The sequence below is a fragment of the Bacillus sp. sid0103 genome (assembly GCF_019219025.1).
The window spans coordinates 57672-115342 of sequence record NZ_JAHUWN010000001.1 but is presented as its reverse complement, the minus strand read 5'-3'; the positions used below and the strand labels follow the sequence as shown (position 1 = coordinate 115342).

At 38.2% G+C, this 57671-nt stretch carries 51 protein-coding genes (2 of these 51 cut by a window edge); all 51 read left to right on the top strand.

Translation table 11 applies throughout. The features are described 5' to 3' along the window. On the top strand, positions 1-1030 hold the 3' portion of the coding sequence (gene trmFO, locus KW850_RS00515; RefSeq protein WP_218345636.1) for an FADH(2)-oxidizing methylenetetrahydrofolate--tRNA-(uracil(54)-C(5))-methyltransferase TrmFO. Its footprint begins 278 nt before the window's first position; the window shows 1030 of its 1308 coding nt (coding positions 279-1308); the start codon falls outside the window, past its left edge; its stop codon occupies positions 1028-1030. A gap of 347 nt (positions 1031-1377) precedes the next feature. Then, positions 1378-1920, top strand: a complete 543-nt coding sequence (gene hslV, locus KW850_RS00510) for an ATP-dependent protease subunit HslV (protein ID WP_218345635.1) — start codon at positions 1378-1380, stop codon at positions 1918-1920. 20 nt (positions 1921-1940) lie between these two features. Beyond that, a complete protein-coding gene (hslU, locus tag KW850_RS00505) occupies positions 1941-3344 on the top strand; it encodes an ATP-dependent protease ATPase subunit HslU (RefSeq protein ID WP_218345634.1) in 1404 nt (467 codons plus the stop codon). A 118-nt stretch (positions 3345-3462) separates the two neighbouring features. Then, the gene (gene codY / locus KW850_RS00500) at positions 3463-4242 is read left to right on the top strand and encodes a GTP-sensing pleiotropic transcriptional regulator CodY (RefSeq protein WP_218345633.1); all 780 of its coding nucleotides are present in this window, start codon (positions 3463-3465) and stop codon (positions 4240-4242) included. A gap of 278 nt (positions 4243-4520) precedes the next feature. Then, positions 4521-5225: a 30S ribosomal protein S2 gene (gene rpsB, locus KW850_RS00495; RefSeq protein WP_218345632.1), complete on the top strand. Its 705-nt coding sequence runs from the start codon at positions 4521-4523 to the stop codon at positions 5223-5225. A 140-nt stretch (positions 5226-5365) separates the two neighbouring features. After that, entirely contained in the window at positions 5366-6247 is an 882-nt protein-coding gene (tsf, locus tag KW850_RS00490) for a translation elongation factor Ts (protein WP_218345631.1), read from the top strand. 105 nt (positions 6248-6352) lie between these two features. Beyond that, on the top strand, positions 6353-7078 hold the full coding sequence (gene pyrH / locus KW850_RS00485; RefSeq protein ID WP_168242772.1) for a UMP kinase: 726 nt from the start codon (positions 6353-6355) through the stop codon (positions 7076-7078). Continuing rightward, entirely contained in the window at positions 7078-7635 is a 558-nt protein-coding gene (frr, locus tag KW850_RS00480; RefSeq protein ID WP_218345630.1) for a ribosome recycling factor, read from the top strand. The genes pyrH and frr overlap by 1 nt, the downstream gene beginning before the upstream one ends. Before the next feature lie 269 nt (positions 7636-7904). Further along, positions 7905-8681 carry an undecaprenyl pyrophosphate synthase gene (locus tag KW850_RS00475; RefSeq protein ID WP_218345629.1) on the top strand — a complete coding sequence of 259 codons (777 nt, stop codon included), beginning with the start codon at positions 7905-7907 and terminating at the stop codon, positions 8679-8681. A 23-nt stretch (positions 8682-8704) separates the two neighbouring features. Next, positions 8705-9499, top strand: a complete 795-nt coding sequence (locus KW850_RS00470; RefSeq protein ID WP_218345628.1) for a phosphatidate cytidylyltransferase — start codon at positions 8705-8707, stop codon at positions 9497-9499. A gap of 35 nt (positions 9500-9534) precedes the next feature. Continuing rightward, positions 9535-10677, top strand: coding sequence for a 1-deoxy-D-xylulose-5-phosphate reductoisomerase (gene dxr, locus KW850_RS00465; protein WP_218345627.1), 1143 nt, complete (start codon positions 9535-9537; stop codon positions 10675-10677). A 17-nt stretch (positions 10678-10694) separates the two neighbouring features. Continuing rightward, complete coding sequence (gene rseP / locus KW850_RS00460; RefSeq protein ID WP_218345626.1) at positions 10695-11954, top strand: RIP metalloprotease RseP; 1260 nt, start codon at positions 10695-10697, stop codon at positions 11952-11954. A gap of 76 nt (positions 11955-12030) precedes the next feature. Next, on the top strand, positions 12031-13734 hold the full coding sequence (locus KW850_RS00455) for a proline--tRNA ligase (protein WP_218345625.1): 1704 nt from the start codon (positions 12031-12033) through the stop codon (positions 13732-13734). A gap of 174 nt (positions 13735-13908) precedes the next feature. Further along, a complete protein-coding gene (locus tag KW850_RS00450; protein ID WP_218345624.1) occupies positions 13909-18234 on the top strand; it encodes a PolC-type DNA polymerase III in 4326 nt (1441 codons plus the stop codon). 401 nt (positions 18235-18635) lie between these two features. Beyond that, on the top strand, positions 18636-19106 hold the full coding sequence (rimP, locus tag KW850_RS00445; protein WP_218345623.1) for a ribosome maturation factor RimP: 471 nt from the start codon (positions 18636-18638) through the stop codon (positions 19104-19106). A 36-nt stretch (positions 19107-19142) separates the two neighbouring features. Next, complete coding sequence (gene nusA / locus KW850_RS00440) at positions 19143-20264, top strand: transcription termination factor NusA (protein ID WP_218345622.1); 1122 nt, start codon at positions 19143-19145, stop codon at positions 20262-20264. Between the two features lie 19 nt (positions 20265-20283). Next, positions 20284-20556, top strand: coding sequence for an RNase P modulator RnpM (rnpM, locus tag KW850_RS00435; protein WP_218345621.1), 273 nt, complete (start codon positions 20284-20286; stop codon positions 20554-20556). A gap of 8 nt (positions 20557-20564) precedes the next feature. Continuing rightward, positions 20565-20867, top strand: coding sequence for a YlxQ family RNA-binding protein (locus KW850_RS00430; protein ID WP_218345620.1), 303 nt, complete (start codon positions 20565-20567; stop codon positions 20865-20867). A gap of 19 nt (positions 20868-20886) precedes the next feature. After that, a complete protein-coding gene (infB, locus tag KW850_RS00425) occupies positions 20887-23208 on the top strand; it encodes a translation initiation factor IF-2 (protein WP_218345619.1) in 2322 nt (773 codons plus the stop codon). Further along, complete coding sequence (locus KW850_RS00420) at positions 23205-23486, top strand: DUF503 domain-containing protein (RefSeq protein ID WP_218345618.1); 282 nt, start codon at positions 23205-23207, stop codon at positions 23484-23486. Before infB ends, KW850_RS00420 begins: the two co-directional genes overlap by 4 nt. A 17-nt stretch (positions 23487-23503) precedes the next feature. Continuing rightward, positions 23504-23875 carry a 30S ribosome-binding factor RbfA gene (gene rbfA / locus KW850_RS00415; RefSeq protein ID WP_026566472.1) on the top strand — a complete coding sequence of 124 codons (372 nt, stop codon included), beginning with the start codon at positions 23504-23506 and terminating at the stop codon, positions 23873-23875. 172 nt (positions 23876-24047) lie between these two features. Further along, positions 24048-24968 (top strand): tRNA pseudouridine(55) synthase TruB, encoded by a 921-nt coding sequence (gene truB / locus KW850_RS00410; RefSeq protein WP_218345617.1) that lies wholly within the window; start codon positions 24048-24050, stop codon positions 24966-24968. 30 nt (positions 24969-24998) lie between these two features. After that, positions 24999-25937: a bifunctional riboflavin kinase/FAD synthetase gene (gene ribF / locus KW850_RS00405; protein WP_218345616.1), complete on the top strand. Its 939-nt coding sequence runs from the start codon at positions 24999-25001 to the stop codon at positions 25935-25937. A 351-nt stretch (positions 25938-26288) separates the two neighbouring features. After that, positions 26289-26558 (top strand): 30S ribosomal protein S15, encoded by a 270-nt coding sequence (gene rpsO / locus KW850_RS00400; protein WP_026566475.1) that lies wholly within the window; start codon positions 26289-26291, stop codon positions 26556-26558. 243 nt (positions 26559-26801) lie between these two features. Further along, complete coding sequence (pnp, locus tag KW850_RS00395) at positions 26802-28919, top strand: polyribonucleotide nucleotidyltransferase (RefSeq protein WP_218345615.1); 2118 nt, start codon at positions 26802-26804, stop codon at positions 28917-28919. Positions 28920-29079: 160 nt separating this feature from the next. Continuing rightward, positions 29080-30027: a polysaccharide deacetylase family protein gene (locus KW850_RS00390; RefSeq protein ID WP_218345614.1), complete on the top strand. Its 948-nt coding sequence runs from the start codon at positions 29080-29082 to the stop codon at positions 30025-30027. A gap of 247 nt (positions 30028-30274) precedes the next feature. Continuing rightward, positions 30275-31513 (top strand): M16 family metallopeptidase, encoded by a 1239-nt coding sequence (locus KW850_RS00385; RefSeq protein ID WP_218345613.1) that lies wholly within the window; start codon positions 30275-30277, stop codon positions 31511-31513. Positions 31514-31659: 146 nt separating this feature from the next. After that, positions 31660-31902 carry a YlmC/YmxH family sporulation protein gene (locus tag KW850_RS00380; RefSeq protein WP_218345612.1) on the top strand — a complete coding sequence of 81 codons (243 nt, stop codon included), beginning with the start codon at positions 31660-31662 and terminating at the stop codon, positions 31900-31902. A 170-nt stretch (positions 31903-32072) separates the two neighbouring features. Next, a complete protein-coding gene (dpaA, locus tag KW850_RS00375; RefSeq protein ID WP_218345611.1) occupies positions 32073-32975 on the top strand; it encodes a dipicolinic acid synthetase subunit A in 903 nt (300 codons plus the stop codon). Next, positions 32972-33571 (top strand): dipicolinate synthase subunit B, encoded by a 600-nt coding sequence (gene dpaB / locus KW850_RS00370; protein ID WP_218345610.1) that lies wholly within the window; start codon positions 32972-32974, stop codon positions 33569-33571. The genes dpaA and dpaB overlap by 4 nt, the downstream gene beginning before the upstream one ends. A gap of 203 nt (positions 33572-33774) precedes the next feature. Beyond that, on the top strand, positions 33775-34824 hold the full coding sequence (asd, locus tag KW850_RS00365) for an aspartate-semialdehyde dehydrogenase (protein ID WP_218345609.1): 1050 nt from the start codon (positions 33775-33777) through the stop codon (positions 34822-34824). A gap of 34 nt (positions 34825-34858) precedes the next feature. Further along, positions 34859-36103, top strand: a complete 1245-nt coding sequence (dapG, locus tag KW850_RS00360; RefSeq protein WP_218345608.1) for an aspartate kinase — start codon at positions 34859-34861, stop codon at positions 36101-36103. Positions 36104-36184: 81 nt separating this feature from the next. Beyond that, complete coding sequence (dapA, locus tag KW850_RS00355) at positions 36185-37054, top strand: 4-hydroxy-tetrahydrodipicolinate synthase (protein ID WP_218345607.1); 870 nt, start codon at positions 36185-36187, stop codon at positions 37052-37054. 320 nt (positions 37055-37374) lie between these two features. Beyond that, positions 37375-39042 carry a ribonuclease J gene (locus tag KW850_RS00350; protein WP_218345606.1) on the top strand — a complete coding sequence of 556 codons (1668 nt, stop codon included), beginning with the start codon at positions 37375-37377 and terminating at the stop codon, positions 39040-39042. Positions 39043-39215: 173 nt separating this feature from the next. Further along, complete coding sequence (locus KW850_RS00345) at positions 39216-39971, top strand: ClpP family protease (protein WP_218345605.1); 756 nt, start codon at positions 39216-39218, stop codon at positions 39969-39971. After that, positions 39968-40204, top strand: a complete 237-nt coding sequence (locus tag KW850_RS00340; protein WP_218345604.1) for a YlzJ-like family protein — start codon at positions 39968-39970, stop codon at positions 40202-40204. The genes KW850_RS00345 and KW850_RS00340 overlap by 4 nt, the downstream gene beginning before the upstream one ends. Before the next feature lie 134 nt (positions 40205-40338). Then, positions 40339-42690: a DNA translocase FtsK gene (locus KW850_RS00335; protein ID WP_218345603.1), complete on the top strand. Its 2352-nt coding sequence runs from the start codon at positions 40339-40341 to the stop codon at positions 42688-42690. A gap of 294 nt (positions 42691-42984) precedes the next feature. Next, on the top strand, positions 42985-43710 hold the full coding sequence (locus KW850_RS00330; RefSeq protein WP_218345602.1) for a GntR family transcriptional regulator: 726 nt from the start codon (positions 42985-42987) through the stop codon (positions 43708-43710). A gap of 85 nt (positions 43711-43795) precedes the next feature. Next, positions 43796-44878, top strand: coding sequence for a BMP family lipoprotein (locus KW850_RS00325; protein ID WP_218345601.1), 1083 nt, complete (start codon positions 43796-43798; stop codon positions 44876-44878). Between the two features lie 203 nt (positions 44879-45081). Beyond that, positions 45082-46617 (top strand): ABC transporter ATP-binding protein, encoded by a 1536-nt coding sequence (locus KW850_RS00320; RefSeq protein WP_218345600.1) that lies wholly within the window; start codon positions 45082-45084, stop codon positions 46615-46617. Next, positions 46610-47656 carry an ABC transporter permease gene (locus KW850_RS00315; RefSeq protein WP_218345599.1) on the top strand — a complete coding sequence of 349 codons (1047 nt, stop codon included), beginning with the start codon at positions 46610-46612 and terminating at the stop codon, positions 47654-47656. The genes KW850_RS00320 and KW850_RS00315 overlap by 8 nt, the downstream gene beginning before the upstream one ends. A 1-nt stretch (position 47657) precedes the next feature. Further along, complete coding sequence (locus tag KW850_RS00310) at positions 47658-48617, top strand: ABC transporter permease (protein ID WP_218345598.1); 960 nt, start codon at positions 47658-47660, stop codon at positions 48615-48617. Positions 48618-48954: 337 nt separating this feature from the next. Continuing rightward, complete coding sequence (gene yfmF, locus KW850_RS00305) at positions 48955-50235, top strand: EF-P 5-aminopentanol modification-associated protein YfmF (RefSeq protein WP_218345597.1); 1281 nt, start codon at positions 48955-48957, stop codon at positions 50233-50235. Then, positions 50235-51527 carry an EF-P 5-aminopentanol modification-associated protein YfmH gene (yfmH, locus tag KW850_RS00300; RefSeq protein ID WP_218345596.1) on the top strand — a complete coding sequence of 431 codons (1293 nt, stop codon included), beginning with the start codon at positions 50235-50237 and terminating at the stop codon, positions 51525-51527. Before yfmF ends, yfmH begins: the two co-directional genes overlap by 1 nt. Before the next feature lie 73 nt (positions 51528-51600). Further along, entirely contained in the window at positions 51601-52320 is a 720-nt protein-coding gene (gene ymfI, locus KW850_RS00295) for an elongation factor P 5-aminopentanone reductase (RefSeq protein WP_218345595.1), read from the top strand. 83 nt (positions 52321-52403) lie between these two features. Continuing rightward, positions 52404-52661: a DUF3243 domain-containing protein gene (locus tag KW850_RS00290; RefSeq protein ID WP_218345594.1), complete on the top strand. Its 258-nt coding sequence runs from the start codon at positions 52404-52406 to the stop codon at positions 52659-52661. Positions 52662-52830: 169 nt separating this feature from the next. Further along, a complete protein-coding gene (locus KW850_RS00285; RefSeq protein WP_256358003.1) occupies positions 52831-53619 on the top strand; it encodes a DUF3388 domain-containing protein in 789 nt (262 codons plus the stop codon). 21 nt (positions 53620-53640) lie between these two features. After that, entirely contained in the window at positions 53641-54543 is a 903-nt protein-coding gene (locus tag KW850_RS00280; RefSeq protein ID WP_218345592.1) for a helix-turn-helix domain-containing protein, read from the top strand. A 51-nt stretch (positions 54544-54594) separates the two neighbouring features. Continuing rightward, a complete protein-coding gene (pgsA, locus tag KW850_RS00275) occupies positions 54595-55179 on the top strand; it encodes a CDP-diacylglycerol--glycerol-3-phosphate 3-phosphatidyltransferase (protein ID WP_218345591.1) in 585 nt (194 codons plus the stop codon). Positions 55180-55217: 38 nt separating this feature from the next. Next, on the top strand, positions 55218-56471 hold the full coding sequence (locus tag KW850_RS00270; RefSeq protein ID WP_218345590.1) for a competence/damage-inducible protein A: 1254 nt from the start codon (positions 55218-55220) through the stop codon (positions 56469-56471). Positions 56472-56727: 256 nt separating this feature from the next. Continuing rightward, positions 56728-57671 carry the 5' portion of a recombinase RecA gene (recA, locus tag KW850_RS00265; RefSeq protein ID WP_218345589.1) on the top strand. It continues 100 nt past the right edge of the window, so only the first 944 of its 1044 coding nucleotides appear in the window; it begins with the start codon at positions 56728-56730; its stop codon lies beyond the right edge, outside the window.

Genomic DNA, 57671 nt, shown 5'->3' with positions numbered 1-57671 from the left:
TGCCCTAGCAGTTGACCGCCATGAATTTGCTGCAAAAGTAACGGAAATGGTAAAAAACCATGAAAATGTTACAGTTATTAATGAAGAAGTTACCGAAATTCCTGAGGGTATCACAATTATTGCGACAGGACCACTGACAAGTCCGGACCTTTCAGAAAAGCTTAAGGGACTAACTGGCGAGGAGTATCTTTATTTTTACGATGCTGCTGCACCAATTCTTGAAAAAGATAGCATTGACATGGAAAAAGTGTATTTAAAATCCCGCTATGATAAAGGGGAAGCAGCCTACTTGAATTGTCCAATGACCGAAGAAGAATTTAATCGTTTTTATGAGGCGCTAATTTCTGCTGAAACCGTTCCAGTAAAAGAATTTGAAAAGGAAATTTTCTTCGAAGGGTGTATGCCAATTGAAGTAATGGCGTCACGAGGAAAGAAAACGATGCTTTTCGGTCCGTTAAAACCCGTTGGATTAGAAGATCCGAAAACAGGAAAAAGACCTTTTGCAGTAGTACAGCTTCGTCAAGATGATGCCGCTGGAACGTTATTTAATATTGTTGGTTTTCAAACCCATTTAAAGTGGGGGGCCCAAAAGGAAGTAATCCAATTAATTCCAGGCTTAGAGAATGCGGAAATCATCCGTTATGGTGTGATGCATCGAAATACGTTTATTAATTCTCCTAAGGTGCTAAAAGCAACCTATCAATTCCGCAACCGTGACGATTTATTTTTTGCGGGTCAAATGACAGGCGTAGAAGGGTACGTTGAATCAGCTGCTAGCGGATTAATTGCAGGAATAAATGCTGCTCGATTAACCCAAGGATTGGAACCACTGGAATTCCCTGCTGAGACATCGATTGGAAGCATGGCTCGTTATATAACCACAACGAACGCGAAGAATTTTCAACCTATGAATGCAAACTTTGGTTTATTTCCTGAGCTGCCGGTTAGAATTAAAGGAAAGCAAGAAAGGAACTTAGAGCATGCAAATCGAGCGTTAGAAACAATTCAGAACTTTGCGAAAGTTTTGTAAAGTTTATTGCAAGGGCATTAGAAGTATGTTACGATTTAGTAGCCCTTGCGTGATAAATATTATGACAAATGTGAATGTTTTCGTAAAGTTAGTTCATGGGTATTTACAATTACGAACTAATTCCTCAGAATATACAATTGAACATTATCAACATGAAATCAGTAAAATACCTTTTTTAACGGTGAAATAAGTATTGATGTCAACTATTCATTACTAGGAAGTGCTAGCATAAACGATCAAATGTTCCAGTTAACATAGTCAGTTATCATAATACCGAGGTAATTTTATATGTTACATATTTATCACGGGAATGTAATCGAAATCACTCCAAAAGGAGGCATATCTTTATGAACCAATTTCATGCGACAACGATTTTTGCAATCCATCATAATGGTGAATATTCAATGTCAGGTGATGGACAAGTGACATTTGGTAATGCGGTAGTGATGAAGCACACAGCAAGAAAAGTAAGAAAGATATTTAATGGAAAAGTGCTCGCTGGTTTTGCTGGTTCTGTTGCAGATGCCTTTACCTTATTCGAACTTTTTGAAGGCAAATTAGAAGAATTTAATGGTAACCTTCAAAGAGCTGCTGTGGAGCTTGCCAAAGAGTGGAGAAGCGATAAAGTCCTCAGGAAGCTTGAAGCGATGTTAATTGTTATGAATCGTGAACATTTACTGCTTGTATCAGGAACAGGAGAAGTAATCGAACCTGACGATGGGATTCTTGCGATTGGCTCAGGGGGGAACTATGCATTATCCGCAGGTCGTGCTTTAAAGAAATATGCAGGAGACCACTTATCTGCAAAGGAAATAGCGAAAGCTTCTTTAGAAATAGCAGCGGAAATATGTGTGTACACGAACCACAACATTATTGTTGAAGAGCTATAACGGAAGGAGACTAAAATATCATGGGAAGAACCACTAATTTAACCCCTCGTCAGATTGTTGAAAAACTTGATCAATATATCATTGGCCAAAAGGATGCTAAGAAAGCAGTGGCTGTTGCCCTTAGGAATCGTTACAGAAGAGGATTGTTAAATGAGAAACTTAGAGATGAAATTATCCCTAAAAACATCTTGATGATCGGTCCAACAGGCGTGGGGAAAACAGAAATTGCCAGAAGGATTGCTAAAATTGTTGGTGCTCCTTTTATCAAGGTCGAAGCTACCAAGTTTACGGAAGTGGGCTATGTTGGGCGAGATGTTGAATCCATGGTTAGAGATCTTGCCGAAACTTCTGTTCGTTTAGTGAAAGAGGAACGAATGCAAAGTGTGAAGGAACGTGCAGAAGAGAATGCAAACAGCAGGCTGGTAGATTTACTAGTACCGTCAGCAAAAAAGTCCAATAACTTTAAAAATCCTCTTGAGATGTTATTTGGTGGCGGGAACCCATCAACTGAGTCTGAAACTCAGCAAGAAGATTATTCAATAACTGAAAAACGAAAAATCGTCAAAGAAAAATTAGCATTAGGAGAGCTAGAGGATGAAATTGTAACCGTGGAAGTAGAAGAGCAAACACCTTCCATGTTTGATATGCTTCAAGGCTCAGGAATTGAACAAATGGGGATGAATATGCAGGATGCCCTTAGCAGCTTTATGCCCAAAAAACGCAAGAAGCGAAAATTGACGGTTCGTGAAGCTAGGAAAGTGTTAACTAGTGAAGAAGCATCTAAGCTAATTGACATGGATGAAGTATCTTCAGAAGCGATCTATCGCGCTGAACAAAATGGAATCATTTTCATTGATGAGATTGATAAAATCGCAAGCAAAAACTCTGGAGGATCTTCTGCAGATGTGTCAAGAGAAGGTGTACAAAGAGATATTTTACCTGTAGTTGAAGGTTCGACCGTTGTGACGAAATATGGCTCCGTAAAAACGGACCATGTGTTATTTATTGCGGCTGGTGCATTTCATATGGCAAAACCTTCGGATCTCATTCCAGAACTTCAAGGACGCTTCCCAATCCGTGTCGAATTAACAAAGCTTACAGTTGAAGACTTTTTCAGGATCTTAATCGAGCCTGATAATGCACTTATTAAGCAATATCAAGCATTATTGGAAACTGAAGGTATACAAATTGAATTTTCTGACGATGCTATTCGTAGAATTGCTGAAGTTGCATTTGAAGTGAATCAAAATACAGACAATATTGGTGCAAGACGTCTTCATACAATACTAGAAAAGCTATTAGAAGATTTATCTTTTGAGGCACCAGATATTTCGATGGAGAAAGTAACCATTACACCACAGTACGTAGATGATAAACTCGGTGCTATTTCGAAAAATAAAGATTTAAGTCAGTTTATCTTATAAAAATGAACGTTGGATTTTCGATTTTTGAGATATGTTCATTTATTAAATACCCTAACATGTAGAATTTGTGATTGAATAAAATTTAATAATGGTTATAGTTAATTAGGAGGAAGAACAGATGGATTTACTTACCAAAACTAGAAGGATTAACGTATTATTGCAAAAGGCTGCTGGAAAACCAGTTAACTTTAAAGAAATGTCTGAGACATTAAGTGAAACAATTGAAGCTAATGTGTACATTGTGAGCCGTCGCGGTAAACTTCTTGGTTTTTCAATTTACCAACAAATTGAAAACGAAAGAATGAAAAAAATGTTTGAGGATCGTCAATTCCCTGAAGAATATACACTAGGGTTATTTAATATCCAAGAAACCTCTTCAAATCTTGATATTGAAAGCCAATATACTGCCTTTCCTGTTGAGAACAGAGACCTATTCCGTACCGGTTTAACAACCATTGTTCCTATTATTGGTGGCGGGGAACGTCTTGGAACACTTATCCTTGCAAGATTAGAGTCGAAATTCCAAGATGATGATTTAATCCTTGCAGAGTATGGTGCAACAGTTGTCGGAATGGAAATTCTTCGTGAAAAGTCAGAAGAAATTGAAGAAGAAGCAAGAAGTAAAGCGGTTGTTCAAATGGCGATTAGTTCATTATCATATAGCGAACTTGAAGCGATCGAGCATATTTTTGAAGAGCTTAATGGCCGTGAGGGCTTATTGGTTGCTTCTAAAATTGCTGACCGTGTTGGTATTACTCGTTCGGTAATCGTTAACGCACTAAGAAAACTTGAGAGTGCTGGAGTAATTGAATCACGTTCCCTTGGTATGAAAGGAACGTATATTAAAGTTTTAAATGATAAGTTTTTGATTGAATTGGATAAATTAAGAGCAAATTAATCATAACGAATCCCTGGCTTCGCTGGGGATTTTATTTTTGGCTTTGTTAAGGCTCATTATTGATTTTCTAACTATGTTGATTGGAGCGGAAATCAACATTCAGTTATAACACAGCCATTTTTTTATAAAGTAATGCTTGATTGTTAGTTTTACATATGCTATATTATTTCATGGTGTTAATACACACGCTCATTGATTTAAACAGATGGTGCTGTTTCGACAGTTTCTGTTTAAAGATGAGGTGAGCGGAGGAAAACAAACCATTAGGAGGAAAAATCATGTCAGTAATTTCTATGAAGCAATTGCTTGAAGCTGGTGTACACTTTGGACACCAAACACGCCGTTGGAACCCTAAAATGAAGAAATATATCTTCACTGAACGTAACGGTATCTATATCATCGACCTACAAAAAACAGTTAAAAAAGTTGAAGAAGCTTATAACTGGGTTAAGGAACTTGCTGGTAACGGCGGAACAGTTCTTTTTGTTGGTACAAAGAAACAAGCTCAAGATTCTGTTAAAGAAGAAGCGGGCCGTTCTGGTATGTACTATGTTAACCAACGTTGGTTAGGTGGTACACTAACAAACTTTGAAACAATTCAAAAGCGTATTGGCCGCTTAAAAGATATTGAAAGAATGTCTGAAGACGGTACTTTCGAAGTACTACCTAAGAAAGAAGTAGTACAATTAAAGAAAGAACAAGAGCGTCTTGAAAAATTCCTAGGCGGAATTAAAGACATGAAACAACTTCCAGATGCATTATTCATCATCGACCCTCGTAAAGAGCGTATCGCTGTTGCGGAAGCTAAGAAATTAAACATTCCTATCGTTGGTATCGTTGATACAAACTGCGATCCAGACGAAATCGATGTTGTTATCCCAGCGAATGATGATGCGATCCGTGCGGTTAAGCTTTTAACTGGTAAAATGGCTGATGCTATCCTTGAAGCAAAACAAGGTGAAGAAGTTCAGGTTCAAGCTTAATTTAAGTGATTAAATGAAAAGGTGATAAGAGGGAGACCCTTTATCACCTTTTTTTAAGAAGGTTTTTTCTAGAAAGTTTTATATTAGCTGTCATTGGCTAAGATATGGATACATAGTAAAATAAAGGAGGAATTTACATTATGGCAATTACTGCTCAAATGGTAAAAGAATTACGTGAAAAAACTGGTGCAGGTATGTTGGATTGTAAAAAAGCATTAACGGAAACTGATGGTGATATGGACAAAGCAATCGACTTCTTACGTGAAAAAGGGATTGCATCTGCTGCTAAAAAAGGTGACCGTATTGCTGCAGAAGGATTAACTTATGTTGTAACTGAAGGTAACGATGCAGTTATCCTAGAAGTGAACTCTGAGACTGACTTTGTTGCGAAAAACGAAGCTTTCCAAGCGCTTGTAAAAGAATTAGCTGCACATCTTTTAAGCAAAAAGCCATCGACTGTTGAAGAAGCATCAGCACAAACAATGGAAAACGGTGCTACTGTAGCAGACCATATCAATGCTGCTATTGCTAAGATTGGTGAAAAATTAACTCTTCGTCGTTTTGCAATCTTATCAAAAACAGACAACGATGCATTTGGTGCGTACATTCACATGGGTGGCCGTATTTCTGTGTTATCTGTTCTTGAAGGTACAACAGATGCAGACGCTGCGAAAGATGTTTCAATGCATATTGCTGCACTTAAGCCAAAATATGTATCTCGTGACCAAGTATCACAAGAAGAAGTTGAGCATGAGCGTCAAGTATTAACACAACAAGCACTAAACGAAGGCAAGCCAGCAAAAATCGTTGAAAAAATGGTTGAAGGCCGCCTTGGAAAATATTTCGAAGATGTTTGTGTTCTTGACCAAACTTTTGTTAAAAACCCTGATCAAAAGGTACGTCAATTTGTTGAATCTAAAGGTGCTACAATCCGTGAATTCGTTCGTTACGAAGTAGGAGAAGGTATCGAAAAACGTGAAGATAACTTTGCAGAAGAAGTTATGAATCAAATTAAAAAATAATCGGCAAATATTCTTTTAGGGAATATTACTGAAATAGTTATTAAATAGGGGACACTGTGTGTTCCCTTTTTTAAAAAGAAATAAATACATAAAATGGAGGTTTATATGAGCGGTCCTAAGTACAAACGCGTAGTATTAAAGTTGAGCGGTGAAGCACTTGCAGGTGAATCGAGCTTTGGAATTAAACCTTCAGTGATTAAATCGATTGCTATTCAAGTGAAAGAAATAGCAGAACTTGGTGTAGAAGTTGCTGTCGTGGTTGGCGGCGGTAACATTTGGCGTGGTAAAATTGGCAGTGAAATGGGTATGGATCGGGCAACTGCCGATTATATGGGAATGCTTGCAACCGTAATGAATTCTTTAGCTTTACAAGATAGCTTGGAACATTTGGGTATTGAATCGCGAGTGCAAACGTCGATTGAAATGCGCCAAGTGGCAGAGCCATATATTAGACGTCGTGCGATTAGGCACTTAGAAAAAAAACGGGTAGTCATTTTTGCGGCTGGTACGGGGAATCCATATTTCTCAACTGATACAACGGCTGCATTACGAGCAGCGGAAATTGATGCCGAAGTAATATTGATGGCGAAAAATAATGTTGATGGTGTATACTCTGCTGACCCTCGGTTAGATGCGAATGCTACCAAATATGAAGATCTTTCTTTCCTTGATGTTCTTAAAGAAGGATTAGCGGTCATGGATTCTACTGCTTCCTCTTTATGTATGGACAATGATATTCCATTGATTGTTTTCTCAATTATGGAACAGGGGAATATTAAACGAGCCGTTATGGGTGAAAAAATAGGAACAATTGTTAGGGGGAAACATTAATGCCGAAACAGGTCATTTCTACCATTAAAGATCGTATGACAAAGGCGATTCAGTCTTATTCACGTGAGCTTGCAAGTATCCGTGCCGGAAGAGCAAGCGCATCGTTGCTGGATAGAATTACCATCGATTATTATGGTGCACCTACTCCTGTCAATCAAATGGCTGGAATTACAACACCTGAAGCTAGACTAATTGTCATTCAACCATATGATAAATCCGTTCTTGGTGATATTGAAAAAGCCATTCTCAAATCCGATTTGGGATTAAATCCAACTAATGATGGAATGGTAATCCGACTTGCGATCCCACAATTGACTGAGGAGCGCCGGAAAGAATTAGTTAAGTTGGTTAAAAAGTATTCAGAAGAAGCGAAAGTAGCAATCCGTAATATCCGTCGAGACGGTAACGACGATTTGAAAAAGTTAGAAAAGAATGGTGAGATTACCGAAGACAGTCTTCGCGGGCATTCTGATGATATTCAAAAGATAACTGATGAATACATTAGTAAAATTGACCAAATCACTAAAGATAAAGAAAAAGAAATTATGGAAGTATAATGAATTAATGAACCCTCTGTATAGGGGGTTTTTCACTATTTTTATTAGTAAATATTAGATTTTTTGAGGGATTTTGAAAGTTGTCTCAATATAATTCTTAATTCCTGCTATTTTACATAAGTTAATTTATAGAGATATCTTAATGCTTTTTTGGTAAGATAAAAACATGCTACCCCGAAATGTCCATTACATAACATCACACGCTTCAATGGAATTGATAGATGATTTATTTTCGGAGGAAATGATTAATTAATTAGAGGAGCAATGTCATGTTTAATAAAATGAGGCTTGGGAAGAACCGAAATACCTCTTCCACACTCCGAAATAAAATAGATGAAATAAAAAAATTGCCTGTTCCTGAACATGTGGCGATTATTATGGATGGAAACGGGCGTTGGGCTAAGAAACGGGCATTACCTAGGATTGCTGGTCATCACGAAGGTATGAAAGTAGTCCGCAAAACAACGAAATTAGCAAATGAACTTGGGATAAAAACGTTAACGTTATATGCATTCTCGACTGAAAATTGGAAACGACCAAAGAATGAAGTCGAATTTATAATGAGTCTTCCAGATGAGTTTTTAGGTACATTTCTTCCGGATTTGATTGCAGAAAATGTACAGGTGAGAATGATGGGCTATAAAGATCAACTTCCCGTACATACAATGCGTGCAATCGAAAAAGCGATCGAGGATACTAAAAATAACGATGGGTTAGTCCTAAACTTTGCTTTAAATTATGGGAGTAGAGCGGAAATACTTGATGCTGTTAAGAAAGTCTTAAATGATAGCAAAAGTGGTAAACTAAAAGAGACAGACCTTGACGAAAAAGTTTTTTCTTCCTATTTAATGACCGGCAACTTTTCTGACCCGGACCTATTAATCCGTACTAGTGGAGAAATCCGCCTAAGTAACTTTATGCTTTGGCAGTTAGCATACTCAGAGTTTTGGTTTACAGATGTGTTATGGCCAGATTTTAGTGAAGAACATTTACTTGAAGCAATTGAAACATACCAAAAACGGCAGCGTCGGTTTGGTGGTATTTAGTACAAAAAAGGTGTTGAAAATATATGAAGCAAAGAATTATAACAGGAGTCATCGCAGCTGCACTTTTTTTGCCAATCGTTTACTATGGTGGATTTCCAATGGTATTGCTAACTTACTTTTTAGCGACGATAGGTTTGTATGAATTATTGAAAATGAAAAAACTTAATATTTTTTCGGTAAATGGTGTATTATCAGTTCTATTTCTATGGGTGCTGCTCTTCCCGGAAGAGTATCATCACATAATAGATTCATTTTATTATTCAAAAATCGAAATTTGTATTGCGTTAATTCTATTGTTATTAACCTTTACAGTGATAACAAAGAATCAATTTACATTTGAAGATGTTTCATTTTCAATCCTCTCTGCGATTTATGTAGGAATTGGTTTTTACTTTTTTTATGAAACAAGACAAGAAGGCGGCCTCGTCTTTATCTTGTATTCCTTGTTTATGATCTGGGCTACAGATTCAGGTGCATATTTTATTGGAAAGGCACTAGGAAAGACAAAGCTTTGGCCGGAAATTAGTCCCAATAAAACGGTGGAAGGTTCAATTGGCGGAATCGTCTGTGCTGTTCTAGTCGGTGTACTCTTTACAATCTTTTCTAACATAAACGTTGGCCTTTTAACATTAATGGGCATTACCGTGGTTCTTTCTGTTTTTGGACAAATCGGTGATTTAGTCGAATCCGCTTTTAAGCGTCATTTTAATGTCAAAGATTCTGGTACTATTCTTCCAGGCCATGGAGGTATCCTTGATCGATTTGACAGCCTATTATTTGTTTGGCCCTTGCTGCATCTGTTTCACCTTTGGATCTAAAACGCATGCGCTTTACATTTAGGAGTTGACTCTAATTGAAAAAAATTAGTTTATTGGGTGCAACAGGATCAATTGGCACCCAAACGTTAGATATTGTTCGTGAACATCCCGCTGAATTTAGTGTGGCAGCCATTTCAGTTGGTAAAAACATCGATTTAGCTCGAAAGATGATAGTTGAGTTTCAACCGGAGCTTGTTTCTGTACAAGACTATCAAGACTGTAATACATTAAAAGCAGAATTTCCTACAATTAAGTTTACATTTGGTCAGGAAGGACTAATTGAGACTGCGGTTTATGAAAAAGCTGATATCCTTGTCAATGCCGTTCTCGGTAGTGTGGGTTTAAACCCGACGCTGCAAGCCATTGAATGTGGGAAAGTCATTGCAATTGCTAATAAGGAAACCCTTGTTACAGCAGGTCATTTAGTAATGGATGCTGCAAAAAGAAATAATGTTCCACTCCTTCCAGTCGATAGTGAGCATTCTGCCATTTTTCAAGCCTTGCAGGGGGAGAAAGAAAAAAATATTGAAAGATTAATCCTGACAGCTTCTGGCGGAAGTTTTCGGGATCTTACCAGGCAAGAATTGAAAAATGTGACTGTTGAACAAGCATTAAACCATCCGAATTGGTCGATGGGAGCCAAAATCACTATTGATTCCGCATCAATGATGAACAAGGGTTTGGAAGTGATTGAGGCACACTGGCTTTTTGATATGCCGTATGAAAAAATTGATGTATTGCTTCATAAAGAAAGCATCATCCATTCAATGGTTGAATTCCATGATAGCAGTATTATTGCTCAACTAGGTACACCAGATATGAGAGTGCCGATTCAATATGCACTAACCTATCCAGATCGCCTAGAATTGCCTACCTCAAAGCGTTTGAATTTAGCAAATATCGGAAGTTTGCATTTTCAGGAGATGGATGTTGCAAGATTCCGCTGTCTTGGTTTTGCTTATGAGGCAGGAAAAAAAGGGGGATCGATGCCTACAGTATTAAATGCTGCTAATGAAGTGGCTGTGGCAGCATTTCTAGACGGAAAAATTCATTTCTTACAAATTGAAGATTTGATTGAAATGGCATTAACCGCTCACCAAACCGTAGCTCACCCTAGTCTGGCAGCAATCCAAGAGATAGATAAAGAAACAAGAGAGTATGTACGTTCACTCCTATAAAAAAAGGTGGTTTTATTTTGACTACAGTTATTGCCTTTATTGTGATTTTTGGCGCACTTGTATTCTTCCATGAATTAGGTCATTTGATTTTCGCAAAAAGGGCAGGTATTTTATGCCGTGAGTTTGCAATAGGTTTTGGTCCAAAGGTATTTTCTCATAAAAAAGGGGAGACAACCTATACCATTCGCTTACTGCCAATTGGCGGATTTGTCCGTATGGCTGGTGAAGACCCAGAGATGATTGAAATCAAGCCTGGATATCGAGTTGGCTTGTTGTTTGATAAGGATGAAAAAGTTAATAAAATCATCTTAAATAATAAAGAAAAGTTTCCAAATTGTCGGATTGTTGAAGTGGAATATGCTGATATTGAAAAGGATTTAATCATTAAAGGATTCCCTGACGATGATGATGAAGAATTAAAAACCTTTATCATTGACCCAAAAGCAGTCATTGTTGAAAATGGGGTCGAATCACAGTTAGCTCCAATTGATCGTCAATTTGGTTCAAAAACCTTAGCCCAAAGGACCATGGCGATATTTGCTGGTCCGATGATGAATTTTGTGCTTGCATTCATTGTATTTATTATTATTGCTTTTATACAGGGTGTTCCTACGAATGAACCTAAACTAGGTGAAATAACTCCGGATGGGGCAGCAATGGCTGCAGGTCTAAAAAAAGGTGACTTAATTCAGACAATCAATGGTTCAGAAATATCAAGCTGGTCTGATGTTGTGGAGGTCATTCGCAAAAACCCAAATGAAAAACTTGATTTTTCTATTCGCCGTGACAATAAGGAGTTAGATATCACTGTAACCCCAATTGAAAAAACGGTAGAAGGTAAAAAAATCGGGCTTATCGGTGTCTATAGTCCTGTTGAGAAATCACCTATTCAAGCGATTAAAGCTGGATTCACAGAAACCTATTTCTGGACTAAACAAATTTTTGTGATGGTAGGTAAATTAGTAACAGGGCAATTTTCAATTGATGCTTTATCTGGTCCGGTTGGGATTTATCAAGCAACTGATTCTGTTGCTAAATCAGGTATTTTTTATTTAATGAAATGGGCCGGGATATTAAGCATTAACTTAGGAATTATGAACTTATTGCCAATTCCTGCTCTTGATGGCGGAAGATTGATGTTTTTTGCTGTTGAAGCTGTCAGAGGCAAGCCGATTGACCGTCAAAAGGAAGGGATGGTTCATTTTATTGGATTTGCCCTCCTAATGTTGCTCATGCTTGTTGTAACGTGGAATGATATTCAAAGATTTTTCTTGTAATAAGGATTATAAAAGCCCCTGTTAAAATTTAACGGGGGTCTCATTTTGGAGAAAATGAAGTAAAGAGGTGCCTTAAATGAAACAAAGTCAAACGTTAATTCCTACTTTAAGGGAAGTCCCTGCAGACGCAGACATAAAGAGCCATCAATTATTACTTAAAGCTGGGTATATCCGCCAAAATGCTAGTGGAATCTATAGCTTTTTGCCACTTGGCAAACGAGTTCTTCAAAAAGTTGAAACAATAGTTCGCGAAGAAATGGACAATGCTGGGGCAGTTGAATTACTGATGCCTGCCTTACAGCAAGCGGAACTATGGCAAGAATCAGGTCGTTGGTATACATATGGTCCTGAATTAATGAGATTAAACGATCGACATAATCGTGAATTTGCACTCGGTGCCACCCATGAGGAAGTTATCACCGGCTTGGTTCGTGATGAGGTGAAATCGTATAAACGACTGCCACTGACTTTATATCAAATTCAAACAAAATTTCGCGATGAAAAGCGGCCTCGTTTTGGGCTTCTACGCGGTCGGGAATTTGTAATGAAGGATGCATATTCCTTTCATTCCTCAAACGATAGCCTCGACGCTGTCTATCAAAAGCTTTTTCAAGCCTATTCCAATATATTTAGCCGCTGTGGTTTGAACTTCCGCGCAGTTATAGCTGATTCAGGTGCAATGGGTGGCAAAGATACACATGAATTTATGGTATTGTCTGATGTTGGTGAGGACACGATTGCGTATTCTGATACATCCACCTATGCAGCTAATATTGAAATGGCGCCAGTAAATATCAACTACAAGCGTAGTGAAGCGTCGCCTGAGCCATTAGAAAGAGTCGAAACAAATAACCAAAAATCGATTGCAGATGTTTCAAAATTCCTAAATGTATCGGCTGAAACATGTATTAAATCACTGCTGTTTAAGATTGATGACCAATTTGTGCTTGTTCTAGTTCGAGGTGATCATGAGGTGAACGATATAAAACTAAAAAACCTTTTTGAAGCTGGCACAGTCGAATTAGCCAGTCATGAAGAAACGAAAGAAATACTATCGTGCACGGTCGGTTCACTTGGTCCGATTGGGGTTAAGAATGTAGAAGTAGTTGCGGATCATGCTGTAGATTTCATTGTCAATGGAGTATGTGGGGCAAATGAAGAAGACTATCATTATATCAACGTAAATCCTAGCCGCGACTTTGAAGTGAGCAGGTTCGCGGATCTCCGCTTTATTCAAGAAGGGGATCCATCTCCAGACGGTGAAGGTACGATTGCGTTTGCAAAAGGAATTGAAGTGGGGCATGTATTTAAGCTTGGAACCCGCTATAGTGAGGCAATGGATGCAGTTTATCTTGACGAAAATGGAAGATCGCAGCACATGATTATGGGCTGCTATGGAATTGGTGTTTCGAGGACGGTAGCCGCTATTGCAGAACAGGGCAATGACGATAAAGGCATAGTTTGGCCGGCAAATATTGCTCCATATCAACTTCATTTAATCGCAGTCAATATCAAAGATTCAATTCAACGTGAACTTTCGGAAACACTATACCAGGAATTACAAAGTAATCGCTTTGAAGTATTGTATGATGATCGCCAAGAACGGCCAGGGGTAAAATTCGCCGATTCTGATCTAATAGGTTTGCCGATCCGTTTAACTGTCGGAAAAAAAGCAACAGAAGGCATTATTGAAGTAAAAGTTCGCAAAACAAGTGAAGTTTTCGAAGTGCATAAAGATGAACTTCTGGATAAAATTACATCATTGCTTCGCACCCTTTAATTTATGATAGGGGCCGTTACCACGGCCCTTATTCTTGTTAAGAAAGAAAATTATTTTACTAAACTGGAGAATTTTTTCTGTCGAATAAAGCCGAATCCATTCAACTCATATGATATAATTATTTTTTGACGAGAAATAAGAATAGTGATTTTTAAATAGATGGGAGAGAGAACGATGAGCGAACATGCCATAGGCAAAAAAGAGCGATTCCAACTCTTACTCCAGCAGCTGCAATTAATCGAGGATGCTGTTGTAGTGCATTTTAATAATGCGCAAATAGATAGATTATTAGTTGAAAAAAAGAATAGAAAGTGGCATTTTCAATTTTTATTTGAAAAGATCCTTCCTTACAATATCTATGTTCTTTTTACGACACAACTTGAACGAACATTTTCAAATATAGCCACCATTTCTTTCCATATTCAAGTAGAAAATCAAACCCTAACAACTGAATTAATACGTGAATATTGGAGTTATAGTATTCAGCAAATAGATGGGATTGCCCCTCCGCTTTTAAAACTGTTACATGAACAACTCCCTGAAGTGAATGGAAATAAACTAACGATTAACGTTCGGAACGAAACAGAGGGCCTTGCGTTAAAACGGAAATATGGGGAGATTATCTCAAAAATATATCAATCGTTCGGTTTTCCTAGTCTTTCAATTGAGACGGAACTGAAAAATGTAGAGAAAAGCGATGAATACCAACAATTTTTACTTGCCAAACAGAAAGAAGATCAAGAACGTGGACTTCAAGCAATGGTGGAATTGCAGAAGAAAGAAGCGGAAAAGGATCAAGCTTCAGGTGAAGTACCATCAGGACCGCTTACGATTGGTCTTACCATTAAAGATAATAACGACTTCCGCAGTTTGATTGATATTGTCGATGAAGAAAGAAGAATAGCGGTGGAAGGGTATATCTTTGATGCCGAGATTCGCGAACTCAGGAGCGGTCGTTCATTGCTAACCTTTAAAATAACAGATTATACTAGCTCCATCATGGTAAAAATGTTTTCACGAGATAAAGAGGATGCTGCTCTATTTCAACTTGTCAAGAAAGGTATGTGGGTAAAAGTCCGAGGAAGCATTCAAAATGATACATTTGTTCGTGACCTAGTTATGATCGGTAATGATATTAATGAAATTAAACCGGCAGGTCGAAAAGATACTGCACCAGAAGATGAAAAACGGGTTGAGCTGCATCTTCATACCCCAATGAGTCAAATGGATGCTGTAACGCCTGTTAGTGTGCTGATTGCCCAGGCTAAAAAATGGGGGCATAAAGCGATTGCCGTAACCGACCACGCCGTTGCCCAATCCTTTCCTGAGGCATTTGGTGCAGGGAAGAAGAATGATATTAAAATTCTTTATGGCGTTGAAGTGAATTTAGTAGATGATGGGGTGCCAATTGCTTATAATGACGCCCACCGATTGCTTACAGAGGATACTTTTGTTGTATTTGACGTTGAAACGACTGGACTCTCTGCCGTGTATAACACAATTATTGAGCTTGCAGCTGTGAAAATTCGTGATGGAGAAATCATTGACCGTTTTGAATCCTTTGCCAATCCGCATCATCGTTTATCGGCAACAACCATTAACCTTACTGGAATTACCGATGATATGGTTCAAACCGCTCCAGAAATAGCGGAAGTTCTACGGAACTTTAGTGAGTGGGTCGGAGACGCAGTGCTTGTTGCCCATAATGCCTCGTTTGATATGGGATTCCTAAATGTCGGCTATCAAAAAATAGGCTTTGACAAGGCAAACAATCCTGTTATCGATACACTTGAGCTTGGACGATTCCTGTATCCAGAGATGAAAAACCACCGGTTAAATACACTGGCAAAGAAGTTTGATATCGAATTAACCCAGCATCACCGTGCTATTTATGATGCAGAGGCCACTGGTTATTTACTTTTGAAAATGTTAAAAGATTCCCTTGAAAAAGGAATCGAATATCATGACCAATTTAATGATAACATGGGTAAAGGTAATGCCTACCAACGGGCGCGTCCGTATCACTGTACATTATTAGCGCAAACACAAGCCGGGTTAAAGAATCTGTTTAAACTGGTATCCATTTCACACATCAATTACTTCTATCGAGTTCCTAGATTGCCAAGATCTGTTCTGCAAAAATATAGGGAAGGGATTCTCGTTGGCTCTGGATGTAATAAAGGGGAAGTATTTGAAGGGATGATGCAAAAATCTCCTGAGGAAGTGGAAGGCGCTGCTCGCTTCTATGATTATATTGAAGTAATGCCGAAAGAAGTAAATGCCCCGTTGATTGAAATGGAATTGGTGAGCGATGAAAAAGCAATGGAAGACATTATTGCGAAGATTGTTAACCTGGGTGAAAAATTAGGCCTACCAGTCGTTGCTACGGGAAATGTTCATTACCTTAACGAAAATGATAAAATTTATCGAAAAATATTGATTAACTCTCAAGGCGGAGCAAACCCGCTTAACCGTCATGAACTTCCAGATGTTCACTTTAGAACAACGAATGAAATGCTGGATGCTTTTTCATTTTTAGGAAAAGAAAAGGCAAAAGAAATTGTTGTAACTAATACAAATAAAATTGCTGATATGATTGAAGTCATCAAACCAATTAAAGATGATTTGTATACACCAAAAATTGAAGGTGCCGATGAAGAAATGCGTGAAATGAGTTATGCAATGGCACATAGAATTTACGGTGACAATTTGCCAGAAATAGTAGAAGCTCGTTTAGAAAAAGAATTGAAAAGTATTATTGGGCATGGATTTGCCGTTATCTATTTGATTTCACATAAGTTAGTTAAAAAATCATTAGATGATGGCTATCTTGTGGGTTCAAGGGGTTCTGTCGGCTCATCACTTGTTGCTACCATGACAGAAATTACCGAAGTAAATCCATTGCCACCACATTATGTCTGTCCAACCTGTAAGCATTCTGAGTTCTTTAATGATGGATCGGTTGGATCTGGTTTTGATTTACCTGATAAAGATTGCCCGCAATGCGGCGGGAAATACCATAAAGACGGACACGATATTCCATTCGAAACGTTTCTTGGCTTTAAAGGGGACAAGGTTCCCGATATCGATTTAAACTTCTCGGGTGAATATCAGCCGCGCGCCCATAATTATACGAAAGTTCTTTTCGGAGAAGAATATGTTTATCGTGCAGGGACGATTGGTACAGTTGCTGATAAAACTGCTTTTGGATATGTTAAGGCATATCAGCAGGATAACAACCTTCAACTCCGTGGTGCCGAAGTGGAACGACTTGCTTCGGGCTGTACCGGTGTAAAAAGAACAACTGGTCAGCACCCTGGTGGTATTATCGTAATCCCTGATTACATGGATGTATATGACTTTTCACCTATTCAATTCCCAGCTGATGATAGAAATTCAGAATGGAAGACCACCCATTTCGACTTCCATTCCATCCATGACAATGTCTTAAAGCTCGATATTCTCGGACACGACGACCCGACTGTTATTAGGATGCTGCAGGACCTAAGCGGAATGGATCCAAAAACTATCCCGACAGATGATCCTGAAGTGATGAAAATCTTCAGTGGTACGGAGTCCTTAGGTGTTACAGAGCAACAGATTATGTGTAAAACTGGAACACTTGGTATTCCTGAGTTTGGAACTCGATTCGTTCGGCAAATGCTCGAGGATACAAAGCCAACAACCTTCTCAGAACTTGTCCAAATATCAGGGTTATCACATGGCACCGATGTATGGCTTGGAAATGCCCAGGAATTAATCCATAATCAAACATGTAATTTAAGTGAAGTAATTGGCTGCCGGGATGATATTATGGTTTACCTTATTTATCAAGGTCTTGATCCATCCTTTGCATTTAAAATAATGGAATCTGTACGTAAGGGTAAAGGCTTAAGCGAGGAAATGGAAGAAGAGATGAGGAAAAACGAGGTTCCAGAATGGTACATTGACTCCTGTAAAAAGATCAAGTACATGTTCCCTAAAGCCCATGCCGCTGCCTATGTACTTATGGCTGTTCGAATTGCTTACTTCAAGGTGCATCTGCCATTGCTTTATTATGCCGCTTATTTTACTGTCCGTGCGGAAGACTTTGACATCGAAGCCATGTCACGCGGACCAGAAGCCATTCGGGCAAAAATTGAGGAAATCAATGCTAAAGGCTTAGAAGCATCAAACAAAGAGAAAAACTTATTAACGGTTTTAGAATTAGCTTTAGAAATGACACAAAGAGGCTTTGTGTTCCAAAACTACGATCTCTATAAATCATCGGCATCAGAATTTACCATCGAAGGCAATACCCTAATACCGCCGTTTAATTCGATTCCGGGACTTGGAACAAACGCGGCCTATAATATTGTCAAAGCACGTGAATCAGGGGAATTTTTATCGAAAGAAGATTTGCAACAGCGAGGTAAAGTATCTAAAACCATTCTCGAATATTTAGATAAACAAGGATGTTTAACATCCCTGCCTGAACAAAACCAGCTTTCATTGTTCTAGATAGGAAAAACCTTGACAAACCGCGATGCTATTTGCATAAAATTGATGGTTATGGTATAGTTTTATTGGAAATACTAAGAAATACTCTCGTGATCAAGAGTGGGGAAACCCGCTCTTTCGTTTTTGTATACACCTTTTTTTCCTAGAGGAAAAGGGGCGGAGCGCCGTATTAATAAATCGGCTAATCATGTTGCAGTGATGTATTTTCATTTTTCACTTCGAAATTAGCGGTGCTTAACTCTGCTCACACGCCTTTATTATGTTGGTGGAGCGCTCATAATAATCCTTTTTACATGATTGGATTTGGAGTTGAAACTCATGAGAGTTTTTTTAGTAACTAGATAAAACTTTCCGTGAACTACATACAATATGGGTGAAAATATCGGAAAAGGAGGCAGTGCATGAGCAAGGTAACGGAAGTTGTAGAAGATTTGGCTACACCTATTTTTCAAGAACTTGGTTTAGAATTAGTGGAGATTGAGTATGTGAAGGAAGGGAAAAGCTGGTTTCTACGCGTATATATCGATAAAGACAATGGTGTTGATATTGAAGATTGCGGACTCGTTAGCGAAAAACTCAGCGAAAAACTCGATGAGCTTGACCCGATTCCCCATAACTATTTTCTTGAAGTTTCTTCACCAGGGGCAGAGCGTCCATTAAAAAAAGATAAAGACTTCCAAAAAGCAATCGGAAAAAACGTATTTATCAAAACGTATGAACCGATCGACGGGGAAAAAAGCTTCGAAGGGACCTTATTAGAATTTGATGGGCAGCAGATAAAAATCGAAATGAAGATAAAGACCCGTAAAAAAACGATTGAAATTCCCTATGAAAAGGTAGCAAATGCGCGGTTAGCTGTTACTTTTTCGTAATGATATTATAGGAAAAGGATAGGGGGATACACAAAGATGAGCAGCGAATTATTAGATGCTCTTACTATACTGGAAAGAGAAAAAGGTATTTCCAGAGATGTTATCATTGATGCAATTGAAGCAGCACTTGTTTCGGCGTATCGCCGTAATTTTAATCAAGCACAGAATGTTCGGATTGATTTAAATTTACAAACTGGGTCTATGCGTGTATTTGCTAGAAAAGAAGTAGTGGATCAAGTATTTGATCCTCGTCTTGAAATTTCTTTAGAGGATGCTAGGCAAATCTCACCAAATTATCAAGTTGAAGATGTTGTCGAAATGGAAGTTACGCCTAAAGATTTTGGTCGGATTGCGGCCCAAACAGCTAAGCAAGTGGTTACCCAGCGTGTCAGAGAAGCAGAACGAGGTATCATTTATTCAGAATTTATTGACCGTGAAGAAGATATTATGACGGGTATCGTTCAAAGACTGGATTCAAAATTCATTTATGTAAGTCTTGGTAAAATTGAGGCCTTACTTCCAGTGAATGAACAGATGCCTAATGAACGTTATAAACCTCATGATCGTATCAAAGTATTTATCACAAAAGTAGAAAAAACGACTAAGGGTCCTCAAATATTCGTGTCTCGGACACATCCTGGCCTTCTAAAGCGTCTGTTTGAGATTGAAGTGCCAGAAATTTATGATGGCACTGTTGAAATTAAGTCAGTTGCCCGTGAAGCAGGGGATCGCTCGAAAATCTCTGTTCATTCAGATAATCCTGAGGTAGACCCAGTAGGCTCTTGTGTTGGACCAAAAGGAGCAAGGGTTCAGGCTGTAGTCAATGAATTAAAAGGTGAGAAAATAGATATTGTTAAGTGGTCTGCTGATCCGGTTGTTTTTGTAGCCAATTCTCTTAGCCCTTCTAAAGTGTTAGATGTAATGGTTAATGAAAATGAAAAAGCTACAACTGTTGTTGTCCCTGATTATCAACTTTCGTTGGCAATCGGTAAACGTGGTCAAAATGCCCGCTTAGCAGCAAAATTGACAGGTTGGAAAATTGATATTAAATCAGAAGCGGAAGCACGTGAGATTGGAATCTATCCACGTGAAGAAACCATTAGACTTTTTGATGATCAAGTTGAAAATGATTTCGATTATGAAGAAGAGTTGGATTAAAAAGTGAGGTGAATGATGAGTGAACCCTAAGAAAAAAGTTCCTATGCGTAAGTGTGTAGTAACCGGCGAAATGAAGCCGAAAAAAGAACTAGTTCGCATCGTTCGCTCAAAAGAAGGGGAAGTATCCATTGACCTGACCGGTAAGAAATCCGGAAGGGGTGCCTACCTTTCTAAGGACAAGGAAGCAATATTACTTGCCAAGAAAAAAAATACCCTATCTAATCACTTACAGGTTTCTATAAATGATTCGTTATACGAAGAGCTACTTGAGCTTATAGAGAAGGAGAATTGACAATCCAAATGAAACATAATCAATGGATGTCATTGCTTGGCTTGGCCAATCGAGCACGCAAAATCATATCAGGTGAAGAGCTAACAGTGAAGCAGATTCAAGGCGGAAAAGCACGACTCATTTTATTATCCGCAGATGCTTCTGAAAATACGACAAAAAAAATTACTGATAAGTGTAATTCGTATCAGGTTCCATATAAAATTGTGGAAAATCGTCATCTTCTAGGCCAAGCGATTGGTAAGGAAGCCCGCGTTGTTGTAGCTATACTGGATGAAGGATTTGCAAAAAAAATGGTAACGTTGCTCGATTAAATCTAGCGGGGGTGAAAAGATGAGTAAAATACGTGTATATGAGTATGCAAAAAAACACAACATTTCAAGTAAGGAAATCATCACAAAACTAAAAGAAATGAATATAGAGGTCTCTAATCATATGGCAACAATAGAAGACGCAGATGTTAAAAAGCTTGATGCAACATTCAGCAAAAAAGAAAACAAGGCACCACAGCAAAAACAGGAAAATAGACAAAATGGACAGCAGTCACAACGAACTAACTCACGTCCAAATCAACAACAGCAACGACAAAATCAAAGACCTGCTCAGTCTGCACAAAGACCACAAGTGCAAACTAAAACGGCAAAGGCATTTGAGGAAGCAGCTGATAATAATGTTGCTCCAACGAAAGTTAAAGTGGTTTCTCCTCCAAGAGCAGGAGAAGGCAAAAAACAAAACCAAGAATTTCAATCCAAAGAAAATAAGGTTTTTAACAATGCTGATAAAGCAAAGGCAAAGCCTTATAACAATAATCAAAATCGTAATAATAATAACAATAATAAAAAGAAGAAAACTCATACTCCAGTTCAACAAGCACAACCACAAAAGAAAAAAGAGAAGGAACTTCCAGCTAAAATTACATTTAGTGAATCGCTTACTGTTGGTGAGTTAGCGAAAAAGATCTATCGCGAGCCTTCTGAAATTATTAAAAAGCTCTTCTTACTTGGAGTAATGGCAACAATTAACCAAGTTTTAGATAAAGATGCAATAGAATTAATTGCAAGTGAGTATGGGGTTGAGGTTGAAGAAGAAATTAAGATTGATACAACTGACCTTGAAGTATACTTTACTGAAGACTCAGAAGAATCAGTTGTAGAAAGGCCTTCTGTTGTAACCATTATGGGTCACGTTGACCACGGGAAAACAACCTTGCTTGACTCTATTCGTAACACTAAGGTAACAGAAGGAGAAGCAGGTGGGATTACTCAGCATATTGGTGCGTATCAAGTAGTCGAAAACGGCAAAAAAATAACCTTCCTTGATACTCCTGGACACGCTGCCTTTACAACCATGCGTGCACGTGGGGCTAAAATCACTGATATTACCATCCTTGTCGTAGCAGCTGATGACGGTGTAATGCCACAAACAGTTGAGGCAATTAACCATGCGAAAGCTGCCGAGGTTCCAATTATTGTGGCAGTGAATAAGATGGACAAAGAAGCTGCAAATGCCGACCGTGTTATGCAGGAATTGACAGAACATGGTTTAGTTTCAGAAGCTTGGGGCGGGGATACTATCTTTGTTCCACTATCAGCAAAAACAGGCGAAGGAATCGATAACTTATTAGAAATGATTCTTCTCGTTAGTGAAGTTGAAGAATATAAAGCAAATCCAAATAGAAAAGCTGTTGGAACAGTAATCGAGGCACAATTGGATAAAGGGCGTGGATCAGTAGCCACCTTATTAGTCCAGAACGGTACCTTAAAAATAGGTGATCCAATCGTTGTTGGTAACACTTTCGGTCGTGTTCGAGCGATGGTAAATGACAAAGGGCGCCGTGTGAAAGAGGCTGCTCCATCAACACCTGTTGAAATTACAGGACTAAATGACGTGCCACAAGCAGGAGACCGTTTCGTTGTATTTGAAGATGAAAAAACGGCACGACAAGTTGGGGAAGCACGTGCTCAATCGGCGCTGGCAGCCCAACGTGGTGAAAAATCGATTGTTAGCTTAGAAACCCTATTTGATCAATTGAAGCAAGGTGAAATGAAGGATTTAAACATCATCCTTAAAGCAGATGTTCAAGGTTCTGCTGAAGCAGTAGCCGCTTCATTGCAAAAAATAGATGTCGAAGGAGTAAACATCAAAATCATTCATAGTGGTGCTGGTGCCATTAATGAATCTGATATTACTCTCGCTGCTGCTTCAAATGCGATTGTTATTGGCTTCAACGTCCGCCCAGATGTAAATGCTAAACGTGCTGCAGAAGCGGAGAAAGTCGACGTTCGTCTTCACCGCATTATCTATAAAGTAATCGAAGAGATTGAAGCAGCCATGAAAGGTATGCTCGATCCAGAATTCCAAGAGAAGATTATTGGTCAGGCAGAAATTCGTCAAACTTTCAAGGTTTCAAAAGTTGGTACAATTGCCGGTTCATATGTAACGGATGGTAAGATTACCCGTGACAGTGGAATTCGCTTAATTCGTAATGGTGTGGTTACGTTTGAAGGGAACATCGATGCGCTAAAACGATTTAAAGATGACGTAAAAGAAGTATCTCAAGGGTACGAATGTGGGATTACCATTAAAAACTTTAATGATGTTAAAGAAGGAGACATTATTGAAGCATATGTAATGGAAGAAATTGAACGTAAATGATTATCGGTGTCGCAGAATGTGAATGTATGATCTATGATGCTCATTCTTTAAAAGAGAAACGAGCCGTTCTGCAACGAATCCTAACTCGATTAAAACAGAAATTTAATGTTTCTGTGGCTGAAGTTGGGTTTCAGGATGTTTGGCAACGAACGAAAATTGCCATCGTTGTCGTAACTTCCACGCGTGTTAATACCGAACATGAGTTGAATAATGCCTTAAAATTAATAGACTCATTTCCAGAAATAGAGAGAACGATCACCGAGATTGAATGGCTTTAAGTTAAGAGGTGAATGTGATGAGCCACAGAGCAAATCGTGTCGGAGAACAAATGAAGAAAGAACTTGGTGACATCATCGGTCGTAAAATCAAAGATCCTCGGATTGGTTTTGTAACGGTAACCGATGTTGAAGTAACAGGTGATTTACAACAAGCAAAAGTATATATTTCCGTATTAGGTGATGAAGAACAAAGGGAAAATACCTTAAAAGGTTTGGCCAAAGCAAAGGGCTTTATTCGGACTGAAATTGGCCACCGTATTCGCCTTCGAAAAACACCTGAAATCATCTTTGAATGGGATGAATCCATCGATTATGGGAATCGAATCGATACACTTCTTCATCAACTGCATAAAGATGAAAAGCCTTTAGAAAAAAGGGAAGAAGAATAACTGGATAGACAATAGGTCTATCCTTTTTTTTTGAGCTAATAATAAAGTATAATCTTTCGTGTGAAAGGTCATACTTTATTATTTCGCATAAGTGCAACGACGCCTCTGTCTTTGCCTAACGGCTCGCCAGTCGGCGAGTTTTCTTTATAATTTTTTAATTGGAGGTAATCGATTGGAAGGAATTCTACCTTTATTTAAACCTGCAGGATTAACATCCCATGATTGTGTCTTTAGGTTAAGAAAAATCTTAAAAACAAAAAAAGTAGGACACACGGGTACACTTGATCCAGACGTCACTGGAGTTCTTCCTATATGTATTGGAAAAGCAACAAAAGTTGCTGAATACATTACGGATGCTGGTAAAGCATACGAAGGAGAAGTAACGATTGGTTATTCGACAACAACTGAAGATGCTTCAGGGGAAACAGTTGAACAAAAGCCAGTAACCAGGATGATTGATCGAGAAGAAATACTCCACGTATTTCAGTCATTAACTGGGGAAATTGAACAAACACCACCGATGTTTTCCGCAGTTAAAGTAGGGGGGGTCCGTCTCTATGAGTACGCACGGAAAGGGATTGAGGTCGAACGGCCTACCAGGAAGGTAACCATTTATACAATCGAGCTATTAGATGATCGATTTGAATTTATTGGTGAAACTATAAAATTTAAGTTTAGAGTTAGTTGTAGTAAAGGGACTTATATTCGGACTTTAGCGGTAATGATTGGTGAAATGCTTGGGTTCCCAGCACATATGTCATACCTGCAAAGAGTTCAATCAGCCACTTATACATTAGAGGATTGTTTGACGTTCGAGGAAGTTGAAAACCATATGCAAGCAGGTACGATTTCGAGGGTTCTAAGGCCACTGGAGACAGCACTTTCTCATTTGCCGAAACTGCTAATTAATGATAAAGTAGCAGAGAAAGTGAAAAATGGCGCTTTATTACAAATGCCTGATCATTTAAAAACTATTAACGGACCGATTATCGCTGAAACTGATGATGGACTGGCTCTTGCTATTTATTCAGAGCATCCAAACAAGCCTGGCCTCTTAAAACCAGTTAAAGTGTTACGTAATAATGTAGATTAAAAAGGTACGGTATAGAAAAGGTGAGTTTTTTTGGAAGTAATTAGGCTTAGATTCCCATTTAATATTGAGCATACTGAATATCCACCTCTGGCAATGGCGTTGGGTTATTTTGACGGTGTTCACCGCGGCCATCAACAGGTAATTCTTGAGGCAAAAAAACAAGCTGAAGAAAAAGGAATTTGCAGTGCGGTTATGACCTTTGACCCCCATCCTTCTGTTGTTTTAGGAAAAACCGATAAGCAGATTCAATATATTAGCCCATTAACTGATAAAATAAAAATTATTGAAGAATTAGGGATTAATTATTTATTTATCATTCATTTTAGCCTGGAATTTGCAAATTTGCTGCCGCAAGAATTTATTGACCAATATGTAATTGGACTGAACGTAAAACATGTGGTGGCAGGTTTTGATTTTACCTATGGAAGAATGGGAAAAGGAACAATGGAAACATTGCCTTTTCATTCTAGAGAAAAATTTTCTTATTCGGTTGTTCCAAAGTTTACAGAAGGCAATAAAAAGGTAAGTTCAACAAGAATCCGCTCTCTTCTTAAGGAAGGCAGAACAAATGAACTTTTTTCACTCTTAGGTCGATATTATACAACATCAGGCATCGTTATTCATGGTGATAAACGGGGGAGAACCATTGGTTTTCCTACTGCGAACGTAGATTTAAATGGCGAGTATATTATGCCGCCAGTTGGTGTTTATGCAGTTAGAATGAAAGTTCATTCAAAATGGTATAATGGTGTATGTAATGTTGGCTATAAACCTACATTTAATAAGGAAGCATTACTTCCTGCCGTGGAAGTTCACTTATTTGACTTTAATGATAATATCTACGGTGAAGAAGTAATGATAGAATGGCATATTCACCTACGTAATGAACAAAAATTTTCAGGGATAGAGGAGCTTGTTGCACAAATTGCACGCGATAAGCAAAACTCACTCAATTATTTTAACAAATAGCTCTCTGTTATACCTATCTGTTGATTTCCGCTCCAGGCGCGTGCGGTTCGCTGACGTTGCGAGGAGGCTCCCCAGCCCTGTATTCCCGCAGGGGTCTCTCGCCTTTCGCTCCAATCAACATGGTGCCAAAGCCAACAATGAGCTTTATCATAACCTGACAAATAAGACAAACTTCTTAATTCTATTCTTTAAAAGGTGTTTTTCCTACAATAAACTTCGATATATCCTTGCTTTTTGGTGTGAAAAGTTGTATTCTTATTAACGTATTAAAAATAACCTCTACTTGGCAAGACGAATCACCAACGTTTGCTCGGTATCAGGGGATTTGTAAATTTTAGGAGGTGAATTCGGATGGCAATCACTCAAGAACGTAAAAATGAACTTATCAATGAGTTTAAAACTCATGAAAGCGACACTGGATCTGCAGAAGTTCAAATCGCTGTCCTTACAGAATCAATCAACAATTTGAATGAGCACTTACGTACTCATAAGAAAGATCACCACTCACGTCGCGGTCTTTTGAAAATGGTTGGTAAGCGTCGTAATCTTTTAACATTCTTACGTAACAAAGATGTTCAACGTTACCGTGTGTTAATTAATAAGCTTGGTCTACGTCGTTAGTTTACAGAAGCGGGATTATTCCCGCTTTTTTATTAGGTTTTAAAAGCAAAACGCTTAATAAAGAATTTTTTATACATATTTTTAAGTCAGGACTTTTTTGTGCATACTATTAAGGTGCTTTGTATTGATAACATAAGCTTTTCTAGGCTTTTTAATATTAGTTTGATTTAGTATGATGAGTACTGCGAAAGTGAAAATTTCGCATCATCCTCCTAAGTGATTTGGATAGAGAGGGGTAAAAATATGGAACAATTGAAACATGAGTATTCCATGGTTTGGGCCGGTCGTAAATTAACTGTCGAAATAGGACAATTAGCTAAACAAGCAAACGGTGCAGTCCTTGTTCGCTATGGGGATACAGCAGTATTGAGTACAGCAACTGCTTCAAAGGAACCTAAAAACTTAGACTTTTTTCCATTAACGGTTAACTACGAAGAACGTTTATATGCTGTGGGGAAAATTCCGGGCGGATTTATAAAACGTGAGGGTCGACCAAGTGAAAAAGCAATCTTAGCTAGCAGACTAATTGATAGACCAATTCGACCATTATTTGCTGATGGGTTCCGCAATGATGTACAAGTTATTAGTATTGTCATGAGTGTCGATCAGGATTGTTCAACAGAAATGGCTGCAATGTTTGGCTCTTCGTTAGCACTAAGTACTTCAGATATCCCATTTGAAGGACCAATTGCTGGTGTTGTTGTTGGCCGGGTTAACAATGAATTTGTCATTAATCCAACCGTAGAACAAGCTGAGAAAAGTGATATCCACTTAACTGTTGCTGGTACAAAAGATGCCATTAACATGGTAGAAGCAGGTGCGTTAGAGGTTCCCGAGGAAACGATGCTTGAAGCCATTATGTTTGGTCATAATGAGATTAAGCGTCTTATTGAATTCCAAGAAAAAATCGTCGCGGAAATAGGCAAGCCAAAAAGAGAAATTACTCTTTATGAAATTGATAAAGATCTTGAGGCAGAAGTAAGGGGAATGTGCGAGGGTGATATGGTAAGTGCCATTCAGGTCCAAGAAAAGCATGCCCGTGAAGATGCCATTAAAGAAGTGAAAAACCGAGTTATCGCTAAATATGAAGAACAAGAAGCAACAGATGAAGATCTGAAACAAGTGAAGCAAATATTGGACAAAATTGTTAAAGGTGAAGTCCGCCGTTTAATTACTGTTGAGAAGGTTCGTCCAGATGGCCGTAAAATCGATGAAATCCGTCCGCTCTCTTCACAGATAAGTATTTTACCACGTACGCACGGATCAGGCCTTTTCACACGTGGACAAACTCAAGCGCTGAGCATTTGTACTCTTGGGGCGATGGGTGATGTACAAATTCTTGATGGGCTTGGAATTGAAGAAGAGAAACGCTTTATGCACCATTATAACTTCCCTTCCTTCAGTGTTGGGGAAACCGGCCCAATTCGCGGACCAGGCCGTCGTGAAATCGGACATGGTGCCCTCGGTGAACGTGCACTTGAACCGATTGTTCCGTCTGAAAAGGACTTCCCATACACCATTCGTCTTGTATCTGAAGTGCTTGAATCCAATGGTTCTACTTCACAGGCGAGTATTTGTGCCAGCACTTTAGCAATGATGGATGCTGGTGTACCGATCAAAGCTCCTGTAGCTGGAATTGCCATGGGACTTGTAAAATCTGGTGAGCACTATACTGTGCTATCCGATATTCAAGGAATGGAAGACCATCTTGGAGATATGGATTTTAAAGTGGCCGGAACTGCTAAAGGGGTTACAGCACTACAAATGGATATTAAAATTGAAGGTCTTTCCCGTGAGATTTTAGAGGAGGCCCTTCAACAGGCAAAAGTTGGCAGAATGCATATCTTGGATTCTATGTTAGCTACTATAACAGAACCTAGAGCAGAACTATCTCAATTTGCACCGAAAATCTTAACGATGACAATCAATCCAGATAAAATTCGTGATGTTATTGGACCAAGCGGAAAACAAATCAATAAAATTATTGAAGAAACTGGTGTTAAGATTGATATTGAGCAGGATGGTACTGTATTTATTGCTTCAACTAATCAAGAAATGAACCAAAGAGCAAAGAAAATCATCGAAGACATTGTTCGTGAAGTGCAAGTGGGCGAAATGTACCTTGGTAAGGTAAAACGAATAGAGAAATTTGGTGCTTTCGTCGAAATCTTTGCTGGAAAAGATGGTCTTGTTCATATTTCTGAACTAGCTGAAGAACGTGTTGGAAAAGTGGAAGACGTTGTTAAGATCGGGGACGAACTTTTAGTAAAAGTAACTGAGATTGACAAACAAGGCCGTGTAAACCTTTCACGTAAAGTAGTCTTAAAAGAACAGCGTGAAAAGGCTGAAGAAAACAAATAGCAAGCATCTAGAAAGTAAAGTCAGGGTCATTACCCTGGCTTTTTCGATATGTAAAGTATGGCCTTGATTTCTTAATGCTTTAGAACTAGTTGTATTGATGAACCTGCAGTTCTACCTTGTCCCTTCTATACATAATCTGTATGGAAAGGGGGAAAATTAGATGAAAAAGGTTTCTATCATAATGGTTATTTGTTTAGCAGGATGGATCGCAGTAAGTAATCCATTTGTTAACAAATATTTAACTTTTACAAATAAATCCGTTTTGCCGGCAGCAAAAGAGTCAGACCCTCTTTATCAAAGCATTATCAAAAATGCCCCTACATATGAATTACCGCCTAAAGATGCGACGATTGATAAGGTCTGGAAAGCTATTCCTGGCTATAATGGGCGGGAGGTTGACATTGCAGCTTCATATAAAAATATGAAAAACAAGGGTGTCTTTGATGAGGAGAAACTTGTTTTTAATCAGACGAAGCCTAAAGTTCACCTCAAAGACTTACCGCCAAACCCTATATATAAAGGTCACCCTGATAAACCGATGGTCTCGTTTATTATTAATGTGGCGTGGGGAAATGAATATTTATCACAGATGCTTGCAACCCTAAAAAGACATAATATTTCTGTTAGTTTTTTTCTAGAAGGAAATTGGGTTAAAAAAAATCCAGATCTTGCGAAAATGATTGTCAGTTCAGGACATGAAGTAGGCAATCATTCCTATTCACACCCAGATATGAAGCAACTAACTGCTGAAAGAGCCAGAGAACAAATAGTGAAAACCAATGAAATTATCGAAGCGGCTACAGGTGAAAAATGTGTTTGGTTTGCACCCCCTAGTGGCAGTTACCGGGATGAAACGGTAAAAGTGGCCGACGAATTAAATATGCTGACTGTTATGTGGACTGTTGATACTGTTGACTGGAGAAAACCGTCGCCCGATGTCTTGATAGCTCGTGTGATGTCTAAAATTGATAATGGTTCAATGGTACTTATGCATCCAACAGAATCAACTGCAAAATCACTTGATCGCTTGATCACTCAAATTAAGCAAAAAAACTTAAAAATTGGCACAGTTTCTGAGTTAATGAGCGAACAAAGAGTGGAGCAATAATAATCGGGTAAGAAATACTGAAAATTGGAGAAAATACACTATTATAAGTATAATGATAGATGGTGCAGTAGCAGCGTTTGTTTATCCCGCATTAACGGGAAGTAAGTCCCCACTTTCTAGAGGGGAAAAATAAGGATAAGGTATAAGTGGAGGTCAACTCCCCGTAAAAGCCCGATTGGTTCAACTAACAATCAGTGGTAAAAACCCCCACTGATTGAAGTTTCACCGTATAGACTGGAGGAAGTCAATGATTAATAAATACACATGCCAAAATGGAGTAAGAATTGTATTAGAAAATATTCCTACCGTGCGTTCGGTAGCAATTGGTGTTTGGATAGGTACTGGCTCTAGAGATGAAAACCCACAAAACAATGGTATCTCCCATTTTCTTGAGCATATGTTCTTTAAGGGCACTACAACCAGGTCTGCGAAAGATATAGCTGAATCCTTTGATAGCATTGGCGGACAAGTGAATGCGTTTACTTCTAAAGAGTATACATGCTATTATGCGAAAGTTCTTGATACACATTCTCAATTTGCATTAGATGTTCTGGCGGATATGTTTTTTAACTCAACATTTGTGGAAGAGGAGTTAAACAAAGAGAGAAATGTAGTTTTAGAAGAAATAAAAATGTATGAAGATACTCCAGACGATATTGTTCATGATTTATTAAGCAGAGCTGTATTTGGAGATCATCCTCTTGGATATCCAATCCTCGGTACGGAGGAAACACTTAATACATTTACGGGAGAAACATTAAAAGAATATATCCATGAAAGATATACGCCTGAAAATGTTGTCATTTCTATAGCTGGAAATGTATCTGAGGCATTTATTAAAGAGGTTGAAAAGTATTTTGGATCATATAAAGGGGCTAACCAACAGGTTACTGAAAATATTCCTACATTCCATTCCAATCAAATTTCTCGTAAAAAAGAAACAGAACAGGCTCATCTATGTATTGGTTTTGAAGGATTAAAGGTAGGACATGAAGACATCTACAGCTTAATTACATTAAATAATATATTAGGCGGCAGTATGAGCTCAAGATTGTTCCAGGAGGTTCGTGAGCAAAGGGGCTTAGCCTACTCTGTATTCTCTTATCACTCTGCATACCAAGATAGTGGAATTGTGACAGTATATGGTGGAACTGGTGCGAAACAGCTAAATGTATTATATGAAACAATTCAAGAAACACTTAATACATTGAAGCGAGATGGGATTACTGAGAGGGAATTAACGAATAGTAAAGAGCAGCTAAAAGGAAGCTTGATGCTAAGTCTTGAAAGCACCAATAGCCGGATGAGCCGGAATGGAAAAAATGAACTTTTATTAAAACGACATCGTTCACTTGACGAAATCATTGATCAAATTGACACGGTTACGAAAAACCGTGTAGACGAAATGGCTAGAAATGTCTTTACAGATAAATATTCCGTTACATTGATAAGCCCAGACGGAGAACTGCCAAATAAATTAGCATAATCATAAAAGGGAATCCATTCGAAAATGGATTCCCCTTTTGTTAAGGCAAAATTCATCTCTTAATGCTTATGCAAGGTTTTCTTAGTCTAAATTAGGACTTCTTTTTATAAACTAATAGTAGGGGGTTTGGAAGGGGGGCTTATGCATTGAGATTAAGTGAATTAAGCGGAAAAGAAATTGTGGATGCAAAAAAGGCTGAACGTCTTGGTGTACTCGGGCAAACAGATCTAGAAATTAATGAAGGGACAGGCCAAATTCAGGCACTTCTTATTCCTTCAATTAAATGGTTTGGTTTTCGAAAACAAGGAGAAGAAATTAGGGTTCCTTGGCAGCATATTAAAAAAATTGGCTCAGATATGATTATTATCGATGTACCTGATGAGGATTAGGTACTTACACTGGTCAAAAAGGCCCAAGCAAGATTTATCTTGCTTGGGCTTTTTTTATTTAGTACGAATGGAAAACTCACCGAATGAAGTGAACCTACATAAGATGGTGAAGTGAAATAAGAAAAGGAATCTCTTAGTAGGATTTTTAAAAAAAGAAGGTGAATGTTTTCATGCTGACAGGGATGCAGATTGCCGTGATTGGTGGGGATGCTAGACAGCTGGAAATCATCCGCAAGTTAACCGAATTAGATGCGAGATTATCGCTTATTGGTTTCGAACAACTTGACCATGCATTTACTGGTGCTGTCAAGGAAAAGTTGGATGAAGTCGATTTTTCAAATATGGATACCATTATCCTGCCAGTACCCGGAACAAATTTAGAAGGACATGTAGAAACGATTTTTTCAAATGAAAAGGTTATTTTAACTGCAGATTTGCTAGCAAAGACACCTGAACATTGTACGATTTATTCCGGAATTAGCAATTCCTATTTAAATGGAATTACCAAGGAAGCCAAACGAACACTTATTCAGTTATTTGAAAGGGATGATGTGGCCATCTATAATTCCATTCCGACTGTAGAAGGGACGATTATGATGGCGATCCAACACACTGATTTTACCATACATGGGTCAAATATTGCTGTTCTGGGCTTAGGGAGAGTCGGTATGAGTGTAGCAAGAACATTTGCTGCATTAGGAGCAAGAGTTAAGGTAGGTGCAAGGAAAAGTGAGCATCTAGCTAGGATTACTGAGATGGGATTAACACCATTCCATTTAAATAATCTGGTAAATGAAGTAAAAGACACCGATATAGTTATTAATACAGCACCACATTTAATTGTAACAGCAATGGTAATATCCAAAATGCCATCACATACGCTCATTATTGACCTTGCATCAAAGCCAGGCGGCACTGATTTTCGATATGCCGAAAAAAGAGGGATAAAAGCCTTGCTTGCACCAGGGCTTCCGGGAATTGTTGCACCGAAAACGGCTGGTCAAATTCTGGCGAATGTCCTTGCCCAACTGCTTCAAGATGATTTAAGAAAGCGAAAGGGGAAAGTGAAATGAGTTTAAAGGGTAAAAGAATTGGCTTTGGCTTAACCGGCTCTCATTGTACGTATGATGCAGTATTCCCAGAAATTGAAAAACTAGTTCAAGCCGGTGCAGAGGTAATGCCAGTCGTGACTTTTACAGTTAAAAATACAGATACCCGTTTTGGAAAAGGGGAAGATTGGATCCAAAGAATTGAAGATTTAACTGGGAACAAGGTGATTGACTCGATTGTAAAAGCAGAGCCGCTTGGGCCTAAAATTCCTTTGGATTGTATGGTTATTGCTCCATTAACAGGGGTTTCGATGAGTAAATTTGCCAATGCCATGAATGATAGTCCTGTATTAATGGCGGCAAAAGCAACACTGCGTAACTTAAAACCAGTGGTGCTGGGTATCTCTACAAATGATGCACTTGGATTAAATGGAGTAAATTTAATGAGATTAATGGCTACGAAGAATATCTATTTCATTCCATATGGTCAGGATGACCCCATAAAAAAGCCAAATTCGATGGTTGCAAGAATGACAATGCTCACAGAAACAGTAGAAGCAGCAATCGAAGGGCAGCAAATTCAGCCTGTACTAGTTGAAAGATATAAAGATTCAGACTAAAATCCTCTCATTCATCAAAATAGGTTATTTCTTTAAAGGAATATGTTAAAATAAATTATTCTATCATCAGTGGGAAGATCCAAACCCACTGATGAGAAATAAAATAAATTATTAATAACATGCTGGATGCTAAATAAAGGCTATTTCCTTTTAGAGTATAATGACCAGTTATGTATACGATGAGTATGGAAGGGGAACTAGTAATGAGTCAACAAAATGGATTTCACGTTGCCGTTGTTGGAGCAACAGGTGCAGTAGGACAACAAATGTTACAAACATTAATAAAACAGAACTTCCCAATTAGAAAACTTACCTTATTATCTTCAGCACGATCCGCCGGGAAAAAAGTGGATGTGAATGGACAGGAATATATCATTGAAGAAGCAAAGCCTGAGAGTTTTGAAGGCGTTGAGATAGCCTTATTTAGTGCAGGTGGCAGTGTATCTAAGGAACTTGGCCCAGAAGCAGTTAAACGAGGTGCTATCGTGGTGGACAACACTAGTGCATTTAGAATGGATGAAAATACTCCTTTAGTTGTCCCAGAAGTGAACGAAGCTGACCTTCATCAACATAATGGTATCATTGCTAACCCGAATTGTTCCACCATTCAAATGGTAGTTGCCCTTGAGCCAATCCGTCAACAATTTGGTTTGAAAAAAGTAATTGTTTCAACTTACCAGGCTGTTTCCGGTTCAGGTGCGGCGGCTGTTGAAGAATTAATGCAGCAGACTCAGTCGATATTAAACGGAGAAACATATGAACCGCAAATTTTACCAGTGAAGTCAGATAAAAAACACTATCAAATTGCTTTTAATGCGATTCCGCAAATTGATAAATTTCAAGATAACGGATATACATTTGAAGAGATGAAAATGATTAATGAAACCAAAAAAATCATGCACTTACCAGAATTACAGGTTTCTGCAACTTGCGTGCGCCTTCCTGTAGCTGTTGGCCATTCAGAGTCGGTTTATTTTGAAATTGAATCTGACGAGGTCAGTGCAAATGACATTAAAGCATTATTAAAAGATGCCCCAGGTGTTATTTTACAAGATGATCCTGAAAATCAACTCTATCCAATGCCGGCAAATTGTGTTGGAAAAAATGATGTTTTTGTTGGTCGAATTAGAAAAGACATCGATGAACCACGTGGTTTTCATATGTGGGTTGTCTCTGATAACTTGCTTAAAGGGGCAGCATGGAATTCAGTTCAAATCGCAGAAAGCTTAGTGAAATTAGGGATTGTAAAATAAAGTTACATCAAAAAAGGCAGGGTTTGGTGTCACCATGAAAATTATTGTTCAAAAATTTGGCGGTACATCTGTAAAAGATGAAGAAAGCAGAAAATATGCTCAAGGCCATATCGAGAAAGCATTAGCTGATGGCTATAAGGTAGTTGTGGTTGTCTCCGCAATGGGAAGAAAAGGTGACCCTTATGCTACAGATTCACTACTTTCTTTGATTGGTGGAAATTTAAGTAATATTTCAAAACGGGAACATGATTTATTATTGTCCTGTGGAGAAGTTATTTCTAGTGTCGTGTTTGTAAATATGTTATTAGAAAGTGGAATTGATGCCGTTTCTTTAACTGGGGCACAAGCAGGCTTCCGTACAAACAATGACCATACAAATGCAAAAATTATTGAAATGCAATGTGATCGATTGCTAAGTGAATTAGAGAGAAATGATGTTGTCGTGGTTGCAGGCTTCCAGGGTGCTGCAAATAATGGTGATATAACGACCATTGGACGAGGCGGAAGTGATACTTCAGCAGCTGCTTTAGGTGCAGCCCTCAATGCCGAATTTATTGATATTTTTACTGATGTGGAAGGAATTATGACAGCTGATCCGCGTATTGCTGAAAATGCCCGGCCGTTATCTATTGTAACCTACACAGAGGTTTGTAATATGGCTTATCAAGGTGCAAAGGTCATTCACCCAAGGGCAGTTGAAATTGCGATGCAAGCGAAAGTCCCAATCCGAATCCGCTCAACCTATTCTAATAATTTAGGCACATTGGTAACTTCCTTAAGTAAAAATAATCGTGGCAGTGATATTAAAGAACGAGTGGTTACCGGAATTGCCCACGTTTTAAATGTAACGCAAATTAAAGTTTTTGCCAAAAAGGATCAATATTACTTGCAGGCTGAAGTGTTTAAGGCAATGGCTAATGAAGGAATTAGTGTGGATTTTATCAATATTTCTCCTAACGGAGTAATCTATACAGTTACGGAAGAAATGACCGACCGTGCGATTGGGGTTCTAAATGAACTGGGTCATGACCCCGTTGTAGAGCGTCATTGTGCAAAAGTTTCTGTTGTTGGTGCAGGTATTGCCGGTGTTCCTGGTGTTACTTCCAAAATCGTAACGGCCTTATCGGATCATGGAATTCGTATATTACAATCTGCAGATAGTCATACTACGATTTGGGTACTTGTAAAGCAGGATGATTTAGTTAAATCCGTCAATGCCCTCCATGATGCCTTTCAGTTAGAAGATGAAACAGTAGAATTTAATTTTACTGATCTATAAATAGTATCTTCGTATTAAAAGTAAATCCATATTATGAATTTGGGTTTAAGTATGCTTGATGGTATTGAGAGGAGTAAGAATATGGTTCATTTTGGGCGAGTATCGACGGCGATGGTAACTCCCTTTGATAAAAAAGGACATATTGACTTTGCTAAGACCACGCAATTAGTGAATTATTTAATTGAAAATGGAACTGATTCACTTGTGATTGCAGGGACCACGGGTGAATCCCCAACCTTGACTAAGGAAGAAAAACTGGCCTTATTTGATCATGTCGTTAAAGTTGTGAATAAGCGAATTCCCGTAATAGCTGGAACTGGCAGCAATAATACCTACGCATCCGTTGAGTTGACAAAAAAAGCTGAACAATTGGGTGTGGATGCTATTATGGTTGTAGCCCCATATTATAATAAACCAAATCAAGAAGGTCTATATCAGCACTTTAAGGCTGTTGCAGATGCCACTTCCTTACCGGTAATGGTTTATAACATACCAGGCCGCACGGCAGTGAATATTCATCCTGATACGATCATTCGTCTTTCAAAGATAGCAAATATTGTTGCGGTTAAGGAAGCAAGCGGTGACTTGAATGCGATGACACACATTATTGCCAATACTGATGATGATTTTGTTTTATATAGTGGGGATGATAGTCTGACAATCCCTGTTCTCTCTATTGGCGGTGTTGGGATTATTTCGGTTGCATCACATGTTATAGGAAAACAGTTGCAGGAGATGGTTAAAGCATTTCTTGGCGGAGAGAATGAAAGAGCTGCAAAGTTGCATCAGCATCTTCTCCCTGTTATGCAAGGATTATTTGCTGCTCCGAGTCCTGCCCCTGTTAAAACAGCTTTACAATTAACAGGATTAGATGTTGGTTCAGTAAGGCTTCCACTCGTGGGTTTAACAGAACAAGAACGCGCTGCATTAATTACTCTACTTAATCAATAATAATGAATCACCAAAGTCAACCGGATGATTTTGCCGGTTGGCTTTTTTTTGCTGTGTTAATGGTTATTGTTGATATTTTTGATAAATTGATTGGAGCGCAAATCAACATCCTATTATAACACAGTCTTTTTTTAGAAATATGCGGCTGGGTAAAATTACTTTTTATATTGGAAAGGTTTTCAAAAATCAAGTATAATAATCATAACTGATTTGGACGGAAATAAGAAAAGCGGATGCGCCCGTTTGGCGGAGCTAGAGCTAGACATTTTTCGGAGTTCAATAAATTATAAATTTGGATACAGCATAGGAGGATTTACAAATTGATAAAGAAAATTAATAACTCCATTAAGTTAATCACACTTGGTGGTGTAGGAGAAATCGGAAAAAATATGTATCTCGTTGAAGTGGACAAGGACATATTTATCATTGATGCCGGCTTAATGTTCCCCGAGGAAGAAATGCTTGGCATAGACATTGTGATACCAGATATTACTTATTTAAAAGAAAATAAGGAACGGGTGAAAGCAATTTTCTTAACACATGGTCATGAAGACCATATTGGGGCCTTATCGTATGTGCTTCGTCAAATTGATGCACCTGTTTATGGAACTAAGTTAACACTTGCCCTTGCAAATGCAAAACTTAAAGAACAGGATTATTTTGGTAAGCCCCATTTTATTGAAGTACAATCTGATACGATTGTAAATTTAGATACAGTGGATGTAAGTTTCTTTAAAACTAATCATAGCATTCCAGATTCTGTGGGTATTTGTATACATACATCTGAAGGAATCATCGTTTATACGGGTGATTTTAAATTTGATCAAGGTGCCACAGAGCTTTATAAACCTGAAATTGGCAAGATGGCATCTATTGGGGAACAAGGGGTTCTATGTCTGTTGTCTGATAGTACAGAAGCCGAAAAGCCTGGTTATACAGCATCAGAAGCGATTGTAGAACGTGAAATGTCCAATGCCTTTTATAATGCTCCTGGAAGAATTATTGCAGCTTGTTTTGCCTCTGATATAAATAGAATTCAACATATCTTTAATGCCGCATCTGAAAACGGCCGTAAAGTTGCAGTGGTAGGAAAAAGCCTCGAAAGAATTTATCATATTGCCCTAGATTTAGGATATTTAGATGTCGAAGAGGATTTAATTATTCCGGTTAGTGAACTAAAGGATTATCAAGACAGAGAAATTGTCGTCTTAATGACTGGTAGCCAAGGTGAACCCATCGAAGCTTTGCAGAAGATGGCAAAGCAGATGGATAAAGTAATTAATATCCAAACAGGAGATACTGTATTAATTGCCGCATCACCACTCAGAGGCAGCGAAGTATTTTTATTTAAGACGATTGATATGCTTTTTAGAGCTGGTGCTAATGTAATATCAGGTAAAAGGACCATCCATGTATCGAGCCATGGTAGTCAAGAAGAATTAAAATTCATGATTAACTTAATGAAACCAAAATATCTGGTTCCTGTTCATGGTGAATACCGAATGCTTAAGGCACATCGGAAATTAGCTTTGGAATGTGGACTTACTGACGAACAAATTATTATCCCCGACCGCGGTGATATTCTTGAATGGAAAGAAGACAAACTCGCTATTTTAGGTAAGGTTCCTTCTGGTAATATATTGATCGATGGTATTGGTGTCGGGGATGTTGGAAATATCGTGCTCCGTGATCGAAGACTCTTATCGCAAGATGGAATTCTAATTGTCGTCGTGACATTAAAAAAACAAGACAAGAGTATTGCAGCTGGTCCTGAAATTATCTCTAGGGGATTTGTATACGTTCGAGAATCAGAAAAATTGATGGATGATTCAACAAAACTAGTTCGTGATATTGTAGAAAGAAATATTGCTAAGGAATCATTTGAGTGGTCCAGTTTAAAACAAGAAATTAGAGAAGAATTAAACCGAAATTTATTTGAAAAAACAAAAAGACGACCAATGATTCTCCCAATCATTATGGAAATCTAGAAAGAAAGCACTGGAAAACTCCAGTGCTTTTTATTTTGGCACTATGTGATTGGAGCGGAAAGCGAGCGCCTGAAGCTCCAATCAACAGACAAGTTAGAGAGCATTTATTTTTAGCATGAAATTACCTTATAAGACAATACTAACCTATATCATGCTTGAAGGGAGTATTAAGGATGAATAACGATTTACAAAATAATAAAAATGAAAATCAAGAAGGCGGGGAACCTCAAAAAGAGGAGAAAACTTCTTCTGCATTAATAGACAAAATCCAGCAGCTAGGACAAACTAATGTACCACAGCTTTCGACAGATTCAAAAATTCATTGCTTGACGATAATCGGTCAAATTGAAGGCCATCTGGCTCTTCCACCACAAAACAAGACAACAAAATATGAGCATTTAATGCCGCAACTGGTTGCAATCGAACAAAATCCTAAAATAGAGGGCGTGTTAGTAATCTTAAATACAGTTGGCGGTGATGTTGAGGCGGGCCTTGCTATTTCCGAGATGCTTGCAACATTATCTAAGCCGACGGTTTCAATTGTATTAGGAGGAGGGCATTCAATTGGAGTTCCGATTGCTGTTTCCTGTGACTATTCGTTTATTGCAGAAACTGCGACGATGACGATTCATCCGATTAGATTAACAGGACTTGTAATAGGTGTGCCGCAAACCTTCGAATACATGGATAAAATGCAAGATCGGGTAATTAATTTTGTTACAAAGCATTCAAATATTAGCGAAGAAACTTTTAAAGATTTAATGTTTGCTAAGGGTAATTTAACAAGAGATATAGGAACGAATGTTATTGGTGCTGATGCTGTACAAACAGGGTTAATAGATGAAGTAGGCGGGCTTGGGCAGGCAATGAAAAAGTTAAATGAACTGATTGACCTGCATAAAGAAAAGGATAAGGGATTGATCCAATGATACTTTATACAATGATGCCGCCTGAATTAATATTTCCTTATGAGGCTGAATCACCGAGCAAACAACAAATGGTCAATTATCAAGGTATACCCCTCTTGGTAGAGTTGATAGATGGCCAAAATGTTCAAGTTATTCGGATTCTAAGTACAGACCCGCAACATTACTTGGATAACCAAATTTGCCCAGGTGCAAAAATTTCTTTCGCGAACCTAGAAGGATTGTCCTCGATGTAATAGTAGATTATGGTATAATTAAGAGAAGATATAAGAGCAGCCACTAAGGCTGCTTTCTTCCTTTTTACCCTTTTAGACAAGGATGTTATATACTAAAGGAATAATATACCATAATGAAACAACAAGGTGATTAAATGGCCAAGAAAAAAAGAAGACAACCTAAAAAGAGAGATAACCATTTGAAAAAGACCGTGCAATATGAATTATCTGCACTAGCTATTTTAGCAATCGCGATCATATCGATTGCAAAACTCGGTGCAGTGGGAAAAGCAACTGTGATCTTCTTCCGCTTTTGGATGGGAGAATGGTATATGCTCAGTTTAATTGGGCTAGTTGTATTAAGCGTTTATTTGATGTGGAAACGTAGTATTCCTTTTTTCTTCCATATTAAATTAGTTGGATTGTACAGCATTACTTCTGCCATCCTTCTTCTAAGTCATGTAACACTTTTTCATTTGCTAACGAATGATGGGAAATTTAAAGATCCTAGTGTAATCAGTAATACATGGGAATTGTTTATGATGGAACTAAGAGGTGAAACTAGCACAACCGATTTAGGCGGGGGAATGCTTGGTGCAGTTTTATTTGCCTTATTTCATTACTTATTTGCCGAGACAGGTACGAAAATAATTGCGTTTATTTTTATACTAATTGGCATTATTTTACTAACTGGGAAATCATTCGGTGATTTCATCGCTAAAATCATGATGGTCTTTGTTGATTTTTCAAAAAGTCAGTGGGATGCCTTTAAAACAGATATGGCAGAATGGAAGCAAAAACAACAAGAAAAAAAAGCACAAAGATCTACACAAAGAAGACAAGCGCAGGAGAATCGCGAACAAAGAGAACAACCCAGCGCTACGACAGAACCACAATCACTTCAAGTGGAAATCAGAACACCAGAACCAATTATTTCAAGTTTTGCTGATAGGGCCTATGTTGATGAAGGTGAGATAAATAAAAATCAACCTGAAGAACCGAGGGGAAAAACAAAAACGACTGAAGAAAATGATGATTCCATTCCGCCAATTACTTTTACAGAAGTCGAGAATATTGAATATGAGTTACCGCCGCTCAGGCTACTAAGTCTGCCTAAGAAAACAGATCAAAGTGGAGAATACGAACAAATCCATGCCAATGCAGCAAAGCTTGAGAGGACATTTCAAAGCTTTGGCGTAAAAGCGAGAGTAACACAAGTACATTTAGGACCAGCTGTTACAAAATATGAAGTTCATCCAGATGTCGGTGTTAAAGTAAGCAAAATTGTTAGTCTAAGCGATGACCTAGCATTAGCACTAGCTGCTAAAGGTATTCGAATTGAGGCTCCGATCCCTGGTAAATCCGCGATTGGAATAGAAGTACCTAATTCAGAAGTAGCTATGGTTTCACTTCGTGAGGTATTAGAAGCAACCCAAAATGACAAACCTGACTCTAAACTATTAATTGGTTTAGGCAGGGACATTACTGGTGAAGCAGTTTTGGCAGAATTAAATAAAATGCCCCATTTACTTGTGGCCGGTGCAACTGGAAGCGGTAAAAGTGTTTGTATAAATGGAATTATCACTAGTATATTAATGCGTGCAAAGCCTCATGAAGTAAAATTAATGATGATTGACCCGAAAATGGTTGAATTAAATGTTTATAATGGCATTCCACACTTACTAGCCCCGGTTGTAACGAATCCGAAAAAAGCCTCACAAGCTTTGCAAAAAGTAGTAAGCGAAATGGAAAGGCGTTATGATTTGTTCTCTCATACGGGAACGCGTAATATTGAGGGCTATAATGAACACGTCAGAAGACATAATTTAGAAGAGAATGATAAACAGCCGTTGCTTCCATTCATTGTAGTCATTGTTGATGAGTTAGCTGACTTAATGATGGTTGCCTCTTCAGATGTGGAAGATTCGATTACCCGCCTGGCACAAATGGCGCGTGCTGCCGGAATTCACTTAATTATTGCAACGCAACGGCCATCTGTTGATGTCATTACTGGGGTTATTAAAGCAAACATTCCATCCAGAATTGCCTTCGCTGTTTCAAGTGCCACCGATTCTAGGACGATTTTAGATATGGGTGGTGCAGAAAAACTGTTAGGAAGGGGCGATATGTTATTCCTGCCAGTTGGAGAATCTAAACCAGTACGCGTTCAAGGTGCTTTCCTCTCTGATCAAGAGGTTGAGGACACAGTAGAATTTGTTATTTCCCAACAAAAAGCGCAGTACCAAGATGAAATGATTCCAGATGATATCCCAGAAGTAACAGGTGCGGTCGATGATGATATTTATAATGAGGCAGTTGACTTAATTATTGAAATGCAAACAGCCTCTGTTTCCATGTTACAGAGACGTTTTCGTATTGGGTATACAAGAGCAGCCAGGTTGATTGACGAAATGGAGGCACGTGGGATTGTTGGCCCATATGAAGGAAGTAAGCCTCGAGCTGTTTTACAAGCAAAACCAAAAGATAAGGAAGAACAAAGTTCATAATTTATTTATGAGATTGTTCGAAGTAATAATAGATAGAGTGAGATTAAATCCGCCTTTATTATGATGTGAAAATGGTCATAATAGAGGTTTTTTTATGAGTAAATTTACCTTTAGTAAAAATATGTTATATAGGGAAAATTACCCCTAGACAATTGTGACATAACCTCCCACCCTTTATCGACAAAATTTTTGAAATTCTATTTATTTATCCCCAAAAAAATGTTAATATAAATTTCGATTAGTAGAAATGATATCAGATGTCTGATGTCTAAGGAAAAGGCTGGAGGAAACAGCATGTCTATAAAATCAGATAACCGGCATTTATACTTACAAGTTATCGATCGTCTAAAGCAAGATATTGCAAACGGGGTATATAAAGAAAAAGAAAAACTACCTTCTGAGTTTGATCTTGCTAAACAGCTGGGTGTGAGCAGGGCAACTCTTCGAGAAGCATTACGGATCCTCGAAGAAGAGAATGTTATCATTAGACGCCATGGCGTTGGTACTTTTGTTAATGTAAAGCCTTTGTTTACTTCAGGAATTGAACAACTTAATAGTGTAACTGCCATGATCAAACAGGCCGGAATGATCCCAGGAACAATTTTCCTTAGTTCATCAACACAAGGTCCTACCGAAGAGGATATTCGCCGTTTTTCTTGTTCTACAAATGAGGACATTTTTGTGATGGAAAGGGTTAGAACCGCCAATGGGGAACCGGTCGTCTATTGTGTCGACAAGGTACCAGAACGTATTCTGCCGGAAACATTTTCCCATGCAGAAGAATCGCTCTTCCGTATTTTGGAAGAAGAATCAAATCGAAGAATTACATACGCGGTTGCCCAAATTGAGCCGTTAGGCTATCATGAAAAAATTTCCCCAATTCTAGAATGCGAACCAGAAACTGCATTGTTAGTTTTAAAACAGATGCATTTCGATGAAATGGATGAACCTATCCTATTTTCGGTAAACTATTTTAAAGCAGACAAGTTTAGTTTTCATGTATTAAGGAAAAGAATTTAATTTTTAATCCGTTTTGAAAACGCAATCAGTCTTGCTACAAAAACATTTTTACTAAATCAAACCATATTCATAGGGGGTCAATACCATGAAAAAGCGTAAAATTGGAACGGCTTTATCACTAGTTCTAGCTGCTGGTACACTATTAGGAGCATGTGGAAAAAGTGATGACACAGGCAAAGAACCTGCTAAAGGCGGAGAAAAGAAAAATAATTTCTCTGTAGCGATGGTTACTGATGTTGGTGGTGTTGATGACAAATCATTTAACCAATCAGCTTGGGAAGGTCTTCAAAAATTCGGTAAAGACAATGGCTTATCAAAAGGTAAAGGCGGATATGATTACCTTCAATCAAAATCTGATGCTGATTATTCTACAAACTTAAATACACTTGCTCGTCAAGACTTTGATTTAGTTTACGGAATTGGTTTCTTAATGCAGGCTGCAGTTGAAGAAATCGCGAAACAACAAAAAGATTCACAATTTGCGATCATCGATGCGGAAGTTAAGCAACCAAACGTTGCAAGTGTACTCTTCAAAGAGCAAGAAGCTGCCTTCCTTGCAGGTATTGCAGCAGCACTTCAAACAAAATCTAACCATATCGGCTTCATCGGTGGTATGGAAATCCCTGTTATTGAACGATTTGAATCTGGATTCTTAGCGGGTGTTAAGGCTGCAAAACCAGAAGTAAAAGTTGATGTTCAATATGCAGGTGCATTCGATAAAGCGGAACTTGGTCAAAACATCGCATCTAAAATGTATTCTTCAGGCGCTGACGTAGTTTTCCACGCTGCCGGTGGTACTGGTAACGGTTTATTTAAAGAAGCAACTGACAGAAAAGCAAAAGATCCAAGTAAAGAAATTTGGGCAATCGGTGTTGACCGTGACCAGGCTGACATGGGTCCAGATGTTGTTCTTACATCTGCACTTAAGCGTGTTGACGTAGCAGTACAAGACTTATCTAAAAAAGCAATGGATGGCAATTTCCCTGGCGGACAATCTATTCTTTACGGATTAGCTGAAGATGGCGTTGGTGTTGCTCCAATTAACAGCAAAGCTGGAAATAAAGATGCAATTGAAGCTGCTATAAAAGAATGGATAGAAAAAATTAAATCAGGTGCTGTAAAAGTCCCTGGAACTCGTGATGAATTAAAGAACTTTAGTGCAAAATAATTTTTGTGAGGAATAAGCGAGGGTTTACCACTCGCTTATTCCAACCTAATGAATCTTAACTGAAGCGTAGAATAAATATTCTACTTTTCATTTAAGATTATAGTGGGGAGGGATTCCCTGTTTTTTTAAAACTCGGAAAGGTCTGACCTCTTACTACTTATGGTCAATTTTTCCTTTTATCTTATCACAGGGAGTGAGAAAAGATGGAATATGTAATTGAGATGCTTAACATCCGTAAGGAATTTAATGGCTTCGTTGCGAATGATAACATAACCCTTCAATTAAAAAAGGGTGAAATCCATGCCTTGCTTGGCGAAAATGGTGCAGGAAAGTCAACATTAATGAATGTACTTTTTGGACTATATCAGCCAGAAAATGGTGAAATTCGAGTTAAAGGGAAACCAGTAAACATTTCTAACCCCAATATCGCAAATGATCTTGGAATCGGAATGGTCCATCAACACTTTATGTTAGTTGATACGTTCACAGTCACTGAAAATATCATCCTTGGTAGAGAAATAACCTCTGCTGGCCGAATTGATCTTAAAAAGGCTGAGCAACAAGTCCGTGAGATCTCTGAACGATATGGTTTAGCAGTTGACCCACAGGCGAAAATTTCTGACATTACCGTAGGTATGCAACAAAGAGTGGAAATCTTAAAAACACTCTATCGTGGAGCCGAAATTCTTATTTTTGACGAACCTACTGCTGTTCTTACTCCGCAGGAAATTAAAGAATTAATTCAAATTATGAAAACGCTTATAAAAGAAGGTAAGTCTATTATTCTCATAACTCATAAACTGAAAGAGATTATGGAAGTATCTGATCGTTGTACTGTTATCCGCAAAGGAAAGGGAATTGGAACAGTAACAGTAAGTGAAACCAATCCTAATGAACTTGCTAGTTTAATGGTTGGACGAGATGTTGTCTTCAAAACTGATAAGAAAGAAGCATCTCCAAAACAAGAGGTCCTTGAAATTAAGGATTTGGTTGTAAAGGACCCTCGTGGTGTGACAGTAGTTAATGGCTTGAATCTTTCTGTTCGTGCTGGAGAAATTGTCGGCATCGCTGGTGTAGATGGTAATGGACAATCGGAATTTATTGAAGCTATCACTGGTTTACGTAAAGCTGATAGCGGCAGTGTGAAATTGAATGGAAAAGAATTGATCAATCATACACCAAGACAGATTACTGAATCTGGCGTAGGTCATATACCTCAGGACCGTCACAAGCATGGGTTAGTTTTGAACTTCCCAATTGGTGAGAATATGGTATTACAAACATATAATAAAAGGCCATTCTCTAAGAACGGAATTCTAAACTTTGGTGAAATTTATAAAAAAGCTAAAACATTGATTAGTGAGTTTGATGTACGGACACCAAGTGAATACACTTTGGCACGTGCGCTTTCCGGTGGTAACCAGCAAAAGGCGATTATTGGCCGTGAAGTAGATCGGAACCCAGACTTATTGATAGCAGCACAGCCAACTCGTGGTTTGGATGTTGGGGCCATTGAATTCATTCACAAACGCTTAATCGAACAGCGCGATAATGGTAAGGGTGTCTTGCTTATCTCTTTTGAACTGGATGAAATCATGAATGTCAGTGACCGTATTGCCGTTATATATGAAGGGAAAATCGTAGCTGTTGTGAATCCAAAAGATACGACTGAGCAGGAACTTGGATTACTAATGGCTGGCTCGAATAGAAAGGAAGCGGGTGAAGAATCACATGTCTAAACGGTTTAGAAGTATCTTAACACCTATTATAGCCGTATTATTAGGTATCCTTGTTGGAACGTTTATTATGTTAATAAGTGGTTACAATCCAGTCGCGGCCTTTACAGCACTATGGAATGGTGCTTTTGGAGATATCTATTACATCGGAGAAGTAATCCGACAGTTTACTCCATATATCTTAGCCGGACTTGCTGTGGCATTTGCATTCCGCGTGGGCTTATTTAATATCGGGGTTGAAGGACAATTCTTAGTTGGTTGGCTTGCTGCTGTATGGGTAGGGGTGGCCTTTGACTTACCTCGAATTATTCATTTACCACTTGCTATCATTGCCTCCATCGCAGCAGGGGCACTTTGGGCATTTATTCCTGGTTTATTAAAAGCACGTTTCCGTGTCCATGAAGTAATTGTAACCATAATGATGAACTATGTGGCCTTACACGTATCCAATTATATTATTCGAAACGTAATCACAAAACATGGGGATAATTCAGGCCCTATTCATAAATCAGCAACATTACGATCTGGATGGTTAGAGAGTCTAACTGATTATTCAAGACTTCACTGGGGTATTATTCTTGCAATTATTTCTTGCTTTATTATGTGGTTCTTATTAGAAAGAACAACAAGAGGATTTGAATTAAGGTCTGTAGGTTTTAACCAACATGCTGCTCAATATGCAGGGATGAACGTGAATAAGAATATTATCCTTTCTATGCTTATTTCTGGAGCTTTCGCAGGTTTAGCAGGTGCCATGGAAGGATTAGGTACTTTTGAATATGCAGCAGTAAAAGGTGGATTCTCTGGCGTTGGTTTCGACGGAATTGCGGTTGCATTACTAGGGGGAAATACTGCACTAGGTGTATTTTTCTCAGCCATATTATTTGGTGTTCTAAAAGTGGGAGCATTAAATATGCCGCTTGAAGCAGGGGTACCAAATGAATTAGTAGATATCATTATTGCGTTAATCGTATTCTTTGTTGCATCAAGCTATATAATAAGAGTATTTCTTGACCGATTCAGTAAGAAGGAGGTGAAGTAAGTTGAGTTTAATGGATATTTTAATCATTCTTGTTCCATCCACTTTATTATGGGCAGCTCCACTTGTCTTCACTGCATTAGGCGGTATATTTTCAGAACGTTCTGGAGTAGTAAATATTGGACTTGAAGGTTTAATGGTAATTGGTGCATTCACCGCAATCGTATTTAACTTAACTACATTTGATACTTTTGGTAATGCTACACCTTGGATTGCATTATTGGTAGCAATGGCAGCAGGAGCATTCTTCTCCTTGTTCCATGCAATTGCTTCGATTACATTCCGTGCTGATCACACTGTTTCTGGTGTTGCCATTAACTTACTTGCAACTGGACTTACCTTGTTCCTTGTAAAACTTATCTATGATAAAGGTGAAACAGGAATTATCAGTAAAGGTTTCAGTAAAATTGATATTCCAGTTCTTAAAGATATTCCTATTATTGGTAAAATATTTTTCCAAAATACGTATTGGACATCTTTTTTAGCAATTTTAGTTGCTATTATCGTGTGGTACATTGTTTTCAAAACACCATTTGGTCTTCGCCTTCGTTCAGTTGGTGAACATCCAATGGCTGCAGACACAATGGGTATAAACGTAACAAAAATGCGTTATTTAGGTGTTATTCTTTCCGGAGCCCTTGGAGGTCTTGGCGGAGGAGTTTATGCACAATCGATCACATCAAACTTCAGCCACTCAACTATTAGTGGTCAAGGTTTCATGGCGTTAGCTGCCATGATTTTCGGAAAATGGCATCCACTTGGTGCATTAGGAGCTGCAATCTTCTTTGGTTTTGCTCAAAGTATTAGTATTATTGGATCAAGTTTACCTTTCTTAAAGGAAATTCCAAGTGTATACCTATTGATTGCACCATATGTATTAACCATTTTAGCCTTAACTGGATTCATCGGCCGCGCCGATGCACCAAAAGCAGTTGGTACTCACTATATCAAAGGCAGCAGATAATATCATCAGCAAGCAGAACCCCTGGTTATATTTCCAGGGGTTCTTTTTAATTGGCTCTGTTAAACTTGCCTGTTGATTTCCACTTCAGGCGCGTGCGGCTCGTGGTCGGTCAGGGGAGCCTCCTCGTCCTCCCGCAGGAGCGCAGCACCTTCTTCTCTAATCAACAATATGCCTTAACATCATCTTTTTATTAAAGAAAAAAGTGTAATTACTTGTATTGAACAAGCTTACCAAATTATAGTAATAAGTATAGGTTTTATTACAAAGGAAATGCTATAAAGAAAAATGTTTACATATTGTAATGTATAACCCTTTGAACAGTTAAGGAGGAATGTATGTGGCAACCGCTACAGAAAAAATAACCGAACTTAAGGGATATAAACTTCATCTAATCCCAACCGAAAAATATAAAACGAACACCTTGATCTGGAAAATGAAAGCGCCTCTAACAAAAGAAGATGTAACCAAACGGGCACTTCTTCCACAAGTATTACAAAGCAGTTCAGCTAAGTATTCTTCAACCACAGCTCTGCGGTCCTATCTTGATGAGTTATACGGCGCGACACTTTATGTTGACCTATCTAAAAAAGGTGAATACCATATCATGAGTTTTTCAATCGAAATTGCCAACGAAAAATTCTTAAGCGATCCAAGCCCATTATTAAAAAAAGGGTTTGAATTGTTAGCCGAAATATTAACCAATCCCAATATTAAGGGTAATGCCTTTGATAGAGAAACAGTTGAAAAAGAGAAGCGGACCCTAAAACAACGTATCCAATCTGTTTTTGATGATAAGATGCGCTACTCTAATATGCGCCTAATTCAAGAAATGTGTAAAGGCGAGCCTTATGCTTTAGAGGTAAACGGGGATGCAGCAGATGTTGATGCCATTACTCCGGAGAACTTATATGAATATTATAAAAACGCTTTTTTAACGGATGAAATGGATTTATATATTATCGGTGACGTTAATGAAGAAGAGGTAAAGAAATTTGCTGGAGACCTCCTGCATTTTGAAGAAAGAACACCGAAAAAGTTAGATAAACAAGAAGTAACCAAAAATAGACAGGTTAATGAAGTGAAAGAGCGGCAAGATGTAAAACAAGGAAAATTAAACATAGGATATCGCACGAATATTGTGTACGGTGACCCCGATTATTTTGCTTTACAAGTGTTTAATGGCATTTATGGCGGATTTGCTCATTCGAAATTATTTATAAATGTACGTGAAAAGGCAAGTCTCGCTTATTACGCAGCAAGTCGTCTTGAAAGTCATAAGGGCTTAATGATGGTTATGTCAGGTATTGATTTAAAAAATTATGATCAGGCAGTTGGAATCATTAATGATCAATTAGAGGCAATGAGAAACGGGGATTTCACGGAACAAGAGCTAGTCCAAACTAAAGCAGTCATCCAAAATCAAATTTTAGAGACAATTGACACATCAAGAGGACTAACTGAAATTCTTTATCATAATGTTGTGGCTGATGCAAATATTAATCTTGATACATGGCTTCAAGATATGCAAAAAGTAACCAAAGAAGAAATTATTGCAGTTGCTAAAAAAATCGAAATTGATACTATTTATTTCTTAACTGGAACGGAGGCGGCCAAATAATGGAGAAAATTACGTTTGACCAGCTTCAGGAGGAACTTTACCATGAAAAATTACCAAATGGTCTAAATGTTTATATCTTACCGAAAAAAGGATTTAATAAAACCTTCGCTACCTTTACAACAAAATATGGTTCTGTGGATAATACATTTGTTCCTTTTGGCAAAGAAGAGTATGTCAAAGTCCCCGATGGAATTGCCCACTTTTTAGAGCATAAGTTGTTTGAAAAAGAAGACGGTGATGTTTTTCAGCAATTTAGCCGCCAAGGTGCTTCCGCGAATGCTTTTACTTCCTTTACTCGAACCGCCTATTTATTTTCAAGCACGTCTGATGTAGAAAAAAATCTCGAAACACTCATTGATTTTGTGCAGGAGCCATATTTTTCTGAAAAAACGGTTGAAAAAGAAAAAGGAATTATTGGCCAAGAAATAACCATGTACGATGATAATGCTGATTGGCGTTTATACTTTGGATTGATTCAAAATCTTTACCAGAACCATCCGGTTAAAATTGATATAGCAGGAACAATTGAATCGATTTCACATATTACAAAAGATTGGCTTTATGAATGCTATAACACCTTTTATCATCCGAGCAACATGTTATTATTTATTGTAGGACCGGTTGATCCGAATAGTTTTATGGATCAAGTAAAAGAAAATCAAGCGAAAAAAGAATACAAAGATATGCCAGAGATTAAGCGTAAATTTGAGAATGAGCCAACAGAGGCAGCTGAAAAAAAACAGGTACTGGAAATGAACGTACAAACATCGAAATGTTTACTTGGGATTAAAGCACTTCATGTCGATCAAAGTGGCAATGAAATGCTGAAAAATGAATTAACGATGAATGTTCTATTGGATCTATTGTTTGGGAAAAGCTCGGAAAATTACAATCAACTCTATAATGATGGTTTAATTGATGAAACGTTTTCCTTCGATTATACACAAGAACAAGGCTTTGGTTTTGCTATGATTGGCGGAGACACTGGTGAACCTGACAAATTGGCGGAAACACTTGAAAAAATGCTATTAGAAGCAAAAAACAAACCTATATTTAATGAAGAGCAATTAGAAAGAGCCAAAAAGAAAAAGATTGGTGCATTTTTACGAGCGGTAAATTCACCAGAATATATCGCTAATCAATTTACACGCTATGCCTTTAATGATATGAACTTGTTTGATGTTGTGCCAACTCTTGAAAAAATCACCTTAAACGATGTTCAATCTCTTGCGTCTGAAGTCATTTCAGAAGAGCGCTTTTCAGTTTGCCAAGTAGTTCCAAAGAAAAAATAATAACCTGAAAGCGTCGTAATTTCGACGCTTTTTCTTTGTACTAGTTTTTAGTTAGAGAGAGAGTGTGATTTTTTTGAAATATGTATTAATAACTGGGGCAAGTGGTGGAATCGGACAAGCGATTGCATGTAACTTAGCCGAAAAAGGCTATCATTTGTATCTGCATTTTAATAAAAATGAACAAGCAATTAAAGGATTAATCAAAAAACTGAAGCCTTATGGTGGGGAATACATACCCATCCAAGCGGACTTGGAGGATCCTAGTGGTTATAAAAAGGTTGTTTCAGAAATATTTTCGTTAGATGCGATTATTCATTGCGGCGGACAAAGTCAATATGGACTCCTTGTTGATTTGCAACAAACTGAAGCAGAATCATTATTAAATGTACATGTATTAAGTCCATTAATGCTCACAAAAGAGCTTCTCCCAAAATTTCTTGCTAAAGGAAAAGGGAATATTGTGATGATATCGTCAATATGGGGTCAGACAGGAGCAGCGTGTGAGGTTGCCTATTCTACGGTTAAGGGTGCACAAATAGCTTTGGTAAAGGCATTAAGTAAAGAGGTGGCCATGAATGGAATACGAGTTAATGCCATTGCCCCAGGAGCTGTATCGACACCCATGATGGAAGGTTTTACACCAGAAGAGGTAGAGCAAATTGCTGATGAGATACCAATGGGAAGACTAGGCCAGCCGGAAGAAGTTGCGAGGTGCGTCGGTTTCTTGCTTTCCGAAGATTCATCCTACATAACAGGACAAGTTCTTTCCATAAATGGCGGGTGGTATACTTAAAAAAATTCAAAAGTTATTAATGCATAGTTCCCCTCACTTCATCGCAAAATAATCTTGTACAAATTTAAAGGAGGGAAAAAACCATGTCTGTTTTAGATAACTGGAAACAATGGGAAGAATTTTTAGCTGATCGTCTTCATCATGCACAAAATGAAGGTATGAGTGAAGGTGCTATTAATAATCTTGCATTTCAAATTGGTGATTATTTATCCAACCAGGTCGAGCCAAAAAACGAACAGGAAAGAATCCTTGCTGATCTTTGGTCAGTTGCAGATAAGGAAGAACAACAGGCTATTGCAAATATAATGGTTAAATTGGTTCAAAATAACGGCAATCGCTAAAAGAGAGGAGGCTTTCTCCTCTCTTTTTTGTGCTTCAAGGGTTCATTCTCCGTTAAAGAAGGTAATATCTTTGTTTTTACTTTCATCTTCATCCAAAATCATTTATTATAGGGGTTAGATGAGGAAATGTAAAAAAAATGTCGAAACTTCTTTAAAGGAGGTTTATTGCTTGAAAAAAGAATGGTATTTAGAATATGAGATACAAAAGAACCGACCTGGACTACTCGGGGATATTTCATCCTTGTTGGGTATGCTTTCTATTAACATTGTCACAATTAATGGTGTTGATGAAGGTCGACGTGGATTGCTCATTTTAGCAAAAGATGATGATCAAATTAAACGACTTGAGTCAATTTTACATACGATGGACACAATAAAAGTAATTAAACTTAGAGAACCAAAACTTCGTGACAGGCTTGCAGTTAGACATGGCCGTTATATTCAAAGAGATGCGGATGATAAAAAAACCTTCCGTTTTGTAAGGGATGAACTTGGCTTATTAGTTGATTTTATGGCAGAATTATTTAAACAGGAGGGACATAAGCTGATCGGTATTCGGGGAATGCCTCGAGTTGGAAAAACTGAATCACTTGTAGCTGCAAGTGTTTGCGCAAATAAGCGCTGGCTATTTGTGTCTTCCACACTGTTAAAACAAACAATTCGTAATCAACTTATTGAAGATGAATATAACGAAAACAATCTATTTATTCTCGATGGAATAGTTTCCACCAGACGTGCAAATGAGCGTCATTGGCAATTAGTCCGTGAAATCATGCGACTTCCGTCTGTAAAAGTAATTGAGCATCCAGATATCTTCGTTCAAAACTCAGAATATACACTGGATGATTTTGATTATATTATTGAACTTCGGAACGATGCGGAAGAAGAGATTACATACGAGGTCGTTGACCAGAATAACATGTTCTCCGGATCTGATTTTGGAGATTTTGATTTTTAATAAATTGGAAGGTGTTAACAGGTGACTGAATTAGGGAATCGACTTAAAGAAGCCCGATTAGCGAAAGGATTAAGCTTGGATGATGTACAATCCATGACGAAAATTCAAAAACGGTATTTAATTGGTATTGAAGAGGGGAATTATGCGAGCATGCCCGGGAATTTTTATGTTCGGGCATTTATTAAGCAATATGCAGAGGCGCTCAGCCTAAATCCTGATGAAATTTTTGAAACCTTTAAAGGTGAAATTCCAGCAAGCTTAAATGATGAATTGCCTCAGCAATTGTCTAGAGTGAAAACACACAAAGCCATTTCAGAAAGTAACTCTAAAATTTTTGATATTTTACCTAAAGTCTTAATCGGTGTTTTTGTGATTGGGGTTGCAAGCCTGTTATATTACTTTGTATATAAACATGCCGGCGATAATACGAATCAATCCATTAACAAGGAAAATGAGCCGGTTAAAATTGTGAAATCCGAGAATCTTGAGAAAGAAAAAGCAGACGAAAAAGAGAATAAGAAAGACAACACGGAAGAAAAGAAGGATAATCAAGCTGCCGATGAACAACAAACAAACATTGAAGAAACACCAACACAAGAAATTAAGGCTGTTCAAAGCAGCGGCAGGAATTCAACTTACGAATTAAAGAATGCAGACAAATTTGTCGTAAAGTTGGTATCTAAAGGACAGACCTGGGTTAGTATTAAAAATGGAAAAGGGAAATCCTTTTTCCAGGGAACACTAAAAAAAGGCGGAACCGAGAGTCAAACAGAAGATTTATCTGCTGAAAGCACGGCTGTGATTAGGGTAGGAAATGCTGCGGATACAGATATCTTTGTAAATGACCAAAAGCTCGAGTATGCAGTACCAGCGACTGCAAATGTTCAGAACATAACAATTCAATATGTTCTGAAAAACGAATAGTCATCTGTTGATGACTATTTTTCGCTTTAATTCATAAAACGGAGGAAAACTATGAATATTCCGAATAGAATAACTGTATCGAGAATATTATTAATCCCAATATTCTTGATTATTATGCTTGCTCCTTTTGATTGGGGCGATATGCATCTCCTTGGGACAATCCTTCCAGTTACCCATTTTGTTGGTGCATTGATTTTCATTTTAGCCTCAGCAACTGATTGGGTTGATGGTCATTATGCCCGGAAATATAACCTTGTGACCAATATGGGAAAATTTCTCGACCCTCTTGCTGACAAATTACTAGTCTCAGCTGCACTCATCGTTCTTGTTGAACTGAACGATGTGTATGCACCTTCTTGGATCGTGATTATTATTATTAGCAGAGAGTTTGCTGTAACTGGGTTACGTCTTTTGCTTGCAGGAGAAGGCGAAGTTGTGGCAGCTAATATGCTTGGCAAAATTAAAACATGGGCGCAAATTGTCGCTATCTCATCGCTTTTATTACATAATATTATTTTTGATATGATCCCGTTTCGTTTTGATATCGTGTCTTTATGGGTTGCATTAATTTTTACAATTTGGTCTGGATGGGATTATTTTGTGAAAAATAGTCATGTCCTTAAAAATTCAAAGTAAGTGTTATCTTAATATGAAGGAAAGGAAGATGTGTGAGGATGAATGCTGAGATTATTGCTGTAGGTTCTGAGTTGTTGCTCGGTCAAATTGTGAATACGAATGCACGATTTTTGTCTCAGCAATTGGCTGGCCTTGGAATTAATGTCTATTTTCATACGGTTGTTGGTGATAATCCTGATAGGCTAAAAACGGCCATTGAAATAGCTGAAAGGCGTGCTGATCTTATTATCTTTACTGGTGGTCTTGGACCAACAAAGGATGATTTAACGAAGGAAACGATTGCTCGTCACCTCGGAAAAGAACTAGTTACCGATGAAAATGCGTTAGCTTCGATAGAACTGTACTTTAATCGGACCAACCGCGTAATGACAGAAAATAACCGAAAACAGGCACTTGTATTGAGTGGGGCACATATTCTTCCAAATGATCATGGAATGGCTCCAGGAATGGTAGTTGAATCTAACGGTCACTCCTATATGCTCCTGCCAGGTCCTCCAAAAGAACTTGAACCTATGTTTTGTCAATATGGTTATCAGGCGCTTTCTAATGAAAATATGGCCAAAGAGGTAATTGTCTCTAGAGTGTTAAGGTTTTTTGGAATTGGTGAAGCTGCATTGGAAACGGAACTAATGGATTTAATTGATGCGCAAAGCAATCCAACGATAGCCCCCCTTGCAGGTGATGGTGAGGTTACTTTGAGACTGACCGCAAAACATGTGGACGGGAAAAAAGCTCATTCACTGCTCGATGAATTAGAAAAAACGATTAACCAGCGTGTTGGTGTATTTTTATATGGATACGATGAAACTTCGCTTATGGATGAAGTGATGAAAACCCTAAAGACACGAAAATTTACAATTTCTGCTGCAGAGAGTTTAACAGGCGGACTATTTCAACAACAACTAACTGCACTTTCAGGAGCAAGTTCCGTGTTTTATGGCGGAGTTGTCTGCTATTCCAATGATGTTAAACAGCATTTATTACATGTACGGCAAGAAACGCTTGAAACACAAGGTGCGGTGAGTGAGCAATGTGCAAGAGAACTCGCTGAAAATACCTCAAAATTATTTAATTCTGATATAGGAATTAGTTTTACTGGTGTAGCTGGTCCTGAAGAGCTAGAGGGCAAGCCGGTCGGTACTGTCTTTATTGGGATTGCGCTTAAGGGAAGGCCGACGATTGTAGAAAAGCTTTCCTTAGCCGGAACAAGGGAAGCAAACCGGACCCGTGCTGTAAAATTTGGATGTTATTTTCTACTTCGCACATTAAAAGAGTCACAGAATGCTAAATAGCATTCTGTGACTTTTTTTGAAGAAAAATATCTGACAACGGACGAAATTATCTTTTTCAGACGACAAAAGAGGCAATAAAATACAAAAGGAGTGGGGATCTTCCTTTTTTTACATCAATTTTGTTTTGAAAATAAACGAATGAATGTTCGTTTTTTTGCTCGACAAATATCCGAAAAGCGGTTATATTATTAATAGGTATTAAATTAATAGATTATAGCAATTAGCTTGTGTTTATATATAAGGGAGGAAATGATTCGTGAGTAATGATCGTAAAGCGGCCTTAGAAATGGCGTTAAAGCAAATAGAAAAGCAATTCGGTAAAGGTTCCGTCATGAAGATGGGAGAGAAAACGGATACGAAGATTTTAACGAGTCCGAGTGGCTCATTAGCACTTGATGCAGCACTTGGAGTGGGCGGATATCCTAGAGGTCGTATTATCGAAGTTTATGGCCCTGAGAGCTCTGGTAAAACAACGGTTGCTTTGCATGCGATTGCTGAAGTTCAAGCAAATGGTGGACAAGCAGCATTTATTGATGCTGAACATGCCCTTGACCCGACATATGCACAGAAATTGGGAGTTAATATTGATGAGTTATTATTATCACAGCCTGATACTGGCGAACAAGCTCTTGAAATTGCTGAAGCATTAGTGCGAAGCGGTGCCATTGATATTCTAATCGTTGACTCAGTTGCAGCGCTAGTACCAAAAGCAGAAATTGAAGGTGAAATGGGAGATTCTCACGTTGGTTTACAAGCTCGTCTGATGTCTCAAGCCCTTCGTAAACTATCAGGGGCCATCAACAAATCTAAGACAATTGCTATCTTTATTAACCAAATCCGTGAAAAAATTGGCGTTATGTTTGGAAACCCTGAAACCACACCTGGGGGTCGTGCTCTAAAGTTTTATTCAACAGTCCGTCTAGAAGTGCGCCGTGCTGAAGCATTGAAGCAAGGAACTGACATTGTAGGGAATAAAACAAAAATTAAAATCGTAAAAAATAAGGTTGCTCCTCCTTTCCGTACTGCAGAGGTAGACATTATGTATGGTGAAGGGATTTCTAAGGAAGGCGAGATTGTTGATCTAGGCTCCGATTTAGATATCGTTCAAAAGAGCGGTTCATGGTATTCCTATAATGATATAAGAATTGGTCAAGGGCGTGAAAATGCAAAGCTGTACTTAAAGGAAAACCCTGATATGCG

Coding starts and splice junctions, on each gene's coding strand:
- hslV (WP_218345635.1), top strand. CDS start 1,378: ATGAACCAATTTCATGCGACAACGATTTTTGCAATCCATCATAATGGT.
- hslU (WP_218345634.1), top strand. CDS start 1,941: ATGGGAAGAACCACTAATTTAACCCCTCGTCAGATTGTTGAAAAACTT.
- codY (WP_218345633.1), top strand. CDS start 3,463: ATGGATTTACTTACCAAAACTAGAAGGATTAACGTATTATTGCAAAAG.
- rpsB (WP_218345632.1), top strand. CDS start 4,521: ATGTCAGTAATTTCTATGAAGCAATTGCTTGAAGCTGGTGTACACTTT.
- tsf (WP_218345631.1), top strand. CDS start 5,366: ATGGCAATTACTGCTCAAATGGTAAAAGAATTACGTGAAAAAACTGGT.
- pyrH (WP_168242772.1), top strand. CDS start 6,353: ATGAGCGGTCCTAAGTACAAACGCGTAGTATTAAAGTTGAGCGGTGAA.
- frr (WP_218345630.1), top strand. CDS start 7,078: ATGCCGAAACAGGTCATTTCTACCATTAAAGATCGTATGACAAAGGCG.
- KW850_RS00475 (WP_218345629.1), top strand. CDS start 7,905: ATGTTTAATAAAATGAGGCTTGGGAAGAACCGAAATACCTCTTCCACA.
- KW850_RS00470 (WP_218345628.1), top strand. CDS start 8,705: ATGAAGCAAAGAATTATAACAGGAGTCATCGCAGCTGCACTTTTTTTG.
- KW850_RS00455 (WP_218345625.1), top strand. CDS start 12,031: ATGAAACAAAGTCAAACGTTAATTCCTACTTTAAGGGAAGTCCCTGCA.
- KW850_RS00450 (WP_218345624.1), top strand. CDS start 13,909: ATGAGCGAACATGCCATAGGCAAAAAAGAGCGATTCCAACTCTTACTC.
- rimP (WP_218345623.1), top strand. CDS start 18,636: ATGAGCAAGGTAACGGAAGTTGTAGAAGATTTGGCTACACCTATTTTT.
- nusA (WP_218345622.1), top strand. CDS start 19,143: ATGAGCAGCGAATTATTAGATGCTCTTACTATACTGGAAAGAGAAAAA.
- KW850_RS00430 (WP_218345620.1), top strand. CDS start 20,565: ATGAAACATAATCAATGGATGTCATTGCTTGGCTTGGCCAATCGAGCA.
- infB (WP_218345619.1), top strand. CDS start 20,887: ATGAGTAAAATACGTGTATATGAGTATGCAAAAAAACACAACATTTCA.
- KW850_RS00420 (WP_218345618.1), top strand. CDS start 23,205: ATGATTATCGGTGTCGCAGAATGTGAATGTATGATCTATGATGCTCAT.
- rbfA (WP_026566472.1), top strand. CDS start 23,504: ATGAGCCACAGAGCAAATCGTGTCGGAGAACAAATGAAGAAAGAACTT.
- rpsO (WP_026566475.1), top strand. CDS start 26,289: ATGGCAATCACTCAAGAACGTAAAAATGAACTTATCAATGAGTTTAAA.
- pnp (WP_218345615.1), top strand. CDS start 26,802: ATGGAACAATTGAAACATGAGTATTCCATGGTTTGGGCCGGTCGTAAA.
- KW850_RS00390 (WP_218345614.1), top strand. CDS start 29,080: ATGAAAAAGGTTTCTATCATAATGGTTATTTGTTTAGCAGGATGGATC.
- KW850_RS00385 (WP_218345613.1), top strand. CDS start 30,275: ATGATTAATAAATACACATGCCAAAATGGAGTAAGAATTGTATTAGAA.
- dpaA (WP_218345611.1), top strand. CDS start 32,073: ATGCTGACAGGGATGCAGATTGCCGTGATTGGTGGGGATGCTAGACAG.
- dpaB (WP_218345610.1), top strand. CDS start 32,972: ATGAGTTTAAAGGGTAAAAGAATTGGCTTTGGCTTAACCGGCTCTCAT.
- asd (WP_218345609.1), top strand. CDS start 33,775: ATGAGTCAACAAAATGGATTTCACGTTGCCGTTGTTGGAGCAACAGGT.
- dapG (WP_218345608.1), top strand. CDS start 34,859: ATGAAAATTATTGTTCAAAAATTTGGCGGTACATCTGTAAAAGATGAA.
- dapA (WP_218345607.1), top strand. CDS start 36,185: ATGGTTCATTTTGGGCGAGTATCGACGGCGATGGTAACTCCCTTTGAT.
- KW850_RS00345 (WP_218345605.1), top strand. CDS start 39,216: ATGAATAACGATTTACAAAATAATAAAAATGAAAATCAAGAAGGCGGG.
- KW850_RS00340 (WP_218345604.1), top strand. CDS start 39,968: ATGATACTTTATACAATGATGCCGCCTGAATTAATATTTCCTTATGAG.
- KW850_RS00335 (WP_218345603.1), top strand. CDS start 40,339: ATGGCCAAGAAAAAAAGAAGACAACCTAAAAAGAGAGATAACCATTTG.
- KW850_RS00330 (WP_218345602.1), top strand. CDS start 42,985: ATGTCTATAAAATCAGATAACCGGCATTTATACTTACAAGTTATCGAT.
- KW850_RS00325 (WP_218345601.1), top strand. CDS start 43,796: ATGAAAAAGCGTAAAATTGGAACGGCTTTATCACTAGTTCTAGCTGCT.
- KW850_RS00320 (WP_218345600.1), top strand. CDS start 45,082: ATGGAATATGTAATTGAGATGCTTAACATCCGTAAGGAATTTAATGGC.
- KW850_RS00315 (WP_218345599.1), top strand. CDS start 46,610: ATGTCTAAACGGTTTAGAAGTATCTTAACACCTATTATAGCCGTATTA.
- yfmH (WP_218345596.1), top strand. CDS start 50,235: ATGGAGAAAATTACGTTTGACCAGCTTCAGGAGGAACTTTACCATGAA.
- KW850_RS00290 (WP_218345594.1), top strand. CDS start 52,404: ATGTCTGTTTTAGATAACTGGAAACAATGGGAAGAATTTTTAGCTGAT.
- pgsA (WP_218345591.1), top strand. CDS start 54,595: ATGAATATTCCGAATAGAATAACTGTATCGAGAATATTATTAATCCCA.
- KW850_RS00270 (WP_218345590.1), top strand. CDS start 55,218: ATGAATGCTGAGATTATTGCTGTAGGTTCTGAGTTGTTGCTCGGTCAA.